Source organism: Nocardia mangyaensis, from assembly GCF_001886715.1.
Taxonomy (GTDB): domain Bacteria; phylum Actinomycetota; class Actinomycetes; order Mycobacteriales; family Mycobacteriaceae; genus Nocardia; species Nocardia mangyaensis.
The window spans coordinates 6,829,316-6,884,876 of sequence record NZ_CP018082.1 but is presented as its reverse complement, the minus strand read 5'-3'; the positions used below and the strand labels follow the sequence as shown (position 1 = coordinate 6,884,876).

General features: G+C 68.1%; 58 protein-coding genes and 1 pseudogene (2 of these 59 cut by a window edge). 41 read left to right on the top strand and 18 right to left on the bottom strand.

All coding sequences use genetic code 11. The features are described 5' to 3' along the window. Together BOX37_RS31240 and BOX37_RS31235 are read left to right on the top strand one after the other, a co-directional pair. Positions 1–163: the end of a rhodanese-like domain-containing protein gene (locus BOX37_RS31240; protein WP_071930744.1), read on the top strand. Its footprint begins 254 nt before the window's first position; the window shows 163 of its 417 coding nt (coding positions 255–417); the start codon falls outside the window, past its left edge; the stop codon is at positions 161–163. Between the two features lie 10 nt (positions 164–173). Further along, positions 174–1,382 (top strand): O-succinylhomoserine sulfhydrylase, encoded by a 1,209-nt coding sequence (locus BOX37_RS31235; protein WP_071930743.1) that lies wholly within the window; start codon positions 174–176, stop codon positions 1,380–1,382. 49 nt (positions 1,383–1,431) lie between these two features. On the opposite strand, the gene BOX37_RS31230 is transcribed toward BOX37_RS31235, so the two are convergent. Beyond that, positions 1,432–2,766: an MFS transporter gene (locus tag BOX37_RS31230; protein ID WP_071930742.1), complete on the bottom strand. Its 1,335-nt coding sequence runs from the start codon at positions 2,764–2,766 to the stop codon at positions 1,432–1,434. 157 nt (positions 2,767–2,923) lie between these two features. Here BOX37_RS31230 and BOX37_RS31225 point away from each other — a divergent pair, with 157 nt between their 5' ends. After that, entirely contained in the window at positions 2,924–3,457 is a 534-nt protein-coding gene (locus tag BOX37_RS31225) for an STM3941 family protein (protein ID WP_156910642.1), read from the top strand. 24 nt (positions 3,458–3,481) lie between these two features. Here BOX37_RS31225 and BOX37_RS31220 read toward each other — a convergent pair whose 3' ends face one another. Both BOX37_RS31220 and BOX37_RS31215 read right to left on the bottom strand, forming a co-directional pair. Continuing rightward, positions 3,482–4,579, bottom strand: coding sequence for an SPFH domain-containing protein (locus BOX37_RS31220; protein WP_071930741.1), 1,098 nt, complete (start codon positions 4,577–4,579; stop codon positions 3,482–3,484). Positions 4,580–4,616: 37 nt separating this feature from the next. After that, entirely contained in the window at positions 4,617–4,832 is a 216-nt protein-coding gene (locus BOX37_RS31215; protein WP_071930740.1) for a hypothetical protein, read from the bottom strand. Between the two features lie 120 nt (positions 4,833–4,952). Between BOX37_RS31215 and BOX37_RS31210 the strand changes: the two genes are divergently transcribed. Both BOX37_RS31210 and BOX37_RS31205 read left to right on the top strand, forming a co-directional pair. Continuing rightward, positions 4,953–5,582, top strand: coding sequence for a type 1 glutamine amidotransferase family protein (locus BOX37_RS31210; protein ID WP_071932036.1), 630 nt, complete (start codon positions 4,953–4,955; stop codon positions 5,580–5,582). Further along, positions 5,579–6,088 carry a MarR family winged helix-turn-helix transcriptional regulator gene (locus tag BOX37_RS31205; RefSeq protein WP_071930739.1) on the top strand — a complete coding sequence of 170 codons (510 nt, stop codon included), beginning with the start codon at positions 5,579–5,581 and terminating at the stop codon, positions 6,086–6,088. The genes BOX37_RS31210 and BOX37_RS31205 overlap by 4 nt, the downstream gene beginning before the upstream one ends. Here BOX37_RS31205 and BOX37_RS31200 read toward each other — a convergent pair. Then, positions 6,058–6,489, bottom strand: a complete 432-nt coding sequence (locus BOX37_RS31200; protein ID WP_071930738.1) for a hypothetical protein — start codon at positions 6,487–6,489, stop codon at positions 6,058–6,060. The two genes, BOX37_RS31205 and BOX37_RS31200, sit on opposite strands and share 31 nt — an antisense overlap. Between BOX37_RS31200 and BOX37_RS31195 the strand changes: the two genes are divergently transcribed. The 8 genes from BOX37_RS31195 (at position 6,463) to BOX37_RS31160 (ending at position 14,662) form a co-directional block, all read left to right on the top strand. Further along, entirely contained in the window at positions 6,463–7,962 is a 1,500-nt protein-coding gene (locus BOX37_RS31195; protein ID WP_084760424.1) for an NsdA family TPR-like regulatory protein, read from the top strand. The two genes, BOX37_RS31200 and BOX37_RS31195, sit on opposite strands and share 27 nt — an antisense overlap. 417 nt (positions 7,963–8,379) lie before the next feature. Continuing rightward, complete coding sequence (locus BOX37_RS31190; RefSeq protein WP_071930737.1) at positions 8,380–8,964, top strand: toll/interleukin-1 receptor domain-containing protein; 585 nt, start codon at positions 8,380–8,382, stop codon at positions 8,962–8,964. After that, a complete protein-coding gene (locus BOX37_RS31185; protein ID WP_156910641.1) occupies positions 8,954–9,298 on the top strand; it encodes a hypothetical protein in 345 nt (114 codons plus the stop codon). Before BOX37_RS31190 ends, BOX37_RS31185 begins: the two co-directional genes overlap by 11 nt. Before the next feature lie 32 nt (positions 9,299–9,330). Next, a complete protein-coding gene (locus BOX37_RS31180) occupies positions 9,331–9,615 on the top strand; it encodes a helix-turn-helix transcriptional regulator (RefSeq protein WP_071930735.1) in 285 nt (94 codons plus the stop codon). Between the two features lie 101 nt (positions 9,616–9,716). Continuing rightward, entirely contained in the window at positions 9,717–10,388 is a 672-nt protein-coding gene (locus BOX37_RS31175) for a vWA domain-containing protein (RefSeq protein ID WP_071932034.1), read from the top strand. Continuing rightward, entirely contained in the window at positions 10,388–11,380 is a 993-nt protein-coding gene (locus BOX37_RS31170; protein ID WP_071930734.1) for a protein phosphatase 2C domain-containing protein, read from the top strand. Before BOX37_RS31175 ends, BOX37_RS31170 begins: the two co-directional genes overlap by 1 nt. 46 nt (positions 11,381–11,426) lie before the next feature. Next, complete coding sequence (locus BOX37_RS31165) at positions 11,427–13,418, top strand: YncE family protein (protein WP_156910639.1); 1,992 nt, start codon at positions 11,427–11,429, stop codon at positions 13,416–13,418. Between the two features lie 146 nt (positions 13,419–13,564). Beyond that, positions 13,565–14,662, top strand: a complete 1,098-nt coding sequence (locus tag BOX37_RS31160; protein ID WP_167660014.1) for a serine hydrolase domain-containing protein — start codon at positions 13,565–13,567, stop codon at positions 14,660–14,662. Here the strand turns inward: BOX37_RS31160 and BOX37_RS31155 are convergent. Continuing rightward, positions 14,629–15,861 carry an acyltransferase family protein gene (locus tag BOX37_RS31155; RefSeq protein WP_240505123.1) on the bottom strand — a complete coding sequence of 411 codons (1,233 nt, stop codon included), beginning with the start codon at positions 15,859–15,861 and terminating at the stop codon, positions 14,629–14,631. The genes BOX37_RS31160 and BOX37_RS31155 overlap by 34 nt on opposite strands. Before the next feature lie 5 nt (positions 15,862–15,866). Continuing rightward, positions 15,867–16,727 (bottom strand): SGNH/GDSL hydrolase family protein, encoded by an 861-nt coding sequence (locus tag BOX37_RS31150; RefSeq protein WP_071930731.1) that lies wholly within the window; start codon positions 16,725–16,727, stop codon positions 15,867–15,869. A 178-nt stretch (positions 16,728–16,905) separates the two neighbouring features. On the opposite strand from BOX37_RS31150, the gene BOX37_RS31145 reads away from it, so the two are divergent. Beyond that, a complete protein-coding gene (locus BOX37_RS31145; RefSeq protein ID WP_156910638.1) occupies positions 16,906–17,241 on the top strand; it encodes a hypothetical protein in 336 nt (111 codons plus the stop codon). An 80-nt stretch (positions 17,242–17,321) separates the two neighbouring features. Here BOX37_RS31145 and BOX37_RS31140 read toward each other — a convergent pair whose 3' ends face one another. Further along, positions 17,322–18,080 carry an HAD-IIA family hydrolase gene (locus tag BOX37_RS31140; RefSeq protein WP_420811643.1) on the bottom strand — a complete coding sequence of 253 codons (759 nt, stop codon included), beginning with the start codon at positions 18,078–18,080 and terminating at the stop codon, positions 17,322–17,324. A 183-nt stretch (positions 18,081–18,263) separates the two neighbouring features. Here BOX37_RS31140 and fgd point away from each other — a divergent pair, with 183 nt between their 5' ends. The 3 genes and pseudogenes from fgd to BOX37_RS31125 all read left to right on the top strand — a co-directional run bounded on the left by fgd (position 18,264) and on the right by BOX37_RS31125 (position 19,964). Further along, entirely contained in the window at positions 18,264–19,274 is a 1,011-nt protein-coding gene (fgd, locus tag BOX37_RS31135; RefSeq protein WP_071930728.1) for a glucose-6-phosphate dehydrogenase (coenzyme-F420), read from the top strand. 43 nt (positions 19,275–19,317) lie between these two features. Beyond that, a pseudogene (locus tag BOX37_RS36005) lies at positions 19,318–19,467 on the top strand (type II toxin-antitoxin system Phd/YefM family antitoxin); the annotation flags it as partial. 98 nt (positions 19,468–19,565) lie between these two features. Then, positions 19,566–19,964, top strand: a complete 399-nt coding sequence (locus tag BOX37_RS31125; protein ID WP_206045735.1) for a type II toxin-antitoxin system VapC family toxin — start codon at positions 19,566–19,568, stop codon at positions 19,962–19,964. Between the two features lie 6 nt (positions 19,965–19,970). Here the strand turns inward: BOX37_RS31125 and BOX37_RS31120 are convergent, their stop codons facing one another. Beyond that, on the bottom strand, positions 19,971–20,477 hold the full coding sequence (locus BOX37_RS31120) for a nitroreductase/quinone reductase family protein (protein WP_071930725.1): 507 nt from the start codon (positions 20,475–20,477) through the stop codon (positions 19,971–19,973). Between the two features lie 74 nt (positions 20,478–20,551). Between BOX37_RS31120 and pta the strand changes: the two genes are divergently transcribed. Continuing rightward, the gene (gene pta, locus BOX37_RS31115) at positions 20,552–22,630 is read left to right on the top strand and encodes a phosphate acetyltransferase (RefSeq protein ID WP_071930724.1); all 2,079 of its coding nucleotides are present in this window, start codon (positions 20,552–20,554) and stop codon (positions 22,628–22,630) included. Beyond that, entirely contained in the window at positions 22,627–23,826 is a 1,200-nt protein-coding gene (locus BOX37_RS31110; RefSeq protein WP_071930723.1) for an acetate kinase, read from the top strand. The genes pta and BOX37_RS31110 overlap by 4 nt, the downstream gene beginning before the upstream one ends. Positions 23,827–23,841: 15 nt before the next feature. Here the strand turns inward: BOX37_RS31110 and BOX37_RS31105 are convergent, their stop codons facing one another. The 3 genes from BOX37_RS31105 to BOX37_RS31095 are packed head-to-tail and all read right to left on the bottom strand — an operon-like array spanning position 23,842 to position 29,036. Next, the gene (locus BOX37_RS31105; RefSeq protein WP_240505122.1) at positions 23,842–26,604 is read right to left on the bottom strand and encodes a serine/threonine-protein kinase PknG; all 2,763 of its coding nucleotides are present in this window, start codon (positions 26,602–26,604) and stop codon (positions 23,842–23,844) included. Positions 26,605–26,607: 3 nt separating this feature from the next. Then, on the bottom strand, positions 26,608–27,567 hold the full coding sequence (locus BOX37_RS31100; RefSeq protein ID WP_071930722.1) for a glutamate ABC transporter substrate-binding protein: 960 nt from the start codon (positions 27,565–27,567) through the stop codon (positions 26,608–26,610). Then, on the bottom strand, positions 27,564–29,036 hold the full coding sequence (locus BOX37_RS31095; protein WP_240505121.1) for a hypothetical protein: 1,473 nt from the start codon (positions 29,034–29,036) through the stop codon (positions 27,564–27,566). Before BOX37_RS31095 ends, BOX37_RS31100 begins: the two co-directional genes overlap by 4 nt. Positions 29,037–29,164: 128 nt before the next feature. On the opposite strand from BOX37_RS31095, the gene BOX37_RS31090 reads away from it, so the two are divergent. After that, entirely contained in the window at positions 29,165–29,806 is a 642-nt protein-coding gene (locus BOX37_RS31090) for an NUDIX domain-containing protein (RefSeq protein ID WP_084760417.1), read from the top strand. 200 nt (positions 29,807–30,006) lie between these two features. Here BOX37_RS31090 and thiE read toward each other — a convergent pair whose 3' ends face one another. Beyond that, positions 30,007–30,714, bottom strand: a complete 708-nt coding sequence (gene thiE, locus BOX37_RS31085) for a thiamine phosphate synthase (protein WP_071930721.1) — start codon at positions 30,712–30,714, stop codon at positions 30,007–30,009. A gap of 79 nt (positions 30,715–30,793) precedes the next feature. On the opposite strand from thiE, the gene thiO reads away from it, so the two are divergent. From thiO to BOX37_RS31055, 6 genes are all read left to right on the top strand, one after another. Further along, positions 30,794–31,882 (top strand): glycine oxidase ThiO, encoded by a 1,089-nt coding sequence (gene thiO, locus BOX37_RS31080; protein WP_071930720.1) that lies wholly within the window; start codon positions 30,794–30,796, stop codon positions 31,880–31,882. Further along, a complete protein-coding gene (thiS, locus tag BOX37_RS31075) occupies positions 31,879–32,094 on the top strand; it encodes a sulfur carrier protein ThiS (protein ID WP_071930719.1) in 216 nt (71 codons plus the stop codon). Before thiO ends, thiS begins: the two co-directional genes overlap by 4 nt. Next, positions 32,087–32,842: a thiazole synthase gene (thiG, locus tag BOX37_RS31070; protein WP_071930718.1), complete on the top strand. Its 756-nt coding sequence runs from the start codon at positions 32,087–32,089 to the stop codon at positions 32,840–32,842. The genes thiS and thiG overlap by 8 nt, the downstream gene beginning before the upstream one ends. Before the next feature lie 93 nt (positions 32,843–32,935). Continuing rightward, complete coding sequence (locus tag BOX37_RS31065; RefSeq protein WP_071930717.1) at positions 32,936–33,868, top strand: ATP-binding cassette domain-containing protein; 933 nt, start codon at positions 32,936–32,938, stop codon at positions 33,866–33,868. Then, positions 33,868–34,623 (top strand): ABC-2 transporter permease, encoded by a 756-nt coding sequence (locus tag BOX37_RS31060; protein ID WP_071930716.1) that lies wholly within the window; start codon positions 33,868–33,870, stop codon positions 34,621–34,623. The genes BOX37_RS31065 and BOX37_RS31060 overlap by 1 nt, the downstream gene beginning before the upstream one ends. A 236-nt stretch (positions 34,624–34,859) precedes the next feature. Next, positions 34,860–35,723, top strand: a complete 864-nt coding sequence (locus BOX37_RS31055; RefSeq protein WP_420811642.1) for an adenylate/guanylate cyclase domain-containing protein — start codon at positions 34,860–34,862, stop codon at positions 35,721–35,723. Positions 35,724–35,727: 4 nt separating this feature from the next. On the opposite strand, the gene BOX37_RS34495 is transcribed toward BOX37_RS31055, so the two are convergent. After that, positions 35,728–35,940: a hypothetical protein gene (locus BOX37_RS34495; protein WP_156910637.1), complete on the bottom strand. Its 213-nt coding sequence runs from the start codon at positions 35,938–35,940 to the stop codon at positions 35,728–35,730. Positions 35,941–36,002: 62 nt separating this feature from the next. Here BOX37_RS34495 and BOX37_RS31050 point away from each other — a divergent pair, with 62 nt between their 5' ends. The 8 genes from BOX37_RS31050 to BOX37_RS31015 all read left to right on the top strand — a co-directional run bounded on the left by BOX37_RS31050 (position 36,003) and on the right by BOX37_RS31015 (position 46,337). Continuing rightward, the gene (locus tag BOX37_RS31050; protein WP_071930715.1) at positions 36,003–36,572 is read left to right on the top strand and encodes a carboxymuconolactone decarboxylase family protein; all 570 of its coding nucleotides are present in this window, start codon (positions 36,003–36,005) and stop codon (positions 36,570–36,572) included. A gap of 65 nt (positions 36,573–36,637) precedes the next feature. Then, positions 36,638–38,353 carry an acyclic terpene utilization AtuA family protein gene (locus tag BOX37_RS31045; protein WP_071930714.1) on the top strand — a complete coding sequence of 572 codons (1,716 nt, stop codon included), beginning with the start codon at positions 36,638–36,640 and terminating at the stop codon, positions 38,351–38,353. 73 nt (positions 38,354–38,426) lie between these two features. Further along, the gene (locus BOX37_RS31040) at positions 38,427–39,578 is read left to right on the top strand and encodes an acyl-CoA dehydrogenase family protein (protein ID WP_071930713.1); all 1,152 of its coding nucleotides are present in this window, start codon (positions 38,427–38,429) and stop codon (positions 39,576–39,578) included. After that, positions 39,575–41,173 (top strand): acyl-CoA carboxylase subunit beta, encoded by a 1,599-nt coding sequence (locus BOX37_RS31035; protein ID WP_071930712.1) that lies wholly within the window; start codon positions 39,575–39,577, stop codon positions 41,171–41,173. Before BOX37_RS31040 ends, BOX37_RS31035 begins: the two co-directional genes overlap by 4 nt. A gap of 8 nt (positions 41,174–41,181) precedes the next feature. Then, entirely contained in the window at positions 41,182–43,302 is a 2,121-nt protein-coding gene (locus tag BOX37_RS31030) for an acetyl/propionyl/methylcrotonyl-CoA carboxylase subunit alpha (protein WP_071930711.1), read from the top strand. A 73-nt stretch (positions 43,303–43,375) separates the two neighbouring features. Beyond that, a complete protein-coding gene (locus BOX37_RS31025) occupies positions 43,376–44,536 on the top strand; it encodes an acyl-CoA dehydrogenase family protein (RefSeq protein ID WP_071930710.1) in 1,161 nt (386 codons plus the stop codon). Positions 44,537–44,935: 399 nt separating this feature from the next. Then, positions 44,936–45,718 (top strand): enoyl-CoA hydratase family protein, encoded by a 783-nt coding sequence (locus BOX37_RS31020; RefSeq protein WP_071930709.1) that lies wholly within the window; start codon positions 44,936–44,938, stop codon positions 45,716–45,718. Between the two features lie 4 nt (positions 45,719–45,722). Beyond that, positions 45,723–46,337 (top strand): TetR/AcrR family transcriptional regulator, encoded by a 615-nt coding sequence (locus BOX37_RS31015; protein WP_071930708.1) that lies wholly within the window; start codon positions 45,723–45,725, stop codon positions 46,335–46,337. Positions 46,338–46,449: 112 nt separating this feature from the next. Here the strand turns inward: BOX37_RS31015 and BOX37_RS31010 are convergent, their stop codons facing one another. Next, positions 46,450–47,079 (bottom strand): class I SAM-dependent methyltransferase, encoded by a 630-nt coding sequence (locus BOX37_RS31010; protein ID WP_156910636.1) that lies wholly within the window; start codon positions 47,077–47,079, stop codon positions 46,450–46,452. Between the two features lie 148 nt (positions 47,080–47,227). Between BOX37_RS31010 and BOX37_RS31005 the strand changes: the two genes are divergently transcribed. Continuing rightward, positions 47,228–47,983 carry a TetR/AcrR family transcriptional regulator gene (locus BOX37_RS31005; protein ID WP_240505120.1) on the top strand — a complete coding sequence of 252 codons (756 nt, stop codon included), beginning with the start codon at positions 47,228–47,230 and terminating at the stop codon, positions 47,981–47,983. A gap of 277 nt (positions 47,984–48,260) precedes the next feature. On the opposite strand, the gene thiD is transcribed toward BOX37_RS31005, so the two are convergent. Further along, positions 48,261–49,109 carry a bifunctional hydroxymethylpyrimidine kinase/phosphomethylpyrimidine kinase gene (thiD, locus tag BOX37_RS31000; protein WP_071930707.1) on the bottom strand — a complete coding sequence of 283 codons (849 nt, stop codon included), beginning with the start codon at positions 49,107–49,109 and terminating at the stop codon, positions 48,261–48,263. A 77-nt stretch (positions 49,110–49,186) separates the two neighbouring features. Here thiD and BOX37_RS30995 point away from each other — a divergent pair, with 77 nt between their 5' ends. Next, entirely contained in the window at positions 49,187–50,335 is a 1,149-nt protein-coding gene (locus BOX37_RS30995; protein ID WP_071930706.1) for a GTP-binding protein, read from the top strand. A 104-nt stretch (positions 50,336–50,439) separates the two neighbouring features. On the opposite strand, the gene BOX37_RS30990 is transcribed toward BOX37_RS30995, so the two are convergent. Beyond that, positions 50,440–51,585 carry an epoxide hydrolase family protein gene (locus BOX37_RS30990; protein ID WP_071930705.1) on the bottom strand — a complete coding sequence of 382 codons (1,146 nt, stop codon included), beginning with the start codon at positions 51,583–51,585 and terminating at the stop codon, positions 50,440–50,442. A gap of 89 nt (positions 51,586–51,674) precedes the next feature. On the opposite strand from BOX37_RS30990, the gene BOX37_RS30985 reads away from it, so the two are divergent. Continuing rightward, positions 51,675–52,322, top strand: a complete 648-nt coding sequence (locus BOX37_RS30985; protein ID WP_071930704.1) for a TetR/AcrR family transcriptional regulator — start codon at positions 51,675–51,677, stop codon at positions 52,320–52,322. A 19-nt stretch (positions 52,323–52,341) separates the two neighbouring features. Continuing rightward, positions 52,342–52,764 carry a VOC family protein gene (locus tag BOX37_RS30980; protein ID WP_071930703.1) on the top strand — a complete coding sequence of 141 codons (423 nt, stop codon included), beginning with the start codon at positions 52,342–52,344 and terminating at the stop codon, positions 52,762–52,764. Between the two features lie 21 nt (positions 52,765–52,785). On the opposite strand, the gene BOX37_RS30975 is transcribed toward BOX37_RS30980, so the two are convergent. Continuing rightward, positions 52,786–53,949 (bottom strand): KasA/KasB family beta-ketoacyl-ACP synthase, encoded by a 1,164-nt coding sequence (locus BOX37_RS30975; RefSeq protein ID WP_240505475.1) that lies wholly within the window; start codon positions 53,947–53,949, stop codon positions 52,786–52,788. 94 nt (positions 53,950–54,043) lie between these two features. Here BOX37_RS30975 and BOX37_RS30970 point away from each other — a divergent pair, with 94 nt between their 5' ends. The 3 genes from BOX37_RS30970 (at position 54,044) to BOX37_RS30960 (ending at position 55,425) form a co-directional block, all read left to right on the top strand. Then, entirely contained in the window at positions 54,044–54,556 is a 513-nt protein-coding gene (locus BOX37_RS30970) for a TetR/AcrR family transcriptional regulator (protein ID WP_240505119.1), read from the top strand. A gap of 118 nt (positions 54,557–54,674) precedes the next feature. Then, complete coding sequence (locus BOX37_RS30965; protein WP_071930700.1) at positions 54,675–55,106, top strand: SRPBCC domain-containing protein; 432 nt, start codon at positions 54,675–54,677, stop codon at positions 55,104–55,106. Beyond that, positions 55,096–55,425, top strand: a complete 330-nt coding sequence (locus BOX37_RS30960; RefSeq protein WP_071930699.1) for an ArsR/SmtB family transcription factor — start codon at positions 55,096–55,098, stop codon at positions 55,423–55,425. The genes BOX37_RS30965 and BOX37_RS30960 overlap by 11 nt, the downstream gene beginning before the upstream one ends. Before the next feature lie 33 nt (positions 55,426–55,458). On the opposite strand, the gene BOX37_RS30955 is transcribed toward BOX37_RS30960, so the two are convergent. Next, a protein-coding gene (locus BOX37_RS30955) for a thioesterase family protein (protein ID WP_071930698.1) crosses the window boundary here: on the bottom strand, positions 55,459–55,561 show its 3' end. The gene runs 692 nt beyond the window's last position; the window shows 103 of its 795 coding nt (coding positions 693–795); its start codon lies beyond the right edge, outside the window; the stop codon is at positions 55,459–55,461.

Genomic DNA, 55,561 nt, shown 5'->3' with positions numbered 1-55,561 from the left:
TCGTTCGGGTCAGCGCTCCGCGCACGCGGCGAACCTGGCGACCGCGGCGGGCATCGCCCCGTCCTACAACGTGCTCGACGGTTTCGAAGGCGGTCCCGACGTGTTCGGACAGCGTGGGAGCGCCGGCTGGCGCGCCGTCGGCCTGCCGTGGCGTCAGGCATAGGGAGAACAGCATGATCACCGGTGGTTCGTTCGACAAGCCACTGCCCGAGGGCGTCGGCCCCGCCACTCTCGGCGTCCGTGGCGGCCTGCGCCGCTCGGGTTTCGAGGAGACCTCCGAGGCGCTGTACCTGACCTCCGGATTCGTCTACGAGAGCGCCGAGGCCGCCGAGGCCGCGTTCACCGGCGAGGTCGAGCACTTCGTCTACTCCCGCTACGGCAATCCGACCGTGTCGATGTTCGAGGAGCGCATCCGGCTGCTCGACGGCGCCGAAGCGGCCTTCGCGACCGCCTCGGGCATGTCCGCGGTGTTCACCGCGCTCGGCGCGCTGCTGAAGGCGGGCGACCGGCTCGTCGCCGCGCGCAGCCTGTTCGGTTCCTGCTTCGTGGTGTGCAACGAGATCCTGCCGCGCTGGGGCATCGAGACGGTCTTCGTCGACGGTGACGACCTCGAGCAGTGGGAGCAGGCGCTCTCGGTGCCCACCCAGGCCGTCTTCTTCGAGACCCCCGCGAATCCGATGCAGACCCTGGTCGACGTGCGTAGAGTCACCGAGCTCGCGCATGCCGCGGGCGCGAAAGTGGTGCTGGACAACGTCTTCGCCACCCCCTTGCTGCAGCGCGGCTTCGAACTCGGCGCCGACGTGGTCGTCTACTCCGGCACCAAGCACATCGACGGGCAGGGCCGCGTTCTCGGCGGCGCCATCCTCGGTTCCAAGGACTACATCGACGGCCCCGTCAAAACCCTGATGCGCCACACCGGTCCCGCCCTGAGTCCCTTCAACGCCTGGACCCTGCTCAAGGGCCTGGAAACCATGCCGCTGCGGGTGCGCCAGTCCACCGATTCCGCACTGAAGGTCGCCGAGTTCCTGGCGACCAACAAGTCGGTGAACTGGGTGAAATACCCCTTCCTGGAATCACATCCGCAGCATGCCCTGGCCATCGAGCAGATGTCGGGCGGCGGCACCGTCGTCACCTTCGAACTCGCGGGCGCTGACGGCAAGAAGCGCGCCTTCGAGGTGCTGAACCGGCTGCGCATCATCGACATCTCCAACAACCTCGGTGACGCGAAGACCCTCATCACCCACCCCGCCACCACCACCCACCGGGCGATGGGTCCGGACGGCCGCGCCTCGATCGGCCTGAGCGACGGCGTGGTTCGCATCTCCGTCGGCCTCGAGGACCTCGAAGACCTCCTCGGCGATCTCGACCACGCACTGAGTTAGCGCCAGGGGCGGTTGCCTGACCCGGCAACCGCCCCTGACCTGTCTTCGCTTACAGCACAGCGTCTTTCGTTTCGGCCAGAGCCCACGTGCAGATCAGGCTGACGACGCCGAGGACCGCGAGCATCACACCGATCGCGATGCTGCCGTATGCCGCGGCGAGCGGTGTGGCGATCAGCGGCGGAATCGCGCCACCCAGCACCCCGGCCAGGTTGTAGCCCAGACCGGCGCCCGTGTAGCGGTACCGGGTGTGGAACAGCTCGGGAAGCAGTGCGCCGCAAGGGCCGTAGGCGATGCCGAAGATGGCGAGCGTGATCGCCACCCCGATCGCGAAGGCCACGGGCGAGCCGGTGTCGATCAGCGGGAACAGCGCGAGCGACCAGACGATGGCCGCGGCACACGACGTCATGATCACCACGCGCCGCCCGATCCGGTCGGAGTAGAGGGCTGATACGACCGTCGTCGCCCCGAAGACCACGGCGGAACCGACGCCGACCAGCAGGACGAAGGGCCGGTCGTGTCCGAGTGTCTTGGTTCCGTAACTGGTGAGGTACGCGGTACCCATGTAGAACATCGCGAACAGCATCGCGATCGAACCCGCCGCGAGCAGGATCTCCTTGCGCTGTTCCTGCCAGGCGTCCAGGAACGGCAACCGCTTCGGTGACGTCGACTCGTCGGTCTGCTCCTGCTTCTGCTGTGCGCGGAACACCGGAGTCTCCTCGATGGCGAGGCGCATGTAGAGGCCGATCGCGACGAGCACGATCGAGAAGATGAACGGAATTCGCCACCCGTAGTCGAGGAACGCGCTGTCGGTGTCGCCGAGGACGGCGCCGGTGATCAAGAAGGTCCCGCACGACAACAAGAAGGCGATCGCGGGCCCGATCTGTGGGAAGAGCGCGTATTTCCCGCGTTGGCCCGGTGGTGCGTACTCGGCGGTGAGCAGCGTGGCGCCCGCCCACTCGCCGCCGACGGCGAAGCCCTGGCAGAACCGCAGCAGCACAAGGAGTATCGGCGCCGCGACACCGATCGTGCTCGCGCCGGGCAGCAGTCCGATGAGCAAGGTGGACAAGCCCATCAGCAGCAACGTCGAGATGAGCGTCTTCTTCCGCCCGATCCGATCGCCGAAATGACCGAACAGCATCGAACCGGCAGGCCGAGCGATGAAGGCGACGGCGAAGGTCGCGAACGACGCGACCGTCCCGGCAGTCGCTCCCAGCGCCGGGAAGAACACGGTGGGAAACACCAGCGCGGCCGCGGTGCCGTAGATGAAGAAGTCGTAGAACTCGATGGTCGTGCCGATACAACTGGCAATCGCGACTTTGCGTACGCTGGTCGGCTTCTCGGCCGCTCGCTCCGGCGGCGGCCCAGCCTTACTCGTGAGAGTCACCGTTTTCCTCCAAGCTCGTAGCGGCACTCGAACTGTCCGCCAGGATGTTGGAAGGGTAGTGATCGGCATCACACGCCGGGCACCCCCGGAAAGGGGTGGTTCACCCCCCAGCAGTCATGGGCTGCGGGTGGGGTGAGCGGAGAATTACACTGCGGGCATGAGTTCTGGGGGAGTGCCGCGACCGGCCACGTACTACTACCCGTCGGTGCTGTACCTGGTGGGGATGATCGCGGGAGCGGCCGCTCTCGTCGCGGGCGGCATCTGGGTTGTGCTGTCCGGTGACGCTCCGCTGTTTCCGCTCGTCGCGAGTGTGCTGGGCGTTCCGTTCTTCACCTGCGCCGGCGTATTCCTGGCAGCCCGCCTGATCCTGCGCAAGCCGGAACTGGTGTTGACCGACGACGGTCTGGTCCACCGGCAATACGGCCGGATCGGATGGGATGAGGTCACGCACGCGCGCATTCAGACCGTGCGCACGTCAGCGTTCTCCCACGCCCGCTTCCTCCAGCTCGGCTTGCATGATCCGGATGCGTTCTACGCCCGAAGTTCCCGATGGCTGCGGTTGATGGCCAAGGCCAACCGGAGGCTCGGGTACGGCCAGGCGAACTTGGCGGGGTCCACGCTGGGCGCACCGCTCGAGCAGGTACTGAACGCGATGCGGACCTACCGGCCGGGCCTGGTCATCCTCGAATAGCCGAGCACGGCCGGTAGGGCGTGCTCAGACCTTGTCGACCTCACCGTTCGACAGCGCCTTCTGCAGGGAGTTGAAGACGGTCAACCCCTGGCCGACCATTCCGTTGACGAGTTCGCCGACGCCGTCCGGTCCGTTGAGGACGGTGAGGTTGGCGTTCGCCAGGCCGGTGGAGGCCTGCTTGACGATTTCGGGGAGCTGTTCGATCAGGAGCTGGTCGAGGGCGATGCGGTTGTTGGAGGCGGCGGCATCGGCCTGGATGCGGGTGCGGGCGGCTTCGGCCTCGGCGAGAATGCGGACGCGCTCCGCTTCGGCCTGCGCGGGTTTCACCACTTCGGCCTGGAGTTCCTGTTCGCGCAGGTCGGCGTTCTTGCGGGCCTGCTCGGCCTGCGCGGTGAGGACTTCCTGACGGGCGATGGCGTCGGCGAGCGGACCGGCCTGTGCCGCTTCGGCATTGGCCTTGTCGATGTCGCGCTGGTACTGCGCCTGCAGCAGGGAGGTCTCCCGCTCGTACTCGGCTTGCCGACGCAGTGACTCCTGCTCGGCTTCGGCGGAACGCTGGGCCGCCTGGGCCTGGGCGATCTGCGCGTCGCGTTGTACGGCCGCATTGTGCGGTGCGGCAAGGGCATTGATGTAGCCGAGGTTGCCGTCGTCGATGGACTGGATCTGGAAGGAGTCGACCCACAGGCCGATATTGCCCATCTCCACCTTCGAGGCCACCAGCACCTCGTCGGCCAGCTTCTGCCGCTCGCGGATGATCTCCTCGACCGTCATCGAGCCGACGATCGAGCGCAGGTGGCCGGAGAAGATCCGGCCCGTCAGGACCGACATCTCACGTTCCTGCTCGGACAGGAACCGTTGTGCCGCATTGACGATCGATTGGGTGTCGTTGGCGACCTTGAACGCGATCACCGCGCGCACGTCGAGCTGGATCGCCTGCTTGGTGACGCAACGTTCCTGGATCTCGGACTCGAACATGGCCAGCGACAGGTAGCTGACCTTGCGGAAGAACGGAATCACCCAGGTGCCGCGACCGATGATCACCTTGAACGGCGTGTTGTCCTTGCTCTTGGCGCCGCTGACCAGCATCGCCTCGTCGGGATCCGGCACGTGATAGCCCAGCATGTGAGCCCCTCCCTCGTCTTCAGTTCTCTTGCGGTGGTTACGGTGTGAGCGGAATCCAGACGACGACATCGACGATCCGGCCCGGGTTGACCGCCACGATCAGCACGGTGGTCCCGGCCGCGATCGGCTCGTCGGCACGCGCGATGTAGAGTTCCGTGCCCCCGCGAATCGCGACGAGCACCTCGCCCAGCGCACCCGCGGCCCGGATCGGCGAGGTGATGGTGCCCGTCAGGCCGTGCACCGGATCGGTCATCGCGGCGGAACCTCCTTGTGTCGCACACCGAATGGACTCAGCGTACGGATGTCGGGATGCGGCCGGGTAGCAAAAACTTTATTGACAGCATGTTGTCAACTATGACAGCATGTTGTCATGATGAAGAAGACAGTCCACGTAGCCGTCTACGACACGCTCGCCGATTGGGAGGTGGGCGCGGCCACCGCGCACATCGCCAACCCCGACTTCCAGCGCGAACCCGGCCGCTTCGAGGTGCGACACGTGGGCCTGAGCGCCGAGCCGATCACCACGATCGGCCGCATGAAGGTGACGCCCGATCTGGCCCTGTCCGAGATCGACCCGGCGGATTCCGCGATGCTCATCCTGCCCGGCGCCGACCTGTGGGAAGGCGACGATCTGATTCCCTTCGCGCACAAGGCGAGGCAGTTCGTCGAGGCCGGTGTGCCGGTCGCCGCGATCTGCGGCGCCACCTTCGGACTCGCCAGGGAAGGGCTGCTCGACGACCGTGCGCACACCAGCAACGCGGCGGAATTCCTGGTCTACAGCGGATATTCGGGCGCGGAGCACTACGTGGAGGCCCCTGCCGTCACCGATCGCGACGTGATCACCGCGGATTCCATGTCCCCCTTCGAATTCGCCCGAGAGATCTTCGCTCGCCTCGATCTCTACGAGCCGCACGTCCTGGGGGCCTGGTACCAACTGTTCGCCCTGAAGGACCCGGCCGGATACGCCGCCCTCGCCGAATACGCAGGGAGCCAAGGGGCTTGAACGAAGAACAGGACCTGCTCGACGCCGCCGCCCTCACCGTCTTCCGGCTCAACGGCCAGTTTCTCACCATCGGTGACGGCCTGTCCTCGCCCGTCGGCATCTCGGTCGCCTGGTGGCAGGTGATAGCCGCCATCCAGGAGCAACCGCAACCGGTCGCCGGGATCGCCCGCGCGATGGGTATCACCCGGCAGAGCGTTCAGCGGATCGCCGATCTCCTGGTCGACAAGGGCCTGTGCGAATACCGCCCCAACCCCGCGCACAAACGGGCCAAACTGGTCGCGATGACCGCGGACGGCGACGCCGCCATCCGCCGCATCAACCCCCAGCACGCCGCCATGGCCCGTCGCCTCGCCGATACCCTCGGCCCCACCGAATTCGCCGCCACCGTAGCAACGCTGACCCGCTTGTCCGCAGCCCTGGAAGCCCTCATCGCCGAGGACGAGCTGCAGGCCAGGCGAGCCGAGGAGGCTGTCGGTCAACCCGTGACGACGAGGAACGTCCAGTAACCGAGTATCAATGCCGTGAGAACTACGGGGATGGCCGCGACGCTCGGGGCAGTGGCCCCTCGAACGAGGTCGCGCAGCGGGTGGGTGGAGTCGGTGACCATATCGAACGGGAGTAGCCCGGAGTCCGATGGTGTATGCAGCTGTTGCGCCACCGAGGCGAACAGGCGCCGGTAGCGGCGTTCCAGGTTCAGGTAGTACCCGTCGAGGCCCCAGAAGATCCACGTCGGCGCCAGGGCCAGCAGGATCAACTCCGATCGGTGCTGGGACTGAGCGCTGAGCAGTGCGAAGATCACTGAAACGAGGGTCACCGACCACCCGCGCACGGTGAAGGACTGCTGACTCAGTCGCGCGATGATCGATTGCAGCATCTCGAGATGCTTGATTCGGTAGTCAGTATTCATTCTGGTCGATCACTTTCTTGCACAGGGATATTCAGTCGAGCGCCAGCGCCGCATCCGTGGGGGTCTCCAATGCCGCGGCCAGGATTCGGCGGTACACTCGCGGAAACCGAAGGGTTGCTGACGGCGGCGCTCTCGGTATGGCCGGGCGGCGCGGTCCGAGCTGATGGTGTTGTCGTGCAGGGAGTTCAGCGGCCGGAGACGGCGGTTCTGGGGAAGATCATGACACGAGCTGAATTCGGTGGCGAGCTGCGTCGACGGCGGCTCCGGCAGGGGTTGACCCTCGGCCAGTTGGCCGCGCTCGTGCATTACAGCCGGAGCCATCTGAGCAAGATCGAGAACGGGCACAAGACTCCCTCCGTGCAACTGTCGCGCAAGTGCGATGCGGTCCTGTCCGCTGGGGGTGAGCTGCACGCGCTGGCTGCGGAGTTTTCCCGGCCGGAGCGCGATTCCGGTCCCGGCCTCCTTGCTCGCGAGAACGTGTACCTGCAATGGAATCTCCACCTGCGGTCCGACGGCTCCGGGGCATTCGAGGTCGGCGAAGTCGGCACGCCCACGGTGACCGAACTGCCGCGGTCCGCCGCGCCGTCCGCGGATACCCTGCCCGGGCTGGCCGCGTTGTTCGAGGAGACGAAACGACTCGGCCGCACTAGCAGCCCCAGCTTGGTGCTGCCGATGGCGATCACCCAGGCGCACGTCGCGATCTCCGCCGCTGGGCAGAGTGCGGGCCGAGATCAGCGTCACTTGCTGCGGCACGCCGCCCGCACCGCCGAGTTCGCTGGATGGATGGCGCAGGAGGGCGGTGACGACCGAGGATCGCTGTGGTGGACCGATCATGCGGTCGCGCTGTCATCGGCTGCGGGCGACGATGACATGACCAGCTACGCACTTGTCCGCCGAGCGGTGGTAAGTCTTTACCGCGGCGACTCCTCCGCGACGACCGGACCCACCGAGAAAGTACTGAACGACGGCACCATCCATCCCCGTATCCGCTGGCTGGCCGCACTCGGCGCCGCGCAGGGGTACGCGATCGGCCTGGACCACACCGGTGCGATGCGCGCCCTGGAGACGGCCGCCGGCCTGTATGAACAGGCGTATCGCCTCGAAGGAGGGGCGCACCTCGGTCCCTCGGCTCTGCATGGTCGCCCACTCCTCATCGAGGCATGGTGCCAGTACGACCTTGGCAACCTCGCCGCGGCTGCCGCGCTCTTCGAGCGGGCGATGTCGCGGCCGCTGCCGTCGAACCGCGATCATGCGCGATTCGGCACCCGTCGCGCGCTTGTCCATGCCGCGCTGGGCGATCCGGATCGGGCAAGCGAGCTCATCGGGCCGCTGCTCGATGTCGTGTGCTCGGTCGATTCGGCGACTATCCGCACCGATCTGCGCGACTTTGCGCGCACGATCACTCGTTTCCGTGGACACCGCGGGTCGCATGACATCCAGTCTGCCCTGATGGCGGCATTGACGAAGCGCTGAGCAGTGTGTTGTCCGTTGTCGGCCGACCCGGCAACGGACAACTGGTTCCGAGCGACCACCGACTGCCGGATGCTGAAAGCGGGCTTCGGCGGTAAGCGACCCTGGATCCGCAACACCCCAGAAATCCGCCGATTCTGTCTCCGGATTCAGTGCGCAGAAGTGCAAATAGTTTCGTTCGGCATGCGAATCAATATACGGACCAGTAGGGATGCAATTGAATGGATGGTGGTGAAGTCGGTACTCATGTTCGGTCGGCAAAATTCTGGCAACGGGTGCAGAATGGGCCGGGAGCGGACCAACTTCGGGAGAGGGTATCGAACTGGTCGCCTGTTTAGTTTCGATCGGCGGATCGAGGCTCGGTCGTGTGCGGAATTATTTCCGTACGGAAATATGCCATCCCGAGGAGTTGCCCGTTAGATGAAAATATTCCTGAACTATCGGACCATTGACAGCGTATATGCCGTAGGTCAGATCTCGAAACAGATGGCCCGCCATTTCGGGCGGGTGCATGTCTTTCGTGATCAGGACTCGCTGGCGCTGGGTGCGCTGTACGCCCGCCGCATCCGCGCCGCGCTCGACGAGAGCGACGTTGTGGTGTCGGTGATCGGCCGACATTGGCTCGATGCCCGTGACAAACGAGGGGTACGGTGCATCGACAACGAGCGTGACTGGGTGCGCATGGAACTGCGTATCGCGTTCGACCGCGGCATTCCGGTCGTCCCGGTGCTCCTGGACGACACGCTGCTACCAGTTCCGGACAGCCTTCCGGATGACATCCGAGGCCTGGCGCTGTCGCAGGGCTGGTGCATCCGGCACCAAACGCTCGAAAACGACATCGATGGGCTCATCCGGCGGCTCGCGCCCGGCGCTGCGACGCCGGGTTCGTCGCCGGCCCCGCAGCCGACGGCGACGCAGCACAATTCTCCGACCGGCCGCGGAATCGTGGTCGCGAACCAGAACGGAACCCAGAATGTCACGTTGAACAATCCACATGGGAGCTGACGTGCGCCTCTTCCCTTGGTCGAACAGAAATGTCTTGGGGCAGAATCAACTGAACATCGCGAAGCGCGGTGGCACGGTTGTTTCCAATCAGAACGGATACCAGACCGTCAACATCGTCCAGCAGCAGGCGGTTCGTCGGGTGCGCTTGTGGTACGTACTGGCAGCCTTGATCCTGGTCGACATCGTATTCTTCTGGTACGCCCAGGCTGTTTACACCTCGGTGCCCGGCGACGGCGGCGACCAGTTTCGTTCGGCGACCAGTCTGCTACTGCTCGCGGCCACCTTCATCCTGGCGCGAAGATGTATCCGAGACCTGCTCGGACGGTGGAAATAGACGTGAGTTTTTCTTCCCGAAGGAATCTGTGCATGAGCATCACGTTCGATCACGAGGACGAGCTGCGAACCACCCCGAGTGTGGTACCTGGGCGGCCGGCGCTGAGCAGTCGCGAGATCGAGGTACTGCTGGCTTGGCTGGCCTCGGATTCGAAGGTGGAAGTCGGCCAGCGTCTGTATATCTCGCCGGGTACGGTCAATACGCATCTGGCCCGGATCAGAGACAAGTACGCGGCGGTCGGGAGACCCGCGCCGACCAAGGCCGCGCTTGTCGTCCGCGCTCTGCAAGACGCTCTCATCGGCATCGATGACCTGTAGTTCTCGTCCGCTGTCAGTCGATTGAATGACAGTGAAAGCCGTTGTTGGACTGTAGCGTTCGATGTGCTCGGGCGAAATGGGAACGATGGAGTGTGAGCTGGATGAACGAACCGAAGGCAACCGTACTGCCGGTCTATTTCGTTGCGGACGAATCGTATTCGATGGTGAACGACGTGGCAGACCTCAACACGGGGCTGGTCACCTTGTTCGACACCCTTCAGGGTGAATCGATGGCCGCCGCGAAGGTCCGGTTCTGTGTCATCGGATTCTCCGACGACGCAATCTGCTATCTGGAGCCGAGCGATCTGCGGCGAGTCGATGATGTGCCGCAACTGCGCGCCCGCGGTTCGACGTCGTTCGCGGCGGCGTTCGCGGAACTCAGCAAGCGAATTCCGAGCGACATCAAGGCGTTGAAGTCCGAGGGGTATCTGGTGAATCGCCCCGCGGTCTTCTTCCTGACCGACGGTGCGCCCAATCCCGGCGACGGCTGGGAGTCGGCACACACGCAATTGATGAGTTTCGCGGCGCGCCCGAACATCTTGGCCTTCGGCATCGGACAGGCCGATGCCGACGTGATTCGCCGGGTCGCGACCAACACGCAATACGCGTTCATCACGGCGGCGGGAACCGATACCGGCAGCGCGATCTCGAAGTTCGTGACCGCGCTCACTCAGTCGGTGATCAACTCGGGCACCGCGCTGGCGACCGGGCAGGCGTCGTTGCAGGTGGAGAAGCCCGCTGATTTCCTCTGCCTCGATGTGGACACCGTCTGATGCGTTGGACGACCCGGCGGGACAAGAACGCCGAACACGATGTCGAGAACGCGTCATCGCCGGCTTCCGTGTTGGGTGACGACTCGGCCGAACTCGAGTCGACGGCTACCGGTCGGCAGCCCGGTGAGCCGATCGTGGTCGGCACGCCGACACCGGTGTTCGAACCCAAAGCTGTGGACCGGGAGTTCGGCAAGGTGCCTTACCGAGCCGACACCGTGGTCGACGGTTGGTCCAGCGGCGCGTTCACGGTCCGGGCGGCCTCGGTGCGCGGATACCTGCACCGCTACGGCGGAGCGCCGCGCCAGGACGACTTCGCCATCGCCGTCGACGCGGAGCGCAATCGGCTGACAGTCGCTGTGGCCGACGGGGTGTCGTCGGCCAGGTACTCCCACATCGGGTCCTCCACGGTGGTCCGCTATGCCACCCAGTGGCTCGACGAGCCCCCGGAGCCGCTCGATGACGGCGGTTGGGACACTCTGTTCAAGAGTGCTGCGTGGACGTTGACCCAGCAAGCCGCCACCGTGCTGTCTCTACCCCAAGCCGATGCCGAGCAGGCGGAGCAGATGCTGGCCACGACGTTGACCTGCGTGGTGTGCACGCCGATTCCTGAAGGCGGTCTGTCCGCCGTCGTCGCCGGAGTCGGTGATTCCGGTGCTTGGCTGCTGGCCGACGGGAAGTTCGTCCCGGTGCTCGGCGGCAAGCAGGCGTCGGCCTCGGGCCTGTCCTCGTCGGCCGTGGTCGGCCTGCCCCGGGTGCCCAATACCGTGACACCGGTTCCAGTCATCGTCGAGCCCGGACAGGTGTTGCTGGTCGGTACCGACGGATTCGGAGATCCGCTCGGCGGCGGCGAGGGCGGCGTAGGGGCGTTGTTCGCGGCGCTGATGGGTGATCGGGTGCCCTCGCAGCTCGAATTCGCGCACGCCTTGGACTTCTCCCGGGAGACGTTCGACGACGATCGCACCTTGGTGGCCATCTGGCCGCGGAGAAGCTGACGGAGCCGCGGTGGCACAGCAGCGGTTGAAACGGGGTCGCCTGGGAGTGACGACGAAGTTGGCGTCGGGTGGCCAAGGCGTGGTCTATCTCGCCCCGCGTGCACAGATGCCGCACGCGCGGGCAATGGTATTCAAGGAGTACAAATCCCCGGTGCTGCCCAGCGTCCGGGTCGATGTGCTCGAGGACATGCCCTCCTACTTGGAGTCGCTGCCGGGTGTCGATGGCATGGAACTGCTGAATCGGGCGGCTTGGCCGTGCAGGTTGGTCGAGGAAGATCACTCGACCACCGTGGTCGGTTTCGTGATGCCGTCCATTCCGGGCGAATTCTTCATCGACATGATGATGACCTCGTCGGTACAGCGCAAGACCGCGGAGTTTCAGCACCTCCTCAACGACGACGTCTTCCTGGCCAAGCGCGGGATCCCACTGTCGGATCGGTACCGTTACGAGCTGCTCTCCGATGCCGCGGCGGCGCTGGCCATGCTGCATCGCCACGACATCGCGGTCGGCGACATGTCACCGAAGAATCTCCTGTTCTCGCTGCGACCACGGCGGCAGGTGTACTTCATCGACTGCGACGCCATGCGGTTGCGCTCCCGATCCGTCACCGACCAGGTCGAAACACCTGATTGGGAAGTTGTGACAGGCTATCCCGGTGAGGAATTGGCAACCTCGCAGTCCGACGCCTACAAGTTCGGTCTCCTGGCACTGCGCCTCCTGGCCGGCGATCAGGCCACTCGGGACCCGAGCAAGCTACCAGCGGGTGTGCCAGGCACGGTCCGGCAGCTCGTCCGGTCCGCCGTGTCCGCTCCGGCCGGACAACGACCCGAACCGGCGGACTGGATCCAGGTGCTCGACGACGCCGCGGCAGGCGCGGGTACCCACGCACGGGTGGCACCAGCGCGTCGTGCCACCGGCTCGGCCGCACCGACGCCGGCCTGGGTGCAGCCACCGGTTCAGGGTCAACGCCCCTGGTGGCAGCGAATCCCGCTGCGCTTCAAAGTGATCGGTGCTGTCGCTGCTGTGGTCGTCGTCGCGGGACTGCTGATGAGCACGACATCCGGGGACGGCGAGTCGCCCCCGGTTCGCGGGACGGCCTCCCGAATCGCTCCGAACACGGTGAGTATGACGATCCCGGTCGGCGCGCAGCCGTGGGGAGTGGCCGTCGACGCGGCGACCGGGAGTGTGTTCGCTACCAACAGTCTGTCCAACTCGGTGTCGGTGTATGACATCGAGACCGGTGCAACCATGTCGATCACCTCGCCGGACTTCGCGAAACCCACTGCGATAGCCGTGGATTCGACAGCAGGTCTGGCTTATGTCACCAACGCGGGGAACGGATCGGTCTCAGTCATCGAGACGCGTGGCCGGGCCGTCGTCGACCGGATCGCAGTCGGTGCTGGACCTTACGGGATCGCCGTCGACCAGGCCGGGCGCACTGCCTATGTGACGAACTTCGACGCGGGCACGATGTCTGTTGTGAACCTGCGCGCCAGGGACGTATTTGCGACAGTTCCGGTCGGTAGCCATCCCTACGGCATTGCCCTCGACCCGGGCACCGGCAGCGCCTTCGTGGCGATCGCGGGACCGCCCGAGGCGCCCGATCGCCGGGTTGCGGTAGTGGACACCGGCACACTTTCGGTGGTGACCACGATCAGGGTCGGCAATCAGCCGTGGGGTGTGGTGGTCGACACAGACACCGACACCGCCTACGTGACCAACCATGCGGACGGGACGGTGTCGGTGATCGACACACGGGCGCGCGCCGTCACCGCGACCCTGGGCGTCGGCATCGGCCCCGTCGGTATTGCGGTGGACCGTGCGAGCCGGACGGTGTACGTCACCAATCACGGACTCGACGACGCGCGGTCGGCCAATTCCGTATCTCTTATCGATGTCGGCACCCGTGTGGTCACCGGGACCGTTCGTGTCGGTGCCCGTCCGCATGGAGTCGCGGTGGGTCCGGTCGCGGGCGAGATCTACGTATCGAACTTCAACGGCGGGACCTTGTCCGTCATCGGGAACCGGGGAACATGACCTTCTTTCGCGACATGCCCCGACGATGGACGCGGTTGGGCGCTGTCGCCATCTTGTGCTCGGCTCTCGTCTCCGGTGGCGGCACCGTATCCGAGCGACCCTCCGTCGATCCGACCGCGATCGACCGGACCCCCGCGGAGCTATCCGTGGCACTCGGTCGACTCGCGGAACCGATAGTGCGCGAGATCCTCGACGCGCTACTCGTCCCCGGGGCGGTGGTTTACGTGCGGACGCCGGATGCGTACTGGCAGCGGGCATTCGGTAGTCGCATACTCGGGCAAAACGATCCGGTGCTGGTGGAGGACTTCTTTCGCGTCGGCTCGACCACCAAGACCATGGTGGGCACGGTCGCGCTGCAATTGGTCGGAGAGGGCAGGCTGGCACTCGACGAATCGGTGTCGCGCTATCGTGCGGGCGTTCCGAACGGCGACGACATCACAATCGCCGACCTGCTGAACATGCGCAGTGGCCTGTTCAGCTACAACGAGAATCCGTCGTTCGCCGCGATCATGGACGACGATCCCGGCCGCGTATGGAAACCGGAGGCTCTCCTGCGAATCGGATTCGCCTCGGAGCCATACTCCGCACCGGGCACGGAGTTCCGGTATTCGAACACGAATACCATTCTGCTGGCTGCCGTGCTCGAACAGGTCACCGGGCAGGACATCGGATCGCTGCTGACACATCGGATCTTCCGCCCGCTCGACTTGACCAAGACGTCCTATCCTGAACCGGGCGAGGCCACGCTTCCCTCGCCGTCGCCGCGCGGCTACCTCTACGGGACCAACACCTCGGCGCTCAGCTCGGTGGTTCTGCCTTCCGCCCAAGTCGCAGCAGCTCGCACAGGCGACCTGGCGCCTACCGATGTGACGAACCTCGACCCATCCTGGATCGGTGCGGCGGGCGGCGTGATCTCGACCGCGCAAGACCTCGCGACCTACGTCCGCGCACTGGTCGGTAGTGACGAGCTGATAGGTCCTGAGCTACAGCGGGAACGGCTCACCAGCGCGGCCCCGCTGGACCGGCGTGACCCCGCCGGTATCCGCTACGGACTCGGTCTCGAGTCGTTCGGCCCGATGCTCGGCCACGACGGTGCCATACCCGGCTTCCAGACCTTTATGGGGTACGACCCCGACACCGGCATCACGATCGTGGTGCTCTGCACGTTACGTGATGGGCCCGCGGGCGGACGCCCGGCGAACGAGATCGCCTACGGCTTGGTTCGCGCTTTGATCGCGGAATGAGCTAGCGGCGGCGCGGTCTGCCGGACCCGTGGTGAGCGATGCGCGAAGCGGCGCATGATCGGTTTGTCTATGCCGTGGTAGATGGCGGCCGCGGCGAGGATCGAGGCGGCGAGGCTGACAGAGGTCCACAGCGCCCAGCCGCCGATCGAGTACTGTCGGCCGCCGATGAACAGCCGGGTGACGATCACCATCACCGGGTACTGGATCATGTAGAACGCGAAGGAGATGTCGCCGAGCCAGATCATCGGCCGGGTGTTGTTGATGCCGTTGATCCCCGCGAGATCACGGGTGGCCAGGGTCGCCACCACGGCGGCCATCGGGGCGACCAGCAGAGCCGACATCTTGTAGTTGACCGGCACGAACCATGTCGCGGCATAGCAGAGCGCCAGCGCTGCCAGTGGTGTGACCAGCCGCGTATCGCGCCATACCCGTTCGGCAACCATTCGAGCCGCGAGCACGCCGACGTAGAACTCGGGGAGCCGGGACAGCGGGAACAGGTAGCTGAGCCAGTACGACGTCGGGATGGGGATGTCGGACTGCGCGAACCACTGTGGCGAGACGTGTATTTCGAATTCGGGCGAAACCTCCCCTGGCAACAGCCGGACGGCGAAAACGTTGGCAGTGTCCTTGGGGCCTTCGGTCCACAGGTGGAATCCGGTGTGCAGCAACAGGATGGCGATGACCAGACCGGCCATTGCCCACCACAGTCGATGGCGAGGGATCCGGGCGAGGAGCGGCAGCGCTAGCGGAAAGCTCAGGTAGAAAAGCAATTCCGCGCACAACGACCAAGACGGCACGTTGAGCCCACCCAGCGTGGTCCAATTCGGCACCCAGGTGTGCAAAAGCGCCAGATTCGGCAACCACACCACCGGCCGGGTCAACGGGACGGCTACCACGAGAATCAGCACGAGGGCGGCGATCAGATGGGTGGGATAGATCTTGAGCAATCGACGCAGGTAGTAGCCTCGCACGGACATCCCACGCCGGAACGACCAGCAGATCACGAAACCGGACAGAACGAAGAAGAAGGTCACGCCCGCCGCGCCCTGCTGCATCGGCACGAGATCATGGATGACGCGGAACAGTTCGGATTTCTGGAACGGATAGATCGGCAGAAACACCAGCGCATGCAGGACGAAAACCGTGACGGCCGCCCACCATCGTGCACCGGTGAGCGCGGGCAGCTTCGTGGTAGGCACCGCGTTCAGAACCCGAACCGTTCGCGTACCTGCGTTGCGACGGCGCCGTTGCCCTGGGTGTTCGGATGGATGGGAGCACCGTCGAACAACGAGGTCGCTCCGTCGAGTCCGCTGACCCATGGCTGGTTCGTGCAACTTCCGTGTCCCGCTGTGATCGCCCGGACATCGACGAACTCGATCCCGAGCAGATGGGCCGCGTCCCGCTGCGCTACTTGGATCCGGTCGAGATAGGCGATGTAACCTTCCGCGCGTGGCTGTACGATCCGGCCGATACCGGCCAGGTCCATGCAGGCGGTCGGCTGGCCGGACGGGAACACCTCTGGGTAGCCGACGAGAGCTACTCGCGCGTCCGCTGCGTAGTGCCGGACAAAGGTGATGACATTGCGCACCCGGTCTGCGTACCGCGCCCCGCTGACGGCGCGATAGTCGGGCAGGCGATGTTGCTCGGTGGCATCGAAGCCGCATCCGGCGACAATGTTGAGCAGGCAGTCCGTGGATGGGAATGCCGTCCCGGTGGAGGCCCCCCACACGTCGTTCAGCCCCACCTGAATCAGCACAACGCGGGTGTCCGAACCGAAAGCCCCCTGCGCGGACGCCTTACGTGCTTGGTGAACCAGAGTCCAGCCGTTCCCGGTATCGATCGTGCCGCCATTGCAGGACACGTCTACGAACTGCGGGGACCCGGCCAGACCGGTGTCGTGCGCGAGCTGATTCGGCCATGAGGACGGCGAACGGGTGCACCCGTCGTCGGCGTGCCCGAGGACAGGTGCGGTCGCGGTGAACGAATCCCCTAGGACGACTACCGTCGCGCCAACCGGGGGTGCGGCCGCCGCTGTCGCCGCCATCGGCACGGCGGCCAGCATCATCGCGGTCCACGCTGCGGTAGCCGAGGAACATGCGCGGCGGAATCTCATGGTTACCCAATCGCTTTATGGCACAGGACAGTTCAGTTGCAAGACAGTTCAGTATTGCGCTGCGACAGTGGTGGTGGTGTCGGTCGAACGCATGACGGCGGCCGCTCGGACACGCGACTACGCTGACGCCGTGTCCGTCATGAGATATCGAAATCGCTGGTCCGCGGTCACGCTCGGTGCGGCCGTCCTGGTGCTGGCCGGCTGCGGTGGGAGTCCTGATCAGGCACCCGCGGGATCACCCGCAGGCACCACGAGTCCAGCGGTCAGCGCGACGGCGACCCCGGAGCAGGCTCCCTCGACCGTCACGGCCACGCCGGAAGTCGTACTGCCGGGCAGTGATGCCATGGCTCCCGCGGGTGTACCGGATCCGCCACCGCGGAGTGTGCCGCAGCAGCAGGCCCCGGTGCAGTCGGCCGCACCGCCAGCGTTGCCCGATCCCGGCTTCGAACCGCGCGCCGGATACTGAGCGGGGCCGGTTCCGGGTGCGTCGGCGGCGGCTCTGTCGGAGAACTCCGTAGTTTTATCCGGATCTCTGGCTGCTCGTCCTCAGGCGGTGAAGGGGTGGCGGGTGCGGCCGATGAGGTCGGCGACCGAGTCGACGACGAGGGTGGGGCGGAAGGGGTAGGTCTCCACCGAGGACTTGGTGGAGATGCCGGAGGTGACCAGGATGGTGCGCAGGCCCGCTTCGAGGCCCGCGATGACGTCGGTGTCCATGCGGTCACCGATCATCAGGGTGGACTGCGAGTGCGCGCCGATGCGGCGCAGGGCCGAACGCATCATGAGCGGGTTGGGTTTGCCGACGTAGTAGGGCTCTTTGCCGGTGGCCCTGGTGATCAGGGCGGCGACCGAGCCGGTGGCGGGCAAAACACCGTCGCGGGAGGGGCCGGTGGCGTCGGGGTTGGTGGCGATGAACTTGGCGCCGCGGTCGACCAGGCGGATAGCGGTGGTGATCGCTTCGAAGGAATAGGTGCGGGTCTCGCCGAGGACGACATAGTCGGGATTGCTGTCGGTGAGCACGTAGCCGATCTCGTGCAGGGCGGTGGTGAGCCCGGATTCGCCGACGACGTAGGCGGTGCCGCCCGGGCGCTGGTCGTCGAGGAAGGTCGCGGTGGCCAGCGCGGAGGTCCAGATGGATTCCTCGGGGATGTCGAGGCCGGTGTGGCGCAGGCGGGCCTGGAGGTCGCGCGGGGTGCGGATCGAGTTGTTGGTCAGGACCAGGAACGGGATCTCGTTGGCGCGCAGTTCGGCGAGGAACTCGTCGGCGCCCGGGATCAGCTGATCCTCGTGCACCAGCACGCCGTCCATGTCGGTCAGGTACGACAAGATCTGCTCATCTTTGGCGGTCACCAGCTAATCATCCGCTAAAAGCGAGGCCACGAAAAGCCGACCGGTCAGTGGGATGCATGGATGACGGACAGGGGCCGACGTGTTGGCTAGTGTCGAGTGGCGAGACGCCGCGCGAGGAAGCAGACGACAGGAGTGGCTGGAATGGTTGAGCTCAAGCTCGGGTACAAGGCATCGGCGGAACAGTTCGGACCGCGCGAACTCGTCGAGCTGGCCGTGGCGGCCGAACAGCACGGCCTCGACAGCGCGACGGTGAGCGACCACTTCCAGCCGTGGCGACACAACGGCGGCCACGCCCCGTTCTCGCTGGCCTGGCTGGCCGCCGTCGGCGAGCGCACCGAGCGCATCCAGCTCGGCACCTCCGTGCTCACCCCCACCTTCCGCTACAACCCGGCGGTGATCGCGCAGTCCTTCGCCACCATGGGCTGCCTGTACCCGGGCCGGGTGATGCTGGGTGTCGGTACCGGTGAGGCGCTCAACGAGATCGCCACCGGCTACAAGGGTGAATGGCCCGACTTCAAGGAGCGCTTCGCCCGCCTGCGCGAGGCGGTGCGGCTCATGCGTGAACTGTGGACCGGCGACCGCGTCGATTTCGACGGCGAGTACTACCACACCGTCGGCGCCTCCATCTACGACGTGCCCAAGGGCGGCATCCCCGTCTACATCGCCGCCGGCGGCCCAGTGGTGGCCCGCTACGCCGGTCGCGCGGGCGATGGTTTCATCTGCACCTCGGGCAAGGGGATGGACCTCTACACCGAGAAGCTGATGCCCGCCGTCGCCGAGGGCGCTGCCAAGGTCGAACGCGATGTCGCCGGGATCGACAAGATGATCGAGATCAAGATCTCCTACGACACCGATCCCGAACTGGCCCTGCAGAACACGCGTTTCTGGGCCCCCCTCTCGCTGACGCCGCAGCAGAAGCACGACATCACCGACCCGATCGAGATGGAAGCCGCCGCCGACGCCCTGCCGATCGAACAGGTCGCCAAGCGCTGGATCGTGGCCAGCGACCCCGACGAGGCCGTCGCCCAGATCAAGCCCTACCTCGACGCCGGCCTCAACCATCTGGTCTTCCACGCCCCCGGCCAGGACCAGCTCCGCTTCCTCGACCTGTTCAAGCGCGACCTGGCTCCCCGCTTGCGCGCCCTGGGCTGAGCAGTGTAGACATTGGTAGACATTCATGGCGTATGCTGGCTGTATGAAGTCGATCAGTGTTGGTGAGCTGCGCCAGAACCCCTCTGCCATGGTTGCTGACGTCGAGTCGGGTGAGGTCTACGAGCTCACCCGGCACAATCATCGGGTGGGCTACATCGTGCCGGCGGTCACGTCGACGCAGATCATCCAGCGAGCGGTCGAGGGTGGAGCGCGCACGACTGCCATCGCTCGGCATGAACTCCGGACGGCCGAGTCCATCGACGAGCTGCTCGAGTCCGAGAAGGGCGAGTGGTGAGGGCCTACTACCTCGACACCTCGGTCGCCATCCGAATCATGCTGGGGCACTCCGTCGATGCTGCCCGGTGGTTCGACGAAACCACCGCCGACCGCGAGAGTCGGATCTTGTCCTCGCGGTTGCTGCGTACCGAGATCACACGAGTGCTGCGCAGGGAGGGGCTACCGGTCCTCGACCGTAGCCAGATCATCGACTACATCGATGTCGTCCCCGTCGATCACGCCGTACTCAACGAAGCCGAAGCGATCACCTCGCACGTCAAGACCCTCGATGCCATCCACCTGGCCTCGGCCCTGCGCAGCGGGCTGGAAGACCTCACGGTGGTCACCCACGACAAGACGATGGCCACTGTCGCCGGCCATCTCGGATTCGCGGTCTACGACCCGGTCCGCTGACCTCGGTTATGCCCGCTTCAGGGCGAAGACGCGGAGGTTGCGGGTGGTGCGGTCGCGGTAGGCGGCGTAGGCGCCGGTGATCTCGATGAAGCGGGTGAAGATGGCTTCCTTGTCGGCGTCAGGGACCAGGGTGGCGGTGACGGGGATGCGTTCGCCGGCGATGGCTACGGTGGCTGCGGGGTCGGCGAGGAGGTTGGCGGTCCAGGCGGGGTGGTGTTCCTGGCCGAAGTTGGAGCCGACCACGTAGAGGGTGTCGCCGTCGTGGACGTAGAGGAGGGGCTGGGTGCGGGGCACGCCCGATTTGCGGCCGGTGGTGGTGAGCAGGATGACCGGGGCGCCGATCGGGCCGAGCACGGTGTACTTGGCGTCGGTGCGTTCCAGCAGGGCGCGGTCGAGCGGGGTCGCCGTGCGGATCAGCCAGGAACCCGGCTTGGTGGCGGCGAAACGGTTGGCTGCGCGCGAGAGCGGATTGGTGCGTGAGCCCCACTGCCGGTCTGGGAACTGCGGTGTCATGGGCCGGACTATAACGCGATCGATCGCGCCACTCCGAACCCCTGAATCGCCGTCGATTCACTAAGCTCGCGGGCATGGTCGAACAAGCACCGTCCACCGTGTACATCGCGTCGCCGGAAGGGGACACCGGAAAATCTACGGTGGCACTCGGTGTCGTACAGATGCTGTGCGCGACCACAGCACGGGTTGGCGTGTTCCGCCCGATCACCCGTTCTGCCGGGAAACCCGATTACATCCTCGAGCTTCTGCTCGAGCACAGCACCGCCGACATCAGCTACGAGCAGGCACTCGGTGTCACCTACGAGGACGTGCACCGCGACCCCGACGCCGCGATCAGCGATATCGTGATGCGCTTCCACGACGTGGCCAAGGCCTGTGACGCGGTGGTGATCGTCGGCAGCGACTACACCGACGTCGGGAGCCCGAGCGAGCTGCGCTACAACGCCCGCATCGCGGCGAATCTCGGCGCCCCGGTGTTACTCGTGGTGCGCGGCGCCGACCGCGCACCCGCCGAGGTCAAACAACTGGTGGAACTGTGTGCCACCGAACTCGGGGCCGAGCACGCGCACCTGGTCGCGGTGGTCGCCAACCGCTGCGCGCCCGACGAGCTCGACGAGATCGGGTCCGCCCTCGGCGCGTTCGACGTGCCGTCGTGGACGCTGCCCGAGGTGCCGCTGCTGATGGCGCCGACCATGGGTGAGCTGTGCGAGGCCATCGACGGTGAGATCTACAGCGGCGATCCGGAACTGCTCCAGCGCGAGGCGTTGAAGATCATGGTCGGCGGGATGACCGCCGAGCACATTCTCGAGCGCCTGTCCGACGGCGTCGTCGTCATCGCGCCGGGCGACCGCTCCGACGTGCTGCTCGGCATGGTCAATGCCCATGAGGCGGCGGGCTTTCCGTCGCTGGCGGGCATCATCATGAACGGCGGCATCCGCCCGCACCCGGCCATCGCGCGCCTGATGGAGGGCCTGCACCCGAAGCTGCCGATCCTCACCACCGAGCTGGGCACCTACGACACCGCCCGCGCCGTGCACCGCACCCGCGGCCGGATGTGGGCGGGCAGCCCGCTCAAGGTCGACACCGCGCTCGCGCTGATGGAACAGCGGGTCGACGCGCCGGAGTTGCTGAAGCGCATCCAGGTGCCGCCGTCGAGCGTGGTGACCCCGCAGATGTTCGAATACCAGCTGATCGAACGCGCCCGCGGCGACCGCAAGCGCATCGTGCTGCCCGAGGGCGACGACGACCGCATCCTGCGCGCGGCGGGCCGGGTCCTGCAGCGCAAGATCGCCGACCTCACGATCCTGGGCGAGGAGACCTCCGTGCGAGCGCGGGCGGCCGAACTCGGCGTCGACATCGGCGCCGCGCAGGTGCTCGACCCGCGCACCTCCGGCTACCTCGACGAATTCGCCGCCGAGTACACCGAACTGCGCAAGCACAAGGGGATGACGCTCGAGCGGGCCCGCGAAACCATGGCCGACATCTCGTATTTCGGCACCATGATGGTCTACAAGGGGATCGCCGACGGCATGGTCTCCGGTGCCGCGCACACCACCGCGCACACGATCCGGCCCTCGTTCGAGATCATCAAGACCGTGCCGGGTGTCTCGACGGTGTCGAGCGTGTTCCTGATGTGCCTGGCCGACCGGGTGCTCGCCTACGGCGACTGCGCGGTGGTGCCCGACCCGAGTTCGGAGCAGCTGGCCGACATCGCGGTGTCCTCGGCGGGCACGGCGGCCCGCTTCGGCATCGATCCCAAGGTGGCGATGCTGTCGTACTCGACCGGGGCGTCGGGCACCGGCGCCGATGTCGACAAGGTGCGCACCGCCACCGACCTGGTGCGCGAGCGCGCGCCGGAGCTTCCGGTGGAGGGCCCGATCCAGTACGACGCGGCGATCGAGCCCACGGTCGCCAGCGCGAAACTGCCCGAATCGCTGGTCGCCGGGCGCGCGACGGTGTTCATCTTCCCCGACCTCAATACCGGCAACAACACCTACAAGGCGGTGCAGCGCAGCGCTGGTGCGGTGGCGATCGGTCCGGTGCTGCAGGGTCTGCGCAAGCCGGTCAACGACCTGTCTCGTGGCGCGCTGGTCGCCGACATCGTGAACACCGTGGCGATCACCGCCATCCAGGCACAGGGGGATGAGAAGTGAGTGACCTGGTTCTGGTTCTGAACAGCGGTTCCTCGTCGATCAAATACCAACTGCTGCACGCTGATACGGCCGAAGTGCTGGCCTCGGGGCTGGTCGAGAAGATCGGCGAGACCCAGGGCGGGCGGATCACCCACGAGTGCGGTGACCGCGAACTCGTGCACGACGGGCCGATTCCGGATCACCGGGCCGGGCTGCGGCAAGCGTTCGAGATGTTCCGCGAGACCGGCCTGGACCTGACCACGGTCGGTGTCGGCGCGGTCGGGCACCGGGTGGTGCACGGCGGCGAGGTCTTCTGGGAGCCGACGCTGATCACCGACGACGTCGTGCGCACGATCCGCGAGCTGTCTGTGCTCGCGCCGCTGCACAATCCGGCCAATGTGATCGGCATCGAGTCCACCCGGGAACTGCTGCCCGGCATCCCGCAGGTGGCGGTGTTCGACACCGGCTTCTTCCACAGCCTGCCCGAAGCGGCGCGAACCTACGCGATCGACGCGAAAGTCGCTGCTGCGCACGGTATTCGCAAGTACGGATTCCACGGCACCTCGCACCAGTACGTCTCGGAGAAGGCCGCGGAGTTCCTCGGTCGGCCGAGTAGCGAGCTGAACCAGATCGTCTTCCACCTCGGCAACGGCGCCTCGGCCTCGGCCATCGCGGGCGGCGTGGCCATCGACACCACCATGGGCCTGACCCCGTTGGAGGGTCTGGTGATGGGAACCCGGCCCGGCGACCTCGACCCGGGGATCATGCCGCACCTCATCCATGTCGCCGGACTGGACCTGAAGCAGGTCGAGCAGCTGCTCAACCGCGATTCCGGGATCAAGGGGCTGTCCGGGGTGAACGATTTCCGGGAGTTGCAGCAGCTCATCGACGGTGGTGACGCGGCGGCCGAGCTGGCCTACGACGTCTACATCCACCGCCTGCGCCGCTACCTCGGCGCCTACCTGGTGGAGCTCGGCGCCGTCGACGACATCGTGTTCACCGCCGGTGTCGGCGAGAACAGCGCCGCCGTGCGCGCCGACGCGCTCGCCGGCCTGAGCGGCTTCGGCATCGAGATCGATCCGGCGCGCAACGAGACCAGAGCTCCCGGCGTCCGCCGCATCTCGCCCGACGGCGCGCGGGTCGCGGTACTCGTCGTCCCGACCAACGAAGAACTCGCGATCGCCAGGGCCGCGAACGACTTGGTCACCGCGAGCTGAGTCATCGGCGCAGATTCAGAACCAGGACTGGGGGCGTAGGGAATTGGCGAGGTCGACCAGGGCGTAGCGGTGGGCTCGGTCGGGGGCGGTGCGGGCGAGGGTGCGCAGGCCGGATTCGGTGCCCTCGCGCAGGTCCCGCTCGTCGAAGGGGCGGCCGAACAGCTTGGCGTCTGTGCGTTTCGGTGTGTTGCCTGCCTGGAGCCAGGCCAGTGCAGTGCCCTGGACGAGGGTGCGCATGAGGATGGCGCGGTTCTCGCCGCGCGGGACAGCTTGGGCGCGGGAGGCGGCGAGGCGGAGGAGTTGCTCGTCCAGCGCGCCGACGGGAGCGCTCGTGAGCAGGAGCAGGATCGCCGTGGTCTGGGCGGTGGTGCAGTGCCGGGACGCGGCGGGGACGTCGTCGAGCGCGTGCACCGCCTCGCCGACGCGGCCCGCCACCGCCAGCTGCCTGGCCAGACCGAACGCCGCGCTCACCACGGCGCGGTCGGTGCGCCAGACGGTGTCGTAGTAGCGCTCGGCGAAGGCGCGCCACTGTTCGGGCTCGTCGGTGTCCCAGTGCTGCAGAATCAGTTCCGCGGTGGCGGCCAGCGCCAGCTTGGGCGCGATCTCACCGGGCAGCACCCGCAGCACCGCCTCGAAGGCGGCGAAGGCCGCTTCGTAGTCGAGTTCGAGCAGGTGCGCCTGGCCGGCGAACCAGTCGGCGCGCCAATCGGATGCGGTGGTCGATCGGTCGAGCAGGTGTAGCACCGCGGCGGATTCGCCCAGCTCGAGCCGGGCGCGCGCCTCGGCGAAGAGTAGTTCGGCCGCCAGCGTCTCCGGGGCGTTGTCGGGATCGGCCTCGGCGCGTTCGCGTGCGTCGTGCAACGCCTCGAGCACGCGCTCGGGCTCGGGGTTGGCGGTGGCGGCCAACAGCGGCGCGGAGGGGTCGGCCGGATCGATCAGCGGAAGCGGCAGTGCGGCGACCACGGTGGTGGGGTCGAGCAGGGGAGAGCGGCCGGTGCCGTCGCGGTAGGCGTCGGTCTGGCTGATCAGTTCCTCGGTGCCGAAGCTGGTGCGCTGGGGACTGAAGACGGTGGACAGCTGGGGATGTTCGGTGCCGGTGTCGTCGGCCAGGATCTCGCGCAGCACCCCGGCCAGCTGGGCCGACATGGCGCGTGCCGTCGGAAAGCGCAGGGCCGGATCGTGTTCGGTGGCGGTGAGCAGGAAACGGTGGAAGAACTCGTATCGGGCCAGCAGCGGTTCGTCGGCGGGGTCGGGGATGCCGTCGAGGTAGCGGCCGTGCTGGCTGGGCAGGTGCAGCGTGAGCGCCGCCAGGGTCCGGCCGACGGTGTAGATGTCGGAGGCGGGGGTCGGACCGGTTCTGGCGATCTCTGGTGCCTGGAAGCCCTTGGTGCCGTAGAGATTTCCGTACGCGTCGATGGTGGCCACCGCGCCGAGGTCGATCAGCTTCACCTGGTCCTCGGTGACCATCACGTTGTCGGGTTTGAGGTCGTTGTAGGTGAGGCCGATCGAGTGCAGGTGCTCGAGCGCGGGCAGGACCTCCAGCACGTAGGCGATCGCCTCGGTGAGTGGCATGCGTTCACCGCGCGGCCGGGCGTCGAGGATGTCGCGCAGGGAATGTCCGCCGACGTACTCCATGACGATGTAGCCGATGCTCGACCCGTCGCCCGCCGTGTGCTCGACGAAGTTGTGGATCTTGACGATGCTGGGATGCGCCACCTCGGCCAGGAACTGGCGCTCGGCCATCGCCACGGCCTGCGCCTCGGCGTCACCGGCGTGCAGCAGGCCTTTGAGCACCACCCATCGGTCGCTGACATTGCGGTCGATCGCCAGGTAGATCCAGCCGAGCCCGCCGTGGGCGATGCAGCCCTGGATCTCGTACTGCCCGGCGACCATGTCGCCCTCGTGCAGCGAGGGCCGGAAATCGTAGGCCGCACCACAGGTTTCGCATTCGCCCGCGCTCGCCGCGGCGTACGCGGGGGTCGAGCGCCCCACCGGATTGCCACAGCGCCAGCAGAAGCGCTTGCCCTCCGAGACCACCGGGTCCCGCAGTACCGCCGCCCGCGGATCGGCGGGAGTGACGGTGGGGATCGGCACCAGCCCCGCGCCGAGCCTGCGGGTTGGCCGCGATCGTGCTGTGCGCACGCTGCGTCCGGACCGTGCGGTGCCCGTGCTGCTCTGCGGTGCGGAATGCCAGGTGTCCCCGGTCGATTCGGTGTCCGCGGGACTCGCCTGGGTATCCGGCGGCTCGGTGGAGCGAGGGGCCGCCTCGGTCGGCGCGAACGCGGCGGGGTGCACGCCGGGCGGGGTAGCGCGTTCGGTGACCGGGTGCACTTGCGCGGGTTCACCCGCTCGATGGCTGAGTTCCGTGGCGCCGTGCTCACCGGCGGAGCGTCGACTGAGTTCGGTGGCCGCGTGTTCCCCGGCGGGCGGCGTGCGCGCCGCGATCTCGGCGGCGGTGAGGGTGGGGAGCGGCCGGGTCTCGTCGCCGGCGGGGTCGGGCGGCAGGGTCCAGCCGCCCGGGAGCGTGCCCGGCTTCGGCCGCTGCGTGATCGTTGTCGGTTCCCACCGACCCGGTTCGGACTGTGCCCGATCACGGAGTGCGGGGTCGGGTCGACCGGATCGCTTCGGGTCCGGGTCGCGTCGCGCAGGGTGCGATGAGTCGGGTCGTTCGGGGTAGTGGCCGGTCGGGTCGAGCGGGGACGGGGCGCTCGATGCCAGATCCTTGTCGGCCGGATCATGCTGCGCTGGTTCACCATTCGATGGCTGCGTCGTTGGCATGGATCAGTCCTGGTACTTCGGCGCGGGGGGCGTCGGTGCCGGATCGAGGGTGGACAGCCAGCGGTTGTGGATGCGGACCCAGGTGCCGTCGTCGCGGATGCGGTCGAGGGTGGCGTTCACATAGCGGACCAGGTCATCGTCGCCTTTGGGGATGCCGATGCCGTAGGGCTCGGAGCTGATGGACCCGCCGACCACCTCGGTGTAGGGGTCCTGGGCGGCCAGCCCGGCCAGGATCGAGTCGTCGGTGCTCACCGCGTCGACCTGCCGCTGCTGCAGCACCACCAGGCAATCGGCCCAGGTCGGCACGGTCAGGATGGTGGCGGCGGGCTGGTCACGGCGGATGTGGTCGAGCGAGGTGGTGCCGCGCACCACGCACACCCGCTTGCCCGCCAGATCGGCCAGGCCGTCGATACCGGAGTTCTTCATCGCCAGCACCCGCTGATCGGCCCGCAGATAGACGGTCGAGAACGCGACCCGCTCGCGCCGCTCGCAGGTGATCGTCATGGTCTTGGCGATCAGGTCGACGGTGCGGTTGATCAACGCGGGCTCGCGCTCTTCCGAAGCCAGACTGCGGTATTCGATCAGATCGGGATTGCCGAGGAGATCGCGGGCGATCTCGCGGGCGATGTCGGCGTCGAAGCCGACGATGCGCCCGGTCAGCGGGTCACGGAAGCTGAACAGGTTGCTGCCCGCGTCGAGCCCGACGATCAGCCTTCCGCGCGCCCGGATCGCCTCGACGGTCGGCCCACCGGCGGTACTCGGCCGCAAGCTGGCGGTGGGATCGCCGCACTGCTGGTCGCCGGCGACGGGCACGGGGGTATCGGTGCCGATCGGAATCGCCCCGGCGGGCAAGGGCGGTTCGGAATAGATGCCGCGCTCGATGGGTTCGGTCGTGCCGTCGGAGCAGCCGAGCAGTCCGGTGCACACCAGTACCAGCGCCGCGAGGACGCGCCCGCGCCTCACCGGTACTCCCGCAATCGCGGCCACAGGCCGAGCCCGACGCACACGGCCGCCGCGATGCCCAGCGCGAAGGCGCCGGGAGCGAGGAAGGCGAGAACGTCGATGGCCTGGGAAACCTTGGACCGCAATGTGTTCCGCGTTGCCACACCGGCCTCGCCGAGGGCCCGGTCGAGCGCGGTCACCTGGGCGGCGGAATCGGCCGCGCCCGGCCCGGTGGCGACGGCGGCGGCACCGGCGAAATCGCCGCGGTCCAGGGTGTCGTTCATCCGCTGATGCGCCGACTGCCAGCGGGCGAGCGCCGCACGCGCCGCGGCGACCTGGTCGCGAGCCGGTGCGTTGTCGGAGTACCCGTCGAGCAGTTCGGTGAGCCGGGTGGTGTTCACGTCGAAGGTGCGGTCGTAGTCGCCGGAGGCATCGCGGCGCACCAGCTTCACCATCTCCGCCGACCTGGCCTGCTGTACCAGGATCCGGCTCTCGGCCAGCCGGGCCGCGGGGACGACGCCCTGGTCGCGACCGCGGATCATCGATATCGCCGACACCGAACCCGCCGCCACCGTCCACAGCAGCGTCAGCGCCAGCGCGGTGGTGCCCAGCAGCAGGCCCATGTTGAACACCCGCCGCGATCGGCGCGCGAGCTCCACCTGGACCCAGATCAGCGCCGCCAGCGCCAGCACGAGCAACACGATCGCGGTCCACGGTGGTTGCACGTGCCGGTGCTGGGCCGCGGTGACCGCGTCGAACCGGTGGTTCTCCAGCTCCTCGGCCATCGGCAGCAGGGAGGTCTGCATCTGGTGCGAGGCTTCGCTGAGATAGGCCGCGCCGACCGGGTAGCCGTTGCGATTGTTGGCCCGCGCGGTCTCGATCAGTCCGGTGTAGACCGGCAGGCCGGTGGCGATGCCGGTGCGCAGCTGCCGATCGGTGGCCGGGTCCCGGTCGGTGGCGGTGTCGCCCGCTTGGGTCACCAGCTCGGCCGCGGCCTCGCCGATGGCCTGGGTGTAGCGGTCGCGCACGGCGGCGGGTTCGAGGCCGCCCGCGATGAAGGCGGTGCCCGCGGCGGCGTCGGCGATGGACAACGACGTGTAGAGGTGGTTGGCCGAGTGCGCGTCGGGTTCGGTGTCGTCGAGCAGTACGCCGAGAGCTTGCTGGCGATCGCTGACGATCGTGGAAGTCACCGCGCCCGTGGCCACACACAGCGCGATGAGCACCAGTCCGGCGGCGACCAGACGGCCCGGCGACGACTGCGCGAACCCGCGCAACCGGGCCGGGGCGAACTGCGCGCGCAACGCTTTGACGTCGGGAGCGGGTGGTCGGTCCACGACGATCGCCGGTCGGCGCAACGGCATACGACGCCCGGTCAGCGGTTTGGCCGCGATCGGATCAGTGGCGTCAACACCCGTGCTGGCCTGCGACGACGGGCGCGGACGCACGGCGGCCACCTCGGTCGAGGCGTCGCGGTTTCCCAGTTCGCCCATCGTTCACCTCCCCGTGCTTTCCGCGCACTCGTACTGGTGCGGAGTTTATTGTGGTCCTACCGGTGGCGCAGCCCCTCAGACACCCCCGAGACGGTTGCTGTCCGGCTGCTCGGAGGAAAGAGTATTGGATGCGCGGTGACGGAGACGGGTGGTCGAAGAGCCCGGACGGTGTTCGGCACTGGGGCAGGTTCGGTGCGGCGGGGCTGCTGCTGCGCGCGCCGCTGCCGAGCGGTGGGTCGGCGGTGCTGTTGCAGCATCGGGCGCTGTGGAGTCATCAGGGCGGTACCTGGGCGCTGCCCGGTGGCGCCAGGGACTCACACGAGACGGCCGAGCACGCCGCGGTCAGAGAGGCCGAGGAGGAGGCGGGTATCACCGCGGCCGCCCTGCGCGTGCGCGCCCAACGGCTGACGATGACCGCGCCCAGCGGCTGGACCTACACCACGGTGGTGGCCGATGCCGAGCGCCCGCTGGCGACGGTGGCCAACAGGGAGAGCTGCGAGCTGGCCTGGGTGCCCGAGGACGAGGTCGCCGATCTGCCACTGCACCCGGGGTTCGCGCTGTCGTGGGTCGGCCTGCGCGCGGTGCCGCTGCGCGTGCGCATCGAGGCCGATCACGAGGAGCTGACCGCGGCGCTGCCACGCACCGTCGACCTCGCCGACCAGGGGTTCTACTGGCTGCACACGTTGGCCGACGGGCCAGGCGCCGAGGTGGTCGTCGACGCCGAACGGCACGACGGACTGAGCGTGCGCCGGGCGGACCTGCTGGCCTGAGCAGCGTCTTGCATCGACCTGTCATCGATGCCCGAACTGGGGCCGACGACCGCAGGGCCAACGTCGGCAAGCGGCTCAGCGCCGCCATGCTGTCGTTCTTCCGGTTACGCACTGCCCCGAGCCGCGCCCTGCGCCGTACCGGGCAGCTGTTCCTGCGCCGAGGTGGTCTGGACTGTCCGGCCCAGCGAGTCGGACCGAGGTCAGCGCGGATCCGCCCCGGCGAGTAGCGCCTCTTTGAGCTCGCGCGCAGCGGCCTCCGGGTCGGCGGCCTCGGTGATCGCGCGCACCACCACGACGCGGCGCGCACCAGCGGCGAGCACCTCGGGCAGGCGTTCGGCGTCGATCCCGCCGATGGCGAACCAGGGCAGCGTCGGGTGGGCGTCGGCGGTGGAGCGGACCAGATCGACCCCGGCCGCCGGACGGCCCGGCTTGGTCGGGGTGGTCCAGATCGGGCCGGTGCAGAAGTAGTCGAGGTGGCCGTCGATCGCGGCCAGGCCCGCCTGGTTGCGGTTGTGGGTCGAGCGGCCGAGCACCACATCGGGGCCGAGGATGCGCCGCGCGTAGGCGGGCGGCAGATCACCCTGGCCGAGGTGGAGGACATCGGCGCCCGCGGCCAGCGCGATGTCGGCGCGGTCGTTCACCGCGAGCAACGCACCGTGGCGACGGGTCGCGGCCTTGATCTCGGCCAGCGCGCCGAGCTCGGCCTTCGCCTCGAGCGGACCGAACTCGGCCTCGCCGGGCGAACCCTTGTCGCGGAGCTGGACGATGTCGACACCACCCGCGAGCGCGGCATCGACGAACCTGGCCAGATCGCCCTTGTCCCGGCGCGCGTCGGTGCACAGATACAGCAGCGCGGTCGACAGGCGCTCCCGGGGCGGGACGGAACGATTCGGATGGGAGGGCTGCACGGTGTCGACGGTAGTCGCGCTACCGTGGAGACGCGAACGCCATGGCGGTCGACAGGCGGAAAAGGACAGGTGGAACGTGATGCGAACTCTGGCGGTCGTTGGCGGCGGCGCCGTCGGACTCGCCGTCGCGTGGCGTGCCGCCGAGGCGGGCTGGACGGTCACCGTGTTCGATCCGGCACCCGGTTCCGGCGCTTCCTTCGTCGCCGGTGGCATGCTCGCGCCGCTGTCGGAGGGCTGGCCCGGTGAGGAGCGGGTGCTCGCCTTCGGCGCGGCCGCGCTGGCTGAGTGGCCCGCCTTCGCCGAACAGTTGCGCGCGATATCGGGCGAGTCGGTGTTCGTCGCCGACGAAACCCTGACCGTCGCGCTCGATGGCGCCGATGCCGCCGATCTGCGCACGGTCGCGCAGTGGCTGGCCGGGTTCGGTCACGATCTGCGGGTGCTCGATCGCGCCGGCGTGCGTGCGCTGGAACCGGCGCTGGCCCGCACCGTCCGCGCCGGATTGCTGGCCACCACCGAACCGGCGATCGACAACCGGCGGGTGCTGCGCGCCCTCGACGCTGCCTGTGTCGCATCGGGTGTCGAGATTCGCGCCGAAGCTGTTGTCGCACTGGATGATCTGCCGCACGATCGCGTCGTGCTCGCCGCGGGTGCCCGTTCCGCCGAGCTGTGGCCGGGGCTGCCGGTGCGACCGGTGAAGGGCGAGATCCTCCGGCTGCGCCACCGGCCGGGCGTGAGCGCGCCGCCGAGCCGGGTGATCCGGGCTCGGGTGCACGGCAGGCAGGTGTACATGGTGCCGCGCGCGGACGGAATCGTCGTCGGCGCAACACAATACGAAGCCGGTTTCGACACCACGGTCACCGTCGGCGGGGTTCGCGACCTGATCGCCGACGCCGAGACCGTGCTGCCCGGGATCGGCGAATACGAACTGGCCGAGGCGAGCGCGGGCTCACGACCAGCCACCCCCGACAACCTGCCGCTGCTCGGCCCGCTCGACGACCGGGTCGTCGCGGCCACCGGCCACGGCCGCAACGGCATGCTGACCCTCGCGCTCACCGCCGTCACCGTCGCGCGGCTGCTCGACGGCGTCGTCCCCGACTACGCCGAAGCCGCTTCGCCCCAACGCTTTTCGACGTCCGCGCTGTCGTCTTCCCCAGGAGGAGTCCGATGACCTCGACCATCCCGATCGGTGTCACCGTCAACGGTGTCGACCACGAGTTCGCCGAGCCGCTCAGCGTTCGTGAACTGCTGACCCGGCTCGAATTGCCGTGCCAGGGGGTGGCGTTGGCGGTCGACGGCGCGGTCTTCCCGAAGTCGCGCTGGGACGAGCCGGTCGCGCGCGGCTGGACCATCGAGGTGCTGACGGCGGTCCAGGGTGGCTGAGCCGCTGCGCATCGCCGACGCCGAGTTCGGCTCGCGCCTGATCATGGGCACCGGCGGCGCCGAGAACCTCGCCGTGCTCGAACAGGCGCTGGTCGCCTCGGGCACCGAGCTCACCACCGTCGCGATGCGCCGGGTCGACGCGGCGGGTGGCACCGGCGTGCTCGATCTGCTGAAGCGCCTCGACATCACCCCGCTGCCCAACACCGCGGGCTGCCGGACCGCCGCCGAGGCGGTGCTCACCGCGCGCCTGGCCCGCGAGGCGCTGGAGACGCACTGGGTCAAGCTCGAGGTGATCGCCGACGAACGCACCCTGCTGCCCGATCCGATCGAACTGCTCGACGCGGCCGAACAGCTGGTCGACGACGGATTCGTCGTCCTGCCCTACACCACCGACGATCCGGTGCTGGCCCGTCGGCTCGAGGACGCGGGCTGTGCCGCGGTCATGCCGCTCGGCGCGCCCATCGGTACCGGCCTCGGCATCGGCAACCCGCACAACATCGAGATGATCGTGGCCGCCGCCGGTGTCCCGGTGATCCTCGACGCGGGCATCGGCACCGCGAGCGATGCCGCCCTGGCCATGGAACTGGGCTGCTCGGCAGTCCTGCTGGCTACCGCGGTGACCAGGGCCCGCGAGCCCGAACTCATGGCCGAGGCGATGGCCGCCGCCGTGCGGGCCGGATACCTGGCCAGGCAGGCCGGACGCATTCCCAAGCGCTTCTGGGCTCAGGCGTCGTCCCCGGGCCGCTAGTCCGGTCTCGGGGTCGGGTCATCCTCGAGGATGACCCGACTCGCTACCTCACGGCGACGCGCTCGTGACCGAACATGCGGCAAGCTGGAACGCATGATCGAGCTGAAGGGCCTGACGAAGCAATTCGGCCAGACCGTCGCGGTGCAGGACCTCTCGTTCACCGTCCATCCAGGACAGGTGACCGGGTTCCTCGGCCCCAACGGTGCGGGCAAATCGACCACCATGCGGATGATCCTCGGATTGGATCAGCCCACCTCGGGCACGGCGCTGATCGATGGCAAGCGCTATGACGAGCTCGAGCGACCGCTCACCCAGGTAGGCGCGTTGCTCGATGCCAAATGGGTGCATCCGAACCGTTCGGCGCGCGCCCATCTCGAATGGCTCGCGGCGTCCAACGACCTGCCGAAATCGCGGGTCGAGGAGGTGCTGCGACTCGTCGGTCTCTCCGAGGTGGCGAGCAAGAACGCGGGCGGGTTCTCCCTCGGCATGTCCCAGCGGCTCGGCCTGGCCGGGGCGCTGCTCGGTGACCCGAAGGTGTTGCTGTTCGACGAGCCGGTCAACGGCCTCGACCCCGAGGGCATCCTCTGGATCCGCCGCTTCATGCAGCGGCTGGCCGGTGAGGGACGCACGGTGCTCGTGTCGAGCCACCTGCTCTCGGAGATGGCCCAGACCGCCGAGCACCTGATCGTGATCGGCCGGGGTCAGCTCATCGCCGACACCACCACCAAGGACTTCATCGACCGCGCGTCCGAGCAGTCGGTCCGGGTCCGCAGTCCTCAGCTCGACCAGCTGCGCAGTCTGCTCACCTCGCACGGCATGACCGTGCGCGAGGAGGGCGATGCCGCGCTGATCGTGGCGGGCGTGACCAGCGACGAGGTCGGCAAGGTGGCGGGAACCAACAGCGTCACGCTCTACGAGCTGGCACCACAGCAGGCCTCCCTCGAGGAGGCGTTCATGCGAATGACCGGCGGCGCGGTGGAATACCACGGCGCGGGCGTCGACCAGGTGATGGGAGGTGCGCTCTGATGGGAGTGCTCGCCGCGGAACGAATCAAGCTCACCTCGACCCGTTCGCCCTGGTGGTGCTCGGCGGTCGTGATCGCGCTCGGTATCGGCCTGGCCGTACTGATGGCGTTGATCACCAACATCGACGCCGAGCCAGGGCAGGGGCCGCCGCCGCTCACCCCCGGCCTGGCCGCCTCCGGCGTGACCGGATTCGGCGTGATGGTGCTGATGATCATGGCCGCGCTCACGGTGACCAGCGAATATCGCTTCGGCGTGATCCGGGCCAGCTTCCTCGCGGTGCCGAATAGGTCGAAGGTGATCGTGTCCAAGGCCGGTCTGGTCGGCGTGTACGCGGCGCTGCTGACCGGTGTGCTGGCGCTGGCCGCCTTCGTGGTGGCCAAGCTGATCGTCGGTGACGAGGCCCCTGGTCTGGTGCTCGAGGGCAACTGGCGCGAGATCTACAGCATTCCGATCTATGCCCTGCTCGGGGTGATGCTGGCGATCGGTATCGGTGTACTGGTCCGTCAGTCGGCCGCGGCCATCTCGCTGATCGTGCTGTGGCCGCTGCTCATCGAGGGTCTGCTCGGCGCGTTCGGCAGTTTCGGCCGGGCGGTCACCCCGTTCCTGCCGTTCGCCAACATGAACCGGTTCATGACCGTCGACGACGTCTCCGGCAATTGGCACTGGGGCGTGTGGGGCAGCCTGATCTACTTCGCCGCCTTCGTGGCGATCGTGTTCGCCGGCGCGCTCGTGGTGGTCAACCGCCGCGACGCCTGACCGAACTTGCCCGGGTTGCCCTCGCAAGAGCCCGGGTTGCCAGGGCGTGACCTTGTCGGGAGGTCACAGCCCGGAAGCCTCCGGCGTCCGCTGCCCGGACGCCGGAGGCTCCTGCTTTTCGTAGGCGCCGGAATCTGGCCGGCGTCGCGGGGAGGCGGATCGGCTACCCTCGTGACGTGAGTGAAACGCCTTCTGGCGGGAGGGATCCGCGGCGACGCGACGTCGCGGCGGAGGTGGTGATTCCGTTGGAGCCGATCGTTGGTGAACGGGACGACCGCGCATCCGATGATGCCGAACCGCGCCCCGGTCGTCGGCGGGTTCAGCTCTCGTCGAAACTGCAGGCGGCCAACCGGCGCGCCGATGTGATCGGTGCCCTGCGCAAGGCCCGCCAGCAGCTGCCCGGTGACCCCGCTTTCGGCGATCCGCTGTCGGTCTCGGGCCCCGGTGGCGCCCGCGCGGTGGCCAGGGCCGCGGACAAGATCGCCGGTGGCGCGCCCAGCGCGGCCAGGGAGATCGGTTTCGGCGCGCTGCAGGTCTGGCAGGCGGCGCTGGAGCGGGTCGGGCGCGGGCGCGGGTCCGAACCGGTGACCATCGTGTTCACCGATCTGGTGGCGTTCTCCAGCTGGTCGCTCGCGGCGGGCGACGAGCGCACGCTGACCCTGCTGCGGCAGGTCGCCAAGGCCATCGAGCCGCCGATCGCCGAGCGGGGCGGTCAGGTGGTCAAACGCATGGGCGACGGCCTGATGGCGGTGTTCTCCTCGCCGGACCGCGCCGTGCGCGCCGCGCTGGCGGCCCGCCGCAACCTCGCCGAGGTGGAGGTCGACGGCTATCGCCCGCGCATGCGGGTCGGCCTGCACACCGGCACCCCGCGCGAGATCGGTGGCGACTGGCTCGGCGTGGACGTCAACATCGCCGCCAGGATGATGGAGGCGGGCGGCAACGGCAACACGATGCTGTCGAGCACCACCCTGGCCGCGCTGCGCCCGGAGACCCTCGCCGAACTCGGCGTCACCGTCAAGCCGTACAAACGCAACTTCTGGGCGGCCCCGCTCAACGGCGTCCCCGAGGACGTTCGGATCTACAAGCTCAGCACCACCTGACCTACTACAGCCAGAGCACCGCACCGAGGGCGGCGAGCCCGGCGGCGACGAGCAGGGCGATCGACATCTGCCGGTTGGTCTTCCAGGTCGTGAAGGCCCCGCCCAGCAGGAACCCGGTGAGGGCGAACATCAGGATCACGGCGGTCGAGGACGACATGGTGGCTTCTCTTTCGTTGTGGGCGCGGGCGGGCTCCATGCTGTCATGGCGATCTGTCACAAATCGCGGGTGGCCGGTGTCTACAGGGGTGAAACCATCCGACACGACTCCTAGGAGCAGCGATGACCCCCCGAATCCCCCCAGCCGAGATCAACGGCCTGTTCGGCGCCGTCGTGAAGAAGATGAGCGCGCGCATGTTCGGCAAGGTCCCTGAGTCGTTGGGCGTGATGTGGCACAACCAGCAGGTCTTGAAGACCTCGATGGGCTTCGGTCGCAAGATGCAGAAATGGGACAGCTGTGACGAGGCGCTGAAGTCGTATGCCCACATGGCGGTCGCGTCGCTGGTCGGCTGCACCTGGTGCCTGGACTTCAACTACTTCATGGCCAACAACCACGGCCTCGACATGGACAAGGCGCAGCAGATCCCGCGCTGGCGCGAGTCGGCGGTGTTCACACCGCTCGAGCGGGACGTGCTCGAGTTCGCCGAGGCGATGAGCCAGACCCCGCTGACGGTGACCGACGAGCTGGTCGCCCGCCTGCTCGACCAGCTCGGTGCCGCTGCCGTGGTCGAGCTGGGGAGTGTGATCGGGTTCGCGAACATGACCACTCGTGGCAACGTGGCGCTCGGCATCGAGTCGGAGGGCTTCGCCGCCTCGTGTGGCCTGCGGCCGATGGCCGAGCGGTCACAGTAGCGTCGAGGGCGATTAACAAGCACGCATGCTTGCTTTTTTTCTGAACCGATGTGATCCTGGGGTGCATGAGTGCACTCTCCGCTGATCCGGACCTGATCAGGATCGGCAACTGCTCCGGGTTCTACGGTGATCGCCTCGGCGCCATGCGCGAGATGCTCGAGGGTGGTCAGCTCGACGTGCTCACCGGCGACTACCTCGCCGAGCTGACCATGCTGATCCTGGGCCGCGACCGGATGAAGGACCCCAGCCTCGGTTACGCCAAGACGTTCGTGAAGCAGATCGAGGACTGTCTCGGTCTCGCGCTCGAGCAGAACGTGCAGATCGTCACCAACGCCGGGGGCCTGAATCCGGCCGGGCTGGCCGAGCGGCTGCGCAAGGTCGCCGCCGACCTCGGCCTGGACGCCAAGATCGCCCACGTCGAGGGCGACGACCTGGTGGGCCGGGCCGCCGAACTCGACCTCGGCCAGCCGCTCACCGCCAACGCCTACCTCGGCGCCTGGGGCATCGTGGAGTGCCTGAACTCCGGCGCCGACATCGTCGTCACCGGCCGGGTCACCGACGCCTCGGTGATCGTCGGCCCGGCCGCGGCCCACTTCGGCTGGGCCCGAACCGATTACGACGCGCTCGCCGGTGCCGTGGTCGCCGGTCACGTGATCGAGTGCAGCACGCAGGCGACCGGCGGCAACTTCGCCTTCTTCACCGAACTCGGTGACATCGGCCGCCCCGGCTTCCCGATCGCCGAGATCCGCCGCGACGGGTCCAGCGTCATCACCAAGCACGACGGCACCGGCGGCGCGGTCACCGCCGACACGGTCGAAGCCCAGCTCATGTACGAGATCCAGGGCGCCCGCTACGCCGGACCCGACGTCACCACCCGGCTCGACAGCATCACCGTCAGCCAGGAGGGCAAGGACCGGGTGCTGATCAGCGGCGTGACCGGGGAAGCCCCGCCGCCCCAGCTCAAGGTCTCACTGAACACCCTCGGCGGTTTCCGCAACGAGATGGAGTTCATCCTCACCGGTCTCGACATCGAGGCCAAGGCCGCGCTGGCCCAGCGTCAGCTGGAAGCCTGGCTGCCGGTCAAGCCCGCCGAACTCAGCTGGACGCTGGCACGCCTGGACCGCCCCGACGCCGACACCGAGGAACAAGCCAGCGCGCTGCTGCGCTGTGTGGTGCGCGATCCCGATCCGAACAAGGTCGGCCGCGGGTTCTCCAGTGTCGCTGTGGAACTCGCGCTGGCGAGCTACCCGGGCGCGAGCTTCACCACCCTGCCCGGCAACGGTGCGCCCTACGGCGTGTTCACCCCCGGCTTCGTCGACGCGCACGAGGTGCCCCACGTCGCGGTGCTGGCCGACGGCACCCGCCTCGACATCGCGCCCGCCACGGAAACCGTTGTGCTCGAACCGGTTTCCGAACCGGAGTTGCCCGCGGCCCTGCCGCCTTCCGAGACCCGCCGAGTCCCGCTCGGCTCGATCGCTCTTGCCCGCAGCGGCGACAAGGGCGGGGACGCCAACATCGGCGTCTGGGTGCGCACCGACCAGCAATGGCGGTGGTTGGTGCACACCCTCACAGTCGAGAAGCTGCGGGAACTGCTGCCCGAGACGGCCGAACTCACCGTCACCCGCCACGTGCTGCCCAATCTGCGCGCGGTCAACTTCATCATCTCCGGCCTGCTCGGCAAGGGCGTCGCCTACCAGGCGCGTTTCGACCCGCAGGCCAAGGGGCTCGGCGAATGGCTGCGCTCCCGCCACCTCGATCTGCCGACGGAGCTGCTCGCGTGAACGGTCAGCGCCCGGAGGCGGTAGCGGAGCGTGACCACGCAGGGCGCCCGTGCACGCGACAGGAGACAACAGCATGACCTCTGTTTGGGAAACACCGGAGCGAAAAGAGCTGCGTGCCACCGTGCGCGGGTTCGTCGAGCGGGAGATCCTGCCCGATCTCGACAGCTGGGAGCGCGAAGGCCTGATCCCGCGTGAACTGCACAAGAAGGCGGGCGAACTCGGCCTGCTGGGCATCGAGTTCCCCGAATTCGCCGGCGGCGAAGGGGGTTCGCCGATCGATGGTGTCGTGCTGAGTGAGGAATTGCACTACGCGGGCGCCTCGGGCGGCCTGTGGGCCTCGCTGTTCACCTGCGGAATCTCGTTGCCGCACATCATCGCCTCGGGCAACCAAGACCAGATCGACAAGTGGGTCAAGCCGACCCTGGCCGGTGACCTGATCGGCTCGCTGGCCATCACCGAGCCCGGCGGCGGCTCCGATGTCGGCCACCTCACCACCTCCGCGGTGCGCGATGGCGACGACTTCGTCATCAACGGCGCCAAGACCTTCATCACCTCGGCCTGCCGTGCCGACTTCATCGTCACCGCGGTGCGCACCGGCGGGCCGGGCGCGGCAGGCGTCTCGCTGGTCATCGTGCCGACCGACACGCCGGGCTTCGAGGTGACCCGCAAGCTCGAGAAGATGGGCTGGCTGGCCTCCGACACCGGTGAGCTCTCGTACACCGATGTGCGGGTGCCTGTTTCGAACCTGGTCGGCGCCGAGAACTCCGGCTTCGCCCAGATCGCCAACGCGTTCGTCAGCGAGCGGGTCGGCCTCGCCGTGCAGGCGTACTCGATGGCCCAGCGCGCCCTCGACCTCACCCTCGAGTGGACCCGCAACCGTGAGACCTTCGGCCGTCCGCTGATCAGCCGCCAGTCGGTCCAGATGACGCTGACCGAGATGGCCCGGCGCGTCGACCTCGCCCGCGTCTACACCCGCTCGCTGGTCGAGCGCGTCGAGAACGGCGAACAGGGCCTGATCGCCGAGGTCTGCTTCGCCAAGAACACCGCCGTCGAAACCGTGGAATGGGTGGCCAACCAGGCCGTTCAGTTGCACGGCGGGATGGGCTACATGCGCGAGTCCGAGGTGGAGCGCATCTACCGCGACATCCGCATCATCGGCATCGGTGGCGGCACCAACGAGATCCTGACCATGCTGGCGTCGAAAGTATTGGGGTACCAGTCGTGACGACCTTCCGTTCCGCGCTCGACACCGCCTCGCCCGAGTACGGCGCGGCCGCCGAGGCGATGTCGACCAAGCTCGCCGAGATCGAGGACGAATTCGCCAAGGCCATCGCCGGTGGCGGGCCCGAGAAGGTGGCCCGGCATCACAAGCGCGGCAAGCTGACCGCGCGTGAGCGCATCGAGTTGCTGCTGGACGAGGACTCGCCGTTCCTGGAGCTGTGCCCGCTCGCGGCATGGGGCAGCGACTTCCACGTCGGCGCGTCGACGATCGCCGGGATCGGAATCGTCGAGGGGGTCGAGTGCATGATCGTCGCGCCGGATCCCACCGTGCGTGGTGGCACCTCCAACCCGTGGACGCTGCGCAAGACGTTGCGGATCAACGACATCGTGCGGGAGAACCGGCTACCGGTGATCTCGCTGGTCGAGTCCGGCGGCGCTGATCTGCCGACGCAGAAGGAAGTCTTCATTCCTGGTGGCGCGATGTTCCGCGACCTGACCCAGGCATCGGCCGCCGGAATCCCCACCATCTCCCTGGTTTTCGGCAACTCGACCGCCGGTGGTGCCTACATCCCCGGTATGTCCGACTACGTGGTGATGGTCAAGGAGGGCGCGAAGGTCTTCCTGGCCGGCCCGCCGCTGGTGAAGATGGCCACCGGCGAGGACTCCGACGACGAGACTCTCGGTGGCGCCGAGATGCACGCCCGCACATCGGGTCTGGCCGACTACATGGCCGCCGACGAGCAGGACGCCATTCGCCTCGGTCGCGGTATCGTGCGCCGTCTGAACTGGAAGAAGCAGGGCCCCGAGCCGCGTGCGGAGGTGATCTCGCCGCTCTACGATCCCGAGGAACTGCTCGGCATCGTGCCCTCGGATCTGAAGATCCCGTTCGACCCGCGCGAGGTGATCGCCCGCGTTGTCGACGGCTCCGACTTCGATGAGTTCAAGCCGCTCTACGGTTCGAGCCTGGTCACCGGGTGGGCCGAGATCAACGGCTTCCCGATCGGCATCCTGGCCAACGCACGCGGCGTGCTGTTCTCCGAGGAATCGCAGAAGGCCACCCAGTTCATCCAGCTGGCCAACAAGAAGAACACCCCACTGCTGTTCCTGCACAACACCACCGGCTACATGGTCGGCAGGGAGTACGAGCACGGCGGCATCATCAAGCACGGCGCGATGATGATCAACGCGGTCGCCAACTCCAAGGTGCCACACATCTCGCTGCTGATGGGCGCCTCCTATGGCGCCGGGCACTACGGCATGTGCGGACGGGCGTTCAATCCGCGCTTCCTGTTCGCCTGGCCGAGCGCGAAATCCGCCGTGATGGGCGGCGCGCAGCTCGGTGGTGTGCTCACCATCGTGCAGCGCGGCGCGGCCGAAGCCAAGGGCCTGCCCTTCGACGAGGAGGCGGCGGCCGGTCTGGCGGCGATGGTGGAAGCGCAGATCGAAGCCGAGGCGATGCCGATGTTCTTGTCGGGCAGGCTGTTCGACGACGGCATCATCGACCCCCGAGATACCCGAACCGTGCTGGGGATGGCTTTGTCGGCCATTCACAACGCACCGATCCAGGGCGCCGAGGGCTTCGGCGTCTTCCGAATGTGAGGCGCGACATGACTTCAGCATCGCGAAGCGATTCCGTGCGGGGCGGCGGCCGGGTGACGGGCGGGCTCACGAATGTTCTCGTCGCCAACCGGGGTGAGATCGCGCGCCGGGTTTTCGCCACCTGTCGTCGGATGGGTATCGGCACCACGGCTGTCTACTCCGACGCCGACGCCGCTGCACCGCACGTGTCCGAGGCCGACGCGGCCATCCGCCTGCCCGGCAACACCCCCGCCGAGACCTATCTGCGTGGTGAACTGATCATCGAGGCGGCGCTGGCGGCCGGTGCCGACGCGATTCATCCCGGCTACGGATTCCTCTCCGAGAACGCCGAATTCGCGCGATCGGTGCTCGACGCCGGTCTGGTGTGGATCGGGCCGCCGGTCGCGGCCATCGAGCAGATGGGCTCGAAGGTCGAGTCCAAGAAGATGATGGACGCGGCCGGTGTGCCCGTCCTGGCCGAGCTGGATCCGGCCGAGGTCACCGAGGCGCACCTGCCGGTGCTCATCAAGGCTTCCGCCGGTGGTGGTGGTCGCGGTATGCGCGTGGTGCGCGAGCTCGGTGAGCTGCGGGACCAGATCGCGGCGGCACAGCGCGAAGCCGAGTCGGCCTTCGGCGATCCGACCGTGTTCTGCGAGCGCTACCTCGAGACCGGACGCCACATCGAAGTGCAGGTCATGTCCGATACTTTCGGCAAGACCTGGGCCGTGGGCGAACGCGAGTGCTCGATCCAGCGGCGCCATCAGAAGGTCGTCGAAGAGGCGCCCTCGCCGCTGGTCGAGAAGGTCGACGCGCTGCGAGCTCAGGGGCCGGAGGCGGTAGCGGAGCGTGACCACGCAGGCTCCGGGAGCGGCGCCGATGGGCCGAGCATGCGGGACCGGCTCTTCGAGGCGGCTCGACTGGCCGCCGAGGCGATCGGCTACGAGGGTGCGGGTACGGTCGAGTTCCTGGCAGACGAGAAGGGCGAGTTCTTCTTCCTGGAGATGAACACCCGGCTGCAAGTGGAACATCCGGTCACCGAGCAGACCACCGGCCTCGACCTGGTTCGCCTGCAGTTGCAGGTGGCTTCGGGGCTGCCGCTGCCCGCTACCCAGCCCGCGCTGCGCGGCCACTCGATCGAGGTCCGCCTCTACGCCGAGGATCCCGCGCAGGACTGGCAGCCACAGAGCGGTCCGGTCCACAAGCTCGAGATTCCCTTCACCGCAGCCGAATTCACCGTGCTCGATCAGCCCGGCGTGCGCCTGGACACCGGCGTCGTCGACGATTCGGTGGTGGGCGTGCACTACGACCCGATGCTGGCCAAGGTGATCTCCTACGCCGAAACCCGTTCCGAGGCAGCACATCTGCTCGCCACCGCGCTGCAGCGGGCCAAGATCCACGGTCTGGTCACCAACCGCGACCTGCTCGTGCGGGTGCTGCGGCATCCGGCGTTCCTGGCCGGTGACACCGATACCGCCTTCTTCGCCACCCACGACCTGGCCGCGCTCTCGGCGCCGTTGGCCTCGGAAGCCGACGAAGCGCTCTCGATCGTGGCCGCGGCACTGGCCGATTCGGCCGCCAATCACGCCGCCAGCCGGTTCACCCGCCTGGCGCCCAACGGCTGGCGCAATCTGGCCTCGCTGCCGCAAACCAAGTCCTACGAGAGCCGCACCTCCGGGACGCACGAGGTGCGCTACCGCTACACCCGCACCGGCGTGACGGTGGAGGGCCACGACGGCCTCGAGCTGATCTCGGCGGCGCCCGATCGCGTCGTGCTCGCGGTGCCGGGCGAGCGCGGCCCGGTGCGCAGGCAGTTCGAGATCGCCCGCTACGGCGACCTCGTCGCGGTGGACTCTCCGCTCGGCCCGGTGTCGGTGCGCAGGCTGCCGCGCTTCACCGACCCGTCCGAGCAGGTCGCGGCCGGTTCGCTGCTCGCACCGATGCCCGGCAGCGTGATCCGCCTCGGCGCCGCCGAAGGCGACCAGGTGAAGCAGGGCCAACCCATTCTGTGGCTGGAGGCGATGAAGATGGAGCACACCATCGCCGCGCCCGCCACCGGCATTCTCAGTGCCTTGAACGTGACCGTCGGCCAGCAGGTCGAGGTCGGAACCGTCCTCGCGGTGGTCGAGGAAGAAGAGCAGGAGCAGGCATGAACGAGCGAAGCGAGAGAATCATGTGCCAGCGCGCGGAGCGCATGCCGCAGCCGAGCGCCAGCGAGGTGGAGGCATGAGCTTCATCGAAACCGAAGAGCAGACCGCGCTGCGGGCGGCCGTCGCGTCGCTGGCGAGCAAGTACAACTACCGCGACTACGTGCTGCCGCTCTCGCGCAAGAACGAGCCGCTCACCGAACTGTGGGACGAGGCGGGCAAGCTCGGCTTCCTCGGCGTGAACCTGCCCGAGGAATTCGGCGGCGGCGGCGCGGGCATGTACGAGCTGGCGCTGGTGCAGGAGGAGCTGTCGGCGCAGGGCGCCGGTCTGCTGCTGATGGTGGTCTCCCCGGCCATCTGCGGCACCATCATCACCAAGTACGGCACCGACGCGCAGAAACAGAACTGGCTGCCCAAGCTGGCCGACGGCTCGTCGAAGATGGTCTTCGCCATCACCGAACCCGACGCCGGTTCCAACTCGCACCAGATCACCACCACCGCCCGTCGTGACGGCGACGACTGGATCCTCAACGGCCGCAAGATCTTCATCTCCGGTGTCGATCAGGCCGAGGCCATCCTGGTGGTCTCGCGCACCGAGGACCACAAGACGGGCAAGCTCAAGCCCGCGCTGTTCATCGTGCCGGTCGACGCGCCTGGCCTGGTGAAGAACGTCCAGGAGATGGACGTGATCGAGCCCGACCACCAGTACACCCTGTTCTTCGACGATGTGCGCCTGCCCGCCGACGCCCTCGTCGGCTCCGAGGACGCGGCCCTGGCCCAGCTGTTCGCCGGGCTGAACCCCGAGCGCATCATGGGCTCGGCCATGGCTATCGGCCTGGGCCGCTACGCCATCGACCGCGCGGTCGAGTACGCCAAGGAGCGCACGGTCTGGAAGACGCCGATCGGTGCGCACCAGGGCATTTCGCATCCGCTGGCGCAGATCAAGATCGAGCTGGAACTGGCGAAGCTGATGATGCAGAAGGCCGCGACGCTCTACGACTCCGGCGACGAGTTCGGTGCCGCCGAGGCCGCCAACATGGCCAAGTACGCGGCGGCCGAGGCCAGCATCAAGGCCCTCGACCAGGCGATCCAGACCCACGGCGGGTCGGGTCTGACCAAGGAGGTGGGGTTGTCGGCGATGCTGCAGGCGGCGCGCATCATGCGCATCGCGCCAGTTAGCCGCGAGATGATTCTGAACTTCGTTTCGCAGCATTCGCTCGGGTTGCCGCGTTCGTATTGATTGTCCGGTTGTCCAAGGAGGTTGTGTTTGTTGGAGCGCTGGCGCGCTCGAGTCGCGGCCCCGAAGGGCCGCCGGTCAGGCACCGTTGCTTGCTCCTTCGTCGCGTACGCAACGGCGCCTGACCGGCGACCCGGCCGCGACCGGCCACTGCGTGGCCGCCGCTCCTCGGGGTCGCGGGTGCGGGGTTGGGAGTGCGGTCATGGCGGACTCAGGTGGTGCCGGGTGTGCTGGGAGTGCGGGAGGTGGCCGACTTCGGTGGTGCCGGGTGCGCTGGGAGTGCGGGAGGTGGCCGACTTCGGTGGTGCCGGGTGCGCTGGGAGTGCTGGCATGGCGGACTCGGGTGCGATGTGACGGGAGTGCGGTTGATGACTGGTTCTTTGGAAGCTCGAGGAGGATTCGATGAGTGATTCTGGTGATACGCCGTACGTGCGCTACGAAGTCGTCGATGGATTCGCGACGTTGACGTTTGATTCCCCGCACAACCGTAATGCGCTCTCGTCCAAGCTCGTTCGCGAGCTGGTGGCCGGATTGGACGCGGCGGCAACCGATCCCACCGTACGGGGGATCGTGCTCACCCACACCGGCGACACTTTCTGCGCCGGGGCCGACCTCAAGGAGGCGAGCACCGCCGATCCCGCGGTGGCCGCCGACGAGCGCACCCGCGTGATGATCGACGTGCTGCGCGGCATCCTCACCTCGCCCAAGCCGGTCATCGCGCAGATCGACGGCAATGTCCGGGCCGGTGGCATGGGCATCATCGGTGCCTGCGATCTCGTCGTGGCCGGGCCGGGCAGCAGTTTCGCGCTCACCGAGGTGCGGATCGGGATGGCGCCGTTCATGATCTCGCTCACCCTGGTGCCGCGCCTTGACCAGCGCGCGGCCGGGCGCTACTTCCTCACCGGCGAGAAGTTCGACGCCGCGACCGCGCAGGAGATCGGGCTGGTCACCGTGGCGGTCGCCGATGCCGCCGCCGAGGTCGAACGCCTTGCCGGCGAACTGCGCAAGGGTTCGCCGCAGGGTCTGGCCGAGTCCAAGAAGCTGGTCAACGCGACCCTGCTGGCCACCTTCGACGCCGAGGCCGAGGCGCTCGCGCAGCGCTCGGCGGGCTTCTTCGGCACCCCCGAGGTGATCGAGGGTATGACGGCCTTCTTCCAGAAGCGCCCGCCCAGCTGGGCACAATAGGGCAATGGCGACACCCCACGAACCCAAGCAGGACCGCAGCCGGGCCACCCGGCAGCGGCTGCTGGAGGCGACCATCGACTGCCTGGCCGAGACCGGCTGGGCAGCCGCCACCGTGTCGGTGGTCGCCGAACGGGCCGGGGTGTCACGCGGGGCCGCCCAGCACCATTTCCCCACCCGCGAGGACCTGATCACCGGCGCGCTCGAGTACATGTTCGACACCCGCATGGACCAGTCCACCGCCGAGGCGGCCGCGATCAGCGGGGTCGCCGAGGGGGAGGGCCGCACCCGCGCCGTGGTCTCCGGCCTGGTCGAGTCCTACACCTCACCGCTGTTCAAAGCCGCCCTCCAGGTCTGGACCCACGCCGCCGCCGACCCTGCCCTGCGCGAACGCATCGTCCCCCTCGAGGCCCGCTTCGGCCGCATCGCCCACCGCCGCGCCGTCGAAGCGCTCGGGGTCGACGACTCGAACCCGGTCAACCATCACCTCGTCCAGGCCACCCTCGACCTGGCCCGCGGCCTCGGCCTCGCCGACGTCCTCACCGACGACTCGGCGCGGCGCAAATTGATCGTCGACCAGTGGGCATCGACGCTGCACGCGGCCCTCGACAACCCCAGCTGACCCTGGCGACCTGCTCCACTACGACGCCGATTTCGAAACGGTCGCCTGAGTGGTCGACCTCAACCACCGCTGGGTCGCCCCGCGTGGGACCCTCGCCCCAGCCTGATCGGGCTCAGGTGCGATGCACGCGGATCACGCTGTCGGCCCGCTCGCCGACGACGCCGTCGGGGCTGGTCGAGGCGCTGTGGACGAGCTCGGCGGTGTCGACCTGCCATTGACCAGGCGCGAGCTCGAGCTGCTCGAGCACCTGCTCGACGGTCGGGAAGGCGTAGTCGTGCGGGGGCGTGTCCGCCCAGCTCGGCCAGCCCGCGTGCCCGCCGACGATCAGCACCCCACCCGGTGCGACGGCGGCCGCGGCCGAGCGCAGAATCCCGGCGCGCTCGTCGGGGAGCTCCACCGGCGAGTGCAGGAACTGCGCGGAGACCAGGTCGAAGGATCCGGCGGGGAAGGTGGCCCGCAGGTCGTGGCGCTCCCAGGCGATCGTCAGCCCGGCCGCCGCCGCGCGCTGCTCGCCGCGGGCCATGGCCGTGGCCGAGACGTCGACAGCGGTCACCCGCCAGCCCTGCTCGGCCAGCCAGATCGCGTCGGCGCCCTCGCCGCACCCGAGATCGAGCACGGTCCCCGGACTCAGGCCGTGCACCTCGCGGACGAGCAGGGGATTGGGGTTGCCGGTCCAGACCTGTTCGCGTTCGCGGTAGAAGTTTTCCCAGTACTGTTCGGCGGTGGGTACGGTCTCGGTCATGGGTGCTCCATCCCTGGTCGACGCGGTGATCGGGTCGATTCGATAGTGCGGTGATCCACTGGCGGGACGCCAGAAAAGTTGCTGTTGCGGCAACTGTGGTGTGCGTCGCAGGCCGACTGCGGCGACCCGGCACCGAGGAGGGCGCACGGTGCGGCGGCGCGGGCCGCTTAGTATTACGCCCGTGGCGCGTGTGTACCGGAGGGCAGAGGAGTCGCCGGTTCGTCGCGTCGACGCGCGGACCGAACGGTGGCGTGAGCACCGGGTACGGGTCCGGATCGAATTCGTCGACGCCGCGTTCCGCGCGCTCGACCGCTTCGGCCCCGAGGTCAGCATGGGCGACATCGCCAAGGAAGCCGGCGCGGCCAAGCCGAAGCTGTATCGCCATTTCGAGGACAAGACCGACCTCTACAACGCGATTGTCGACCGGCTACGCGACACCCTGTGGGAGCGAATGCTCAGCGGCGTGAACCTGACCGACGACTCGATCGCGGAACTGGTGCATCGCGCGGCCGCCGAGTACGTGGCCGTGGTGACCGAGCATCCGAACGTCTTCCGGTTCATGCTGCACAGCCATTTCAGCCAGCAGGCCCGCGAAACCGAACGGGCGCTCGTGGCCGCCCGCCAATCCGCCCGGCGCGCCGCCGAGTTCTTCGCCGGCCTGCTGCCGACGGAATCGATCGACGTGGCCGGGATCGAATTGGTGAACTACTCGATCTTCGGTGCGGTGGCCTCGGCCACGGACTGGTGGCTCGGCGCGAATCAGCGCGAGGTGTCGGTGATGCCGGTCGAGCGCTTCATCGACTATCTGGCCGAGAGCATCTCGGCACTGGCCATGGCGCACGCCCGCTTCAACGGCATCACGATCGATCCGTCGCAGCCACTACGCGACGCCTTCGCTGTGTAGTTGGAGCGCTGGCGCGCTCGAGTTCGCGCCCCCGGCGGTCCCGCCGATCAGCCACCGGTGCTTGCTCCTTCGTCGCCTACGCACCGGCGCCTGATCGGCGGGACGGGCGCGAACCGCCGACTGCGTCGGCGATCCCTCCTCGGGGTCGGGATGTGCGGGGTCGGTTTGCCGCGACCGGTACGAACTTCGTTGTTCTCGCCGGTCACGTCACTGGGACCGGTGGGGGGTGCGACCACCTCAGTATGGCTCTGGCCACCGACAAGTTCGCCGACGCACGCTAGGCGTCCTCGTGCAACCGCCACAGGGGTGACACGGGCCCGTGGCCTGCGCCGAGATCGTAGGAGGCGGACAGGCAGCGGTGGGTCCACTCCTTGGCGAACTCCACCGCGTCGGGTACCGGGTATCCGTTGGCGAGGGCGCTGGCGATGGCCGCGGCCAGGGTGTCGCCGCCGCCGTGATCGTTGCCGGTGGCGATGCGCGGTGCGGTGAACTCGCGGAAGGTGTCGCCGTCGTAGAGCAGGTCGGTGCTGAACTCCGAGGCGCGCAGGTGCCCGCCCTTGACGATCGACCACTGCGCGCCGAGCGCGTGCAGCGCCTCGGCGGCTTTGCGCGCGGTGGCGTCGTCGACCACCTCGATGCCGGTGATCAGCCGGACCTCGTCGAGGTTCGGGGTGACCACGGTGGCCAGCGGGATCAGGGTGTTGCGGACCGCGTCGAGCGCCTCGGCGTGCAGCAGCGGGTCGCCGTGCATGGACGCGGCGACCGGGTCGACGACCAGCGGGATGTCGCCGTCGCGGCCGATACCGAGTTCGCGGCACACCCCGGCGACGGCTTCGATGATGGCGGTGGATGCCAGCATGCCGGTCTTGGCCGCGCCGATACCGATATCGCGCACGACCACGCGCACCTGATCGGCGACGACATTCGGCGGGATCTCGTGAAAACCGCTGACGCCCAGCGTGTTCTGCACCGTCACCGCGGCAACCGCCACGCAGGCGTGCACTCCGCACAGCGCCATGGTCCGGGAGTCGGCCTGGATTCCGGCGCCGCCACCGGAGTCGGTGCCCGCGATGGTGAGCGCGCGAACGGGGGTCTGGCCATCGGGGGGCAGCGGCAACATCTTCACGTCCCAACCCTACGACCGTGTGTCCGATTTCGAGACCCCACCCGCCAACAACAAATGAAAACCATTATCATTAATGGGTGACCATCACCCCGCCTTCCACGTCCCTGCCCGTCACCGTGCTGTCCGGCTTCCTCGGCGCGGGTAAGACCACCCTGCTCAACCACATCCTCGCCAACCGCGACGGGCGCCGGGTCGCGGTGATCGTCAACGACATGAGCGAGGTCAACATCGACGCGGCGCTGATCGCCGGCCAGGGGCATCTCGATCGCACCGAGGAGAAGCTGGTCGAACTCACCAACGGCTGCATCTGCTGCACCTTGCGGGAGGACCTGATCGAGGCCGTCGCGCGCCTGGCCCGCGCGGGCCGGTTCGACCAGTTGGTGATCGAGTCGACGGGCATCTCCGAACCCATGCCGGTGGCGGCCACCTTCGACTGGGAGTTCGAGGATGGCTTCCGCCTCGGCGAGATCGCCCGCCTCGACACCATGGTGACCGTCGTCGACGCCTCGACCTTCCTGGCCGAACTGGTCCGCGGCGACGGCCTGGCCGAGCGTGATCTCGAAGCGGGCGAGGGCGATTCGCGCACTATCGCCGACCTGCTGGTCGACCAGGTGGAGTTCGCCGATGTGCTGCTGATCAACAAGACCGATCTGGTGAGCGCCAATGCCGCGGCCACCGTCGAGGCGACGGTGCGCAGGCTCAACCCGCGCGCGCACATCCTGCGCGCCGAGAAAGGCGTGGTCGACCTGAGCGAGGTGCTCGGTACCGGGCGCTACAACCCGGTGGTGGCCGCCGAGGCCGAGGGCTGGGCCGAGGAGCTGGCCGGCGGGCACACGCCCGAGACCGAGGAATACGGCATCAGCAGCCTGACCTTCGTCGCCGATCGGCCGTTCCATCCGCAGCGCCTGGCCGCCGCGCTCGAGCGCTTGCGCGGGATGCTGCGCAGCAAGGGGTTCTGCTGGATCGCCAGTCGTCCCGAGCTGGCCGCCATCTGGTCGCAGGCCGGGCCGAATCTGACCTTCGAGCCCGGTGCCTGGTGGTCGGCGCTCGAGGTTCCCGCCGGCCAGGAGATCGTGTTCATCGGCGTGCGCCTCGACGCGGCGGGACTGCGCCGCGAACTCGACGCCGCCCTGCTCACCGATGCCGAGTTCGCCGCGGGTGCCGGGGTGTGGACCAGCTACCCGGATCCGTTCCCAGCCTGGGGCGAGTTGCACGAACATCACTGATCGACTCCTTTGGCGGGCGTATCGCACTGAGCTGGTGCATGATTCGAAGGGGCTGCGACCCACGCGCCGATGAGGGGAGCGTGGGTCGCGGCACCGGAGCCGACTCAGGCGAGCCCGGCGAAGAATCGGCGAATGTCGCCGACCAGCACCTCGGGCGCCTCGTGCGCGGCATAGTGCCCGGCCGCGCCGTTCGTGTCGCCCTGCGCCGCGCCGGGGTCGTAGGTGTTCCAGCTGACGATATTGCGGTGATCGCGCTCGGCGAAGCGACGGATCGACTGGAAGTCGCCCGCGAACATCGCCAGCCCGGTCGGTACGGTCGTCGGCTCGCTCGGGTGCTCGCTGGTGTGGGCGTCCTCGTAGTAGAAGCGCAGCGAGGAGCCCGCCGTTGCGGTGAGCCAGTACAGCGCCACGTTCGCGATGACGAAACGCGGGTCCAGCGATTCGCCGAACAGCTGAGCGTTCCAGCCGAGCAGCCCGACCGGCGAGTCGGCCAGCGCGTAGGCCAGGGTCTGCGGCTGCTGGCTGTGCAGCGTGTTGAACGACATCTTGTTCTCGTGGAACCACTGCAGATGTTGCAGCGCCGCCATGTCCGCCTCGGACAGGCCCTCGAACTCGGCGGGGTCGCCGGACGGGAACGAGAACAGCTGGGTGACGTGCACGCCGACCACGTTCTGCGGCGCGATCCGGCCGATCTCCGGCGACACCATCGAGCCGGCGTCGTTGCCGATGGCGCCGTAGCGCTCGTAGCCGAGCCGGGCCATCAGCTCGGCCCAGGCGCGAGCGGTCCGGTAGCGGTTCCAGCCGGTGCTGCGGGTCGGTCCGGAGAAGCCGAAACCGGGCAGCGACGGGATGACCAGGTGGAAGGCGGGATCGGCGGCTGATTCCGGGTCGGTGAGCGGCGCGATGAGGTCGAGGAATTCCAGGATCGAGCCCGGCCAGCCGTGGGTGAGGATCACCGGCGTGGCATCGGGGCGCGCGGAGCGGATGTGCAGGAAGTGGATGGTCTCGCCGTCGATCTCGGTGGTGAACTGCGGGTAGGCGTTGAGTTCGGATTCCAGTGCACGCCAGTCGAATTCCTCCAGCCAGTAGGTGGCCAGGGTGCGGACTCGATCGGCCGGGACGCCGTAGGCGTCGCCGACGCCGGGCAGCTCGTGCGGGTACAGCGCACGGCGCAGGCGGTCGGCGAGGTCGTCGAGGCGGGCCTGGGGGATCTCGATGTGGAACGGGGTGACGGTGGCCGTGTGGGTCATGACGACTCCTCTTTCGGAAACGGAATGCTTCGTTCTGTTCCAACCGTAGCAGAACGGATCATTCCGTTTCAAGTGGTAGGCTGATATTCATGGCACAGCAGACCGAACCCGCAGATCAGCCCCGCCTGTCCGGCCGCAAGGCGCAGGCCGCGCGCAACAACGAGCTGATCCTCGACGCCGCCAGGGCCGTGTTCCTGGACGATCCGACCGCGCCGATCGCGGCCGTGGCCGAGCGCGCGGGCGTCGGGATCAGCGCGCTCTACCGCCGATACCCGAGCAAGGAAGTGCTGCTGCGCACCCTGTGTTACGAAGGGCTGCGCCAGTACAACGCCGAAGCCGATGCGGCGCTGGAGGATTCGGATGGCTGGCGCGGGCTGGTCGGGTTCCTGGAAAGAGTGGTCGAGGCCGATGTGCACTCGCTCGCGGTGCACCTGGCAGGCACTTTCACCCCCGACGACTCGCTCGTGCCGGAGGTGATCCACGCGGGCGAGGCCGCCGAGGAACTGATTCGCCGCGCACACGCCACCGGCAGGCTGCGCGCCGACTTCACCGCGCTGGACCTGGCCCTCGTGCTCGACGCGTGCGCCGCCGTCGGCGTGCCCGATCCCGTACGCACCGCGCAACTGCGCAAACGCCTGCTCGCCGTGCTCGTCGACGGCATGAGCGCCACGGGCGAGCTGCCCGGACCGGCGCCGGCCGTGGGCGAATTCGCCTGGCGCTGGGAGCGGCGGGCCTGACCGTGGCAGACTGAGGCGCGTGAACTGGACTCTGGAAGTCGTGATCGTCCCGGTCTCCGATATCGACCGGGCCAAGCGGTTCTACGCCGAGCGTCTCGGCTTCGTCGTCGACCACGACACGGTGGTCGGCGACGACATCCGCGTCGTGCAACTCACCCCGCCCGGCTCCGGCTGTTCGATCGTGATCGGCAAGGGCGCGGTGCCCGAGATGCCGCCCGGCTCGCTGAAGGGTCTGCAGCTCGTCGTGCCCGACATCGAGCAGGCGCACGCGGAGTTGGTGGCGCGCGGTGTCGAGGTCACCGACGTGCAGGTACTGGGCCAGAACCCCGCCGAAGCGCCGCATCCGCTCGACAATGTGGGCTTCGTCTTCTTCAGCGATCCCGACGGCAACGGCTGGGCTGTGCAACAGATCTCGAGCCGCGCGCGCGAATCCTCGAGCTGATCCGAACCCGGTCGGACCGAGTCAGGCCCGGCCGAAGGCCAGTGCCACATTGTGGCCGCCGAAGCCGAAGGAATTGTTGAGCGCGTAGTCGATCCGCTGCCGCCGCGCCGACCCGGCGACGACATCCATCTCGATCGCCGGGTCGGCGTTGTCGTAGTTCAGGGTGGGCGGCACGATCTGCTCGCGCAGACTCAGCACGGTGAGCACCGATTCGAGCGCGCCGACCGCGCCGATCGAGTGTCCGAGCGCCGATTTCGGGGCATAGACCGAGGCGCCCGGTGTCACCCCGGTGATGGCGGCGGCCTCGGAGGCGTCACCGATCGGCGTCGAGGTGGCGTGCGCGTTCACATGGTCGATGTCGCTGTCCCGAAGTCCCGCTGTACGAACGGCTTTGCGCATCGCACGGGCGGCCCCGACACCGGCCGGATCGGAGGCGACGATGTGATAGGCGTCGGAAGTGATGCCCGCGCCGAGGATCCGCGCGTGGATCTCGGCGCCGCGCGCCCTGGCATGGCGTTCGGATTCGAGCACGAGCAGCGCACCCGCCTCGCCGAAGACGAAGCCGTCGCGATCGCGCTCGAACGGCCGTGAGGCGCGGGTGGGTTCGTCGTTGCGCGTGCTCATCGCCCGCATCATCGCGAATCCCGCGATCGGCACCGCGTGGATGTGTCCCTCCACGCCACCGGTCACCACTACATCGGCCTCGCCGGTGCTGATCAACCGCCAGGCGTGCGCGATGGCCTCCGAACCCGACGAGCACGCCGACACCGGCGCGAAAACACCGGCCTGCGCACCGATGTCGAGCCCGATCGTCGCGGCGGCGCCGTTGGGCATCACCATCGGGACGGCCAGCGGCGAGACCTTGCGGTAGCCGCCCGCGCGCATCGCGTCGACGGCGTCGATGAGCGCGTCACCGCCGCCGAGTCCGGTGCCGACCGCGACGGCGAGTCGGTCGCCTTCCACATCGGGTGCGCCCGCTGCCTGCCACACCTGCCTGCCCAGGACGAGGGCCAGGCGCTCCACGTAGGAGTGTCTGCGCTGTTCGACGCGCGTCAGCTGGGCATCTGGCGACGCGGTGAGCGCACCGCCGATGCGGACCGGCAGATCGTGTTCGTCGAGGAGTTCGTCGGGCAGCGCGCGGATGCCGCTCTCGCCGCGCAGCAGCCGGGACCAGGTCTCGTCCATGGTGTCGGCCAGCGCGGTGGTCGCCGCGTAGGCGGTAACCACGACGGCCCGTCCTCTCGACCATCGCAAACGCGCCGAACTGCTGGCAGGCGTCGTGGCCTACATCGCCGCGCACGGCCTGGCCGAGCTGTCGTTGCGCCCGCTGGCGGCCGCGCTCGGCACCAGCTCCCGGATGCTCATCTACTACTTCGAGACCAAGGAGGAACTGCTGGTCCAGGCGCTGGCCACGCAGCGGCCCGACCTCGCGGCGCTGTTCGCCGATGTGACGGAGCCCGGCCAGATGCGCGAGCGGCTGATCGGCTTCTTCGACCTGAATTCCGTTGGCACGGAAGGCGACAGCGTGCGTGTGCTGTTGCAGGTGCTCGGTGCGGCGTGTGCGCCGGGTTCGCCGTATCAGGACTACGCGAATGCCGCGATCGCCACCTTCGTCACCGAGCTCGCCGCCGCGTTGCGCCGCACCGGTCCGGCCGAGCGCGCCGAGGTGGTGGCGACCCTGCTCGTGTCCGGGCTGCGCGGGATCATCCAGGACCGGGTGATCACCGGCGATCGGGAACGCACGGGACTGGCCGCGCGCGCCCTCATCGACGCGGTGCTGCCAGTGCGCTGAACACGCGCCGCGGGTCGGGCTCCGGGTTCTGGCCGGGCTTTGTCGCACACTATTGACGCAACCCAATGGTTGCAATATATTGAGTAGCAACCAACTGGTTGCTACTCAAGGAGGCATCATGGGATTCCCTGATCAGATCGCGCGCACCGTCGAGCTCGCCCATCCGCCCGCCAAGGTCTGGGCGGCGATCACCACCGCCGAAGGGTTGGGCACGTGGTTCGGCAACACGGCCACCATCGACCTGCGGCCCGGTGGGTCGGCGCAGATGAAGTGGGATGCCGGGGATACGGCGAACATGCGGGTGGAGCGCGTCGAGGAGCCGAATGTGTTCGGGTTCACCTGGCACATCTACGGCCTGCCCGAGGACGACCCGCGCCGCACCTACGTGGAGTTCACGCTCGAACCGGTCGACACCGGAACGCGGCTCACGGTCGTGGAGACCGGCTTCGCCCAGCTGGCCGGGGACGAATACCAGGTGGCCTACGGCGGCAACACCGACGGCTGGAAGAGTGAACTGGGTGAACTGGTCGAATACCTCGATGCGGCCTGAGCTCGAGGCGACCGCCGAACGGGTCTTCGTCGCGCTGGCCGACCCGAGCCGTCGCGCGGTGCTCGCCGCACTCGCCGCCGCCGGCCCCGCCACCGCGACCGATCTCGCCGATCGCCTGCCGATCACCCGGCAGGCGATCGCGAAACATCTCGTCCTGCTGTCGGATGCGGGCCTGGTGATCGGTGAGCCGGGGGAGCGGCGGCGCGTGCGCTACCGACTCGATTCCGGCCCTATGCGGGTTGCCCAACAGTTCTTGGCTGCCATGGCCAGGGACTGGGACGGGTCACTGGACGCTTTGCGTAGACATCTGGACGGCTGAACCCGCGCGTCGCGACCATCGTGGCGACGCGGTTCAGCCCCTTGGCGCCAGCAGCAGCGTCTGAGTGCTGCGGCCGAGCGGTCCCTGCTCGTCGAACAGCGCGGATTCGGCCATGCCGATGCCGTGCGGCTGGGGG

Excerpts from the sequence above, each read along its gene's own strand:
- BOX37_RS31220 (WP_071930741.1), bottom strand. The coding sequence starts at position 4,579 with ATGCTGGGCTATCACGTGCCGGATCCCGACGAGGCGATGCTGGTCAGC.
- BOX37_RS31175 (WP_071932034.1), top strand. The coding sequence starts at position 9,717 with ATGAACGAACCGAAGGCAACCGTACTGCCGGTCTATTTCGTTGCGGAC.
- BOX37_RS31040 (WP_071930713.1), top strand. The coding sequence starts at position 38,427 with ATGACCTCTGTTTGGGAAACACCGGAGCGAAAAGAGCTGCGTGCCACC.
- BOX37_RS31150 (WP_071930731.1), bottom strand. The coding sequence starts at position 16,727 with ATGATGCTGGCCGCCGTGCCGATGGCGGCGACAGCGGCGGCCGCACCC.
- BOX37_RS30965 (WP_071930700.1), top strand. The coding sequence starts at position 54,675 with ATGGGATTCCCTGATCAGATCGCGCGCACCGTCGAGCTCGCCCATCCG.
- BOX37_RS31020 (WP_071930709.1), top strand. The coding sequence starts at position 44,936 with ATGAGTGATTCTGGTGATACGCCGTACGTGCGCTACGAAGTCGTCGAT.
- BOX37_RS30990 (WP_071930705.1), bottom strand. The coding sequence starts at position 51,585 with ATGACCCACACGGCCACCGTCACCCCGTTCCACATCGAGATCCCCCAG.
- BOX37_RS30985 (WP_071930704.1), top strand. The coding sequence starts at position 51,675 with ATGGCACAGCAGACCGAACCCGCAGATCAGCCCCGCCTGTCCGGCCGC.
- BOX37_RS31140 (WP_420811643.1), bottom strand. The coding sequence starts at position 18,080 with ATGGACGGCGTGCTGGTGCACGAGGATCAGCTGATCCCGGGCGCCGAC.
- BOX37_RS31010 (WP_156910636.1), bottom strand. The coding sequence starts at position 47,079 with ATGACCGAGACCGTACCCACCGCCGAACAGTACTGGGAAAACTTCTAC.
- pta (WP_071930724.1), top strand. The coding sequence starts at position 20,552 with ATGGTCGAACAAGCACCGTCCACCGTGTACATCGCGTCGCCGGAAGGG.
- BOX37_RS31225 (WP_156910642.1), top strand. The coding sequence starts at position 2,924 with ATGAGTTCTGGGGGAGTGCCGCGACCGGCCACGTACTACTACCCGTCG.
- BOX37_RS30960 (WP_071930699.1), top strand. The coding sequence starts at position 55,096 with ATGCGGCCTGAGCTCGAGGCGACCGCCGAACGGGTCTTCGTCGCGCTG.
- BOX37_RS31200 (WP_071930738.1), bottom strand. The coding sequence starts at position 6,489 with ATGAATACTGACTACCGAATCAAGCATCTCGAGATGCTGCAATCGATC.
- BOX37_RS31195 (WP_084760424.1), top strand. The coding sequence starts at position 6,463 with ATGCTTGATTCGGTAGTCAGTATTCATTCTGGTCGATCACTTTCTTGC.
- BOX37_RS31060 (WP_071930716.1), top strand. The coding sequence starts at position 33,868 with ATGGGAGTGCTCGCCGCGGAACGAATCAAGCTCACCTCGACCCGTTCG.
- BOX37_RS31215 (WP_071930740.1), bottom strand. The coding sequence starts at position 4,832 with ATGACCGATCCGGTGCACGGCCTGACGGGCACCATCACCTCGCCGATC.
- BOX37_RS31120 (WP_071930725.1), bottom strand. The coding sequence starts at position 20,477 with ATGACACCGCAGTTCCCAGACCGGCAGTGGGGCTCACGCACCAATCCG.
- thiO (WP_071930720.1), top strand. The coding sequence starts at position 30,794 with ATGCGAACTCTGGCGGTCGTTGGCGGCGGCGCCGTCGGACTCGCCGTC.
- BOX37_RS31095 (WP_240505121.1), bottom strand. The coding sequence starts at position 29,036 with ATGGGCGAACTGGGAAACCGCGACGCCTCGACCGAGGTGGCCGCCGTG.
- BOX37_RS31015 (WP_071930708.1), top strand. The coding sequence starts at position 45,723 with ATGGCGACACCCCACGAACCCAAGCAGGACCGCAGCCGGGCCACCCGG.
- BOX37_RS31210 (WP_071932036.1), top strand. The coding sequence starts at position 4,953 with ATGAAGAAGACAGTCCACGTAGCCGTCTACGACACGCTCGCCGATTGG.
- BOX37_RS31050 (WP_071930715.1), top strand. The coding sequence starts at position 36,003 with ATGACCCCCCGAATCCCCCCAGCCGAGATCAACGGCCTGTTCGGCGCC.
- BOX37_RS31065 (WP_071930717.1), top strand. The coding sequence starts at position 32,936 with ATGATCGAGCTGAAGGGCCTGACGAAGCAATTCGGCCAGACCGTCGCG.
- BOX37_RS31025 (WP_071930710.1), top strand. The coding sequence starts at position 43,376 with ATGAGCTTCATCGAAACCGAAGAGCAGACCGCGCTGCGGGCGGCCGTC.
- BOX37_RS31105 (WP_240505122.1), bottom strand. The coding sequence starts at position 26,604 with ATGCCAACGACGCAGCCATCGAATGGTGAACCAGCGCAGCATGATCCG.
- BOX37_RS31190 (WP_071930737.1), top strand. The coding sequence starts at position 8,380 with ATGAAAATATTCCTGAACTATCGGACCATTGACAGCGTATATGCCGTA.
- BOX37_RS31030 (WP_071930711.1), top strand. The coding sequence starts at position 41,182 with ATGACTTCAGCATCGCGAAGCGATTCCGTGCGGGGCGGCGGCCGGGTG.
- BOX37_RS30975 (WP_240505475.1), bottom strand. The coding sequence starts at position 53,949 with ATGGACGAGACCTGGTCCCGGCTGCTGCGCGGCGAGAGCGGCATCCGC.
- BOX37_RS31180 (WP_071930735.1), top strand. The coding sequence starts at position 9,331 with ATGAGCATCACGTTCGATCACGAGGACGAGCTGCGAACCACCCCGAGT.
- BOX37_RS31235 (WP_071930743.1), top strand. The coding sequence starts at position 174 with ATGATCACCGGTGGTTCGTTCGACAAGCCACTGCCCGAGGGCGTCGGC.
- BOX37_RS31090 (WP_084760417.1), top strand. The coding sequence starts at position 29,165 with ATGCGCGGTGACGGAGACGGGTGGTCGAAGAGCCCGGACGGTGTTCGG.
- fgd (WP_071930728.1), top strand. The coding sequence starts at position 18,264 with ATGGTTGAGCTCAAGCTCGGGTACAAGGCATCGGCGGAACAGTTCGGA.
- BOX37_RS31045 (WP_071930714.1), top strand. The coding sequence starts at position 36,638 with ATGAGTGCACTCTCCGCTGATCCGGACCTGATCAGGATCGGCAACTGC.
- BOX37_RS31185 (WP_156910641.1), top strand. The coding sequence starts at position 8,954 with ATGGGAGCTGACGTGCGCCTCTTCCCTTGGTCGAACAGAAATGTCTTG.
- thiS (WP_071930719.1), top strand. The coding sequence starts at position 31,879 with ATGACCTCGACCATCCCGATCGGTGTCACCGTCAACGGTGTCGACCAC.
- BOX37_RS31170 (WP_071930734.1), top strand. The coding sequence starts at position 10,388 with ATGCGTTGGACGACCCGGCGGGACAAGAACGCCGAACACGATGTCGAG.